Source organism: Kitasatospora sp. NPDC094015, from assembly GCF_040304075.1.
GTDB lineage: Bacteria > Actinomycetota > Actinomycetes > Streptomycetales > Streptomycetaceae > Kitasatospora.
On sequence record NZ_JBEOUL010000044.1, the window covers coordinates 1 to 42,422 of the forward strand.

General features: G+C 73.6%; 40 protein-coding genes and 1 pseudogene. 24 read left to right on the plus strand and 17 right to left on the minus strand.

Translation table 11 applies throughout. The features are described from left to right. The first annotated feature begins 372 nt into the window (after nt 1-372). Nucleotides 373-870: a hypothetical protein gene (locus tag ABT014_RS31540; RefSeq protein WP_350642794.1), complete on the plus strand. Its 498-nt coding sequence runs from the start codon at nt 373-375 to the stop codon at nt 868-870. 36 nt (nt 871-906) lie between these two features. Here ABT014_RS31540 and ABT014_RS31545 read toward each other — a convergent pair whose 3' ends face one another. Continuing rightward, the gene (locus ABT014_RS31545) at nt 907-1,413 is read right to left on the minus strand and encodes an ArsI/CadI family heavy metal resistance metalloenzyme (protein ID WP_350642796.1); all 507 of its coding nucleotides are present in this window, start codon (nt 1,411-1,413) and stop codon (nt 907-909) included. A gap of 86 nt (nt 1,414-1,499) precedes the next feature. On the opposite strand from ABT014_RS31545, the gene ABT014_RS31550 reads away from it, so the two are divergent. From ABT014_RS31550 to ABT014_RS31610, 13 genes and pseudogenes are all read left to right on the plus strand, one after another. Further along, nucleotides 1,500-1,883 carry an ArsR/SmtB family transcription factor gene (locus ABT014_RS31550; protein ID WP_350642797.1) on the plus strand — a complete coding sequence of 128 codons (384 nt, stop codon included), beginning with the start codon at nt 1,500-1,502 and terminating at the stop codon, nt 1,881-1,883. Then, complete coding sequence (locus ABT014_RS31555; protein WP_350642799.1) at nt 1,880-2,632, plus strand: aquaporin; 753 nt, start codon at nt 1,880-1,882, stop codon at nt 2,630-2,632. Before ABT014_RS31550 ends, ABT014_RS31555 begins: the two co-directional genes overlap by 4 nt. A gap of 46 nt (nt 2,633-2,678) precedes the next feature. Next, a complete protein-coding gene (locus ABT014_RS31560) occupies nt 2,679-3,098 on the plus strand; it encodes an arsenate reductase ArsC (protein ID WP_350642800.1) in 420 nt (139 codons plus the stop codon). A gap of 26 nt (nt 3,099-3,124) precedes the next feature. Beyond that, a pseudogene (locus tag ABT014_RS31565) lies at nt 3,125-3,581 on the plus strand (GNAT family N-acetyltransferase). 451 nt (nt 3,582-4,032) lie between these two features. Then, nucleotides 4,033-4,368 carry a helix-turn-helix transcriptional regulator gene (locus ABT014_RS31570; RefSeq protein ID WP_350642802.1) on the plus strand — a complete coding sequence of 112 codons (336 nt, stop codon included), beginning with the start codon at nt 4,033-4,035 and terminating at the stop codon, nt 4,366-4,368. 7 nt (nt 4,369-4,375) lie between these two features. Further along, a complete protein-coding gene (locus ABT014_RS31575) occupies nt 4,376-6,721 on the plus strand; it encodes a hypothetical protein (protein WP_350642803.1) in 2,346 nt (781 codons plus the stop codon). Further along, the gene (locus tag ABT014_RS31580) at nt 6,718-7,419 is read left to right on the plus strand and encodes a helix-turn-helix domain containing protein (RefSeq protein ID WP_350642804.1); all 702 of its coding nucleotides are present in this window, start codon (nt 6,718-6,720) and stop codon (nt 7,417-7,419) included. Before ABT014_RS31575 ends, ABT014_RS31580 begins: the two co-directional genes overlap by 4 nt. Nucleotides 7,420-7,535: 116 nt before the next feature. Beyond that, nucleotides 7,536-9,917 carry a DEAD/DEAH box helicase gene (locus ABT014_RS31585; RefSeq protein WP_350642806.1) on the plus strand — a complete coding sequence of 794 codons (2,382 nt, stop codon included), beginning with the start codon at nt 7,536-7,538 and terminating at the stop codon, nt 9,915-9,917. 74 nt (nt 9,918-9,991) lie between these two features. Beyond that, nucleotides 9,992-10,333 (plus strand): hypothetical protein, encoded by a 342-nt coding sequence (locus tag ABT014_RS31590; RefSeq protein WP_350642808.1) that lies wholly within the window; start codon nt 9,992-9,994, stop codon nt 10,331-10,333. Between the two features lie 128 nt (nt 10,334-10,461). After that, nucleotides 10,462-11,355, plus strand: coding sequence for a coiled-coil domain-containing protein (locus ABT014_RS31595; protein ID WP_350642810.1), 894 nt, complete (start codon nt 10,462-10,464; stop codon nt 11,353-11,355). A 789-nt stretch (nt 11,356-12,144) separates the two neighbouring features. Next, a complete protein-coding gene (locus tag ABT014_RS31600) occupies nt 12,145-12,612 on the plus strand; it encodes a YidB family protein (RefSeq protein ID WP_350642811.1) in 468 nt (155 codons plus the stop codon). A 601-nt stretch (nt 12,613-13,213) separates the two neighbouring features. Continuing rightward, on the plus strand, nt 13,214-13,648 hold the full coding sequence (locus ABT014_RS31605) for a hypothetical protein (RefSeq protein ID WP_350642813.1): 435 nt from the start codon (nt 13,214-13,216) through the stop codon (nt 13,646-13,648). Between the two features lie 444 nt (nt 13,649-14,092). Further along, a complete protein-coding gene (locus ABT014_RS31610) occupies nt 14,093-14,458 on the plus strand; it encodes a hypothetical protein (protein ID WP_350642814.1) in 366 nt (121 codons plus the stop codon). A gap of 336 nt (nt 14,459-14,794) precedes the next feature. Here the strand turns inward: ABT014_RS31610 and ABT014_RS31615 are convergent, their stop codons facing one another. Next, nucleotides 14,795-15,445 carry a hypothetical protein gene (locus tag ABT014_RS31615; RefSeq protein ID WP_350642816.1) on the minus strand — a complete coding sequence of 217 codons (651 nt, stop codon included), beginning with the start codon at nt 15,443-15,445 and terminating at the stop codon, nt 14,795-14,797. A 134-nt stretch (nt 15,446-15,579) separates the two neighbouring features. Continuing rightward, nucleotides 15,580-16,491: a hypothetical protein gene (locus ABT014_RS31620; protein ID WP_350642817.1), complete on the minus strand. Its 912-nt coding sequence runs from the start codon at nt 16,489-16,491 to the stop codon at nt 15,580-15,582. A gap of 284 nt (nt 16,492-16,775) precedes the next feature. Between ABT014_RS31620 and ABT014_RS31625 the strand changes: the two genes are divergently transcribed. After that, nucleotides 16,776-18,341 (plus strand): hypothetical protein, encoded by a 1,566-nt coding sequence (locus ABT014_RS31625; protein ID WP_350642819.1) that lies wholly within the window; start codon nt 16,776-16,778, stop codon nt 18,339-18,341. A 152-nt stretch (nt 18,342-18,493) separates the two neighbouring features. Here the strand turns inward: ABT014_RS31625 and ABT014_RS31630 are convergent, their stop codons facing one another. The 5 genes from ABT014_RS31630 to ABT014_RS31650 form a co-directional block, all read right to left on the minus strand. Further along, the gene (locus tag ABT014_RS31630) at nt 18,494-18,886 is read right to left on the minus strand and encodes a hypothetical protein (protein ID WP_350642820.1); all 393 of its coding nucleotides are present in this window, start codon (nt 18,884-18,886) and stop codon (nt 18,494-18,496) included. A 1,179-nt stretch (nt 18,887-20,065) separates the two neighbouring features. Next, the gene (locus ABT014_RS31635) at nt 20,066-20,269 is read right to left on the minus strand and encodes a Helicase associated domain protein (protein ID WP_502895135.1); all 204 of its coding nucleotides are present in this window, start codon (nt 20,267-20,269) and stop codon (nt 20,066-20,068) included. Between the two features lie 303 nt (nt 20,270-20,572). Continuing rightward, entirely contained in the window at nt 20,573-21,289 is a 717-nt protein-coding gene (locus ABT014_RS31640) for a helicase associated domain-containing protein (RefSeq protein WP_350642822.1), read from the minus strand. Between the two features lie 61 nt (nt 21,290-21,350). Next, nucleotides 21,351-22,961 (minus strand): CocE/NonD family hydrolase, encoded by a 1,611-nt coding sequence (locus tag ABT014_RS31645; RefSeq protein ID WP_350642824.1) that lies wholly within the window; start codon nt 22,959-22,961, stop codon nt 21,351-21,353. A gap of 420 nt (nt 22,962-23,381) precedes the next feature. Then, nucleotides 23,382-23,789 (minus strand): hypothetical protein, encoded by a 408-nt coding sequence (locus ABT014_RS31650; RefSeq protein WP_350642825.1) that lies wholly within the window; start codon nt 23,787-23,789, stop codon nt 23,382-23,384. A 313-nt stretch (nt 23,790-24,102) separates the two neighbouring features. Here ABT014_RS31650 and ABT014_RS31655 point away from each other — a divergent pair, with 313 nt between their 5' ends. After that, complete coding sequence (locus ABT014_RS31655) at nt 24,103-24,306, plus strand: cold-shock protein (protein WP_007263537.1); 204 nt, start codon at nt 24,103-24,105, stop codon at nt 24,304-24,306. Nucleotides 24,307-24,419: 113 nt separating this feature from the next. Here the strand turns inward: ABT014_RS31655 and ABT014_RS31660 are convergent, their stop codons facing one another. The 3 genes from ABT014_RS31660 to ABT014_RS31670 all read right to left on the minus strand — a co-directional run bounded on the left by ABT014_RS31660 (nt 24,420) and on the right by ABT014_RS31670 (nt 26,246). After that, nucleotides 24,420-24,626, minus strand: coding sequence for a hypothetical protein (locus ABT014_RS31660; protein WP_350642826.1), 207 nt, complete (start codon nt 24,624-24,626; stop codon nt 24,420-24,422). Nucleotides 24,627-24,894: 268 nt separating this feature from the next. Continuing rightward, a complete protein-coding gene (locus ABT014_RS31665) occupies nt 24,895-25,281 on the minus strand; it encodes a hypothetical protein (RefSeq protein WP_350642827.1) in 387 nt (128 codons plus the stop codon). Further along, nucleotides 25,278-26,246, minus strand: a complete 969-nt coding sequence (locus tag ABT014_RS31670; protein ID WP_350642828.1) for a hypothetical protein — start codon at nt 26,244-26,246, stop codon at nt 25,278-25,280. The genes ABT014_RS31665 and ABT014_RS31670 overlap by 4 nt, the downstream gene beginning before the upstream one ends. Before the next feature lie 1,019 nt (nt 26,247-27,265). Between ABT014_RS31670 and ABT014_RS31675 the strand changes: the two genes are divergently transcribed. Further along, nucleotides 27,266-27,607 carry a hypothetical protein gene (locus ABT014_RS31675; RefSeq protein ID WP_350642829.1) on the plus strand — a complete coding sequence of 114 codons (342 nt, stop codon included), beginning with the start codon at nt 27,266-27,268 and terminating at the stop codon, nt 27,605-27,607. 292 nt (nt 27,608-27,899) lie between these two features. Here the strand turns inward: ABT014_RS31675 and ABT014_RS31680 are convergent, their stop codons facing one another. The 3 genes from ABT014_RS31680 to ABT014_RS31690 are packed head-to-tail and all read right to left on the minus strand — an operon-like array spanning nt 27,900 to nt 30,387. Next, a complete protein-coding gene (locus tag ABT014_RS31680; RefSeq protein ID WP_350642831.1) occupies nt 27,900-29,009 on the minus strand; it encodes an ABC-2 membrane transporter-related protein in 1,110 nt (369 codons plus the stop codon). Beyond that, entirely contained in the window at nt 29,006-29,968 is a 963-nt protein-coding gene (locus ABT014_RS31685) for an ABC transporter ATP-binding protein (protein WP_350642833.1), read from the minus strand. Before ABT014_RS31685 ends, ABT014_RS31680 begins: the two co-directional genes overlap by 4 nt. Further along, on the minus strand, nt 29,965-30,387 hold the full coding sequence (locus tag ABT014_RS31690; protein ID WP_350642835.1) for a GntR family transcriptional regulator: 423 nt from the start codon (nt 30,385-30,387) through the stop codon (nt 29,965-29,967). Before ABT014_RS31690 ends, ABT014_RS31685 begins: the two co-directional genes overlap by 4 nt. A 431-nt stretch (nt 30,388-30,818) precedes the next feature. Here ABT014_RS31690 and ABT014_RS31695 point away from each other — a divergent pair, with 431 nt between their 5' ends. Together ABT014_RS31695 and ABT014_RS31700 are read left to right on the plus strand one after the other, a co-directional pair. Then, nucleotides 30,819-31,430: a TetR/AcrR family transcriptional regulator gene (locus tag ABT014_RS31695; protein WP_350642837.1), complete on the plus strand. Its 612-nt coding sequence runs from the start codon at nt 30,819-30,821 to the stop codon at nt 31,428-31,430. Further along, nucleotides 31,423-31,773: a nuclear transport factor 2 family protein gene (locus ABT014_RS31700; RefSeq protein WP_350642838.1), complete on the plus strand. Its 351-nt coding sequence runs from the start codon at nt 31,423-31,425 to the stop codon at nt 31,771-31,773. Before ABT014_RS31695 ends, ABT014_RS31700 begins: the two co-directional genes overlap by 8 nt. A gap of 304 nt (nt 31,774-32,077) precedes the next feature. On the opposite strand, the gene ABT014_RS31705 is transcribed toward ABT014_RS31700, so the two are convergent. From ABT014_RS31705 to ABT014_RS31715, 3 genes are all read right to left on the minus strand, one after another. Beyond that, entirely contained in the window at nt 32,078-33,058 is a 981-nt protein-coding gene (locus ABT014_RS31705; RefSeq protein ID WP_350642840.1) for a zinc-binding dehydrogenase, read from the minus strand. Between the two features lie 102 nt (nt 33,059-33,160). Further along, nucleotides 33,161-33,745, minus strand: coding sequence for a TetR/AcrR family transcriptional regulator (locus ABT014_RS31710; RefSeq protein ID WP_350642841.1), 585 nt, complete (start codon nt 33,743-33,745; stop codon nt 33,161-33,163). 248 nt (nt 33,746-33,993) lie between these two features. Next, entirely contained in the window at nt 33,994-34,587 is a 594-nt protein-coding gene (locus ABT014_RS31715; protein WP_350642843.1) for a CGNR zinc finger domain-containing protein, read from the minus strand. 114 nt (nt 34,588-34,701) lie between these two features. On the opposite strand from ABT014_RS31715, the gene ABT014_RS31720 reads away from it, so the two are divergent. The 5 genes from ABT014_RS31720 (at nt 34,702) to ABT014_RS31740 (ending at nt 40,876) form a co-directional block, all read left to right on the plus strand. After that, a complete protein-coding gene (locus ABT014_RS31720) occupies nt 34,702-35,244 on the plus strand; it encodes a carboxymuconolactone decarboxylase family protein (protein WP_350642845.1) in 543 nt (180 codons plus the stop codon). A gap of 826 nt (nt 35,245-36,070) precedes the next feature. Further along, the gene (locus tag ABT014_RS31725) at nt 36,071-36,562 is read left to right on the plus strand and encodes an Imm21 family immunity protein (protein WP_350642846.1); all 492 of its coding nucleotides are present in this window, start codon (nt 36,071-36,073) and stop codon (nt 36,560-36,562) included. A 417-nt stretch (nt 36,563-36,979) separates the two neighbouring features. Beyond that, nucleotides 36,980-37,345 carry a DUF6193 family natural product biosynthesis protein gene (locus tag ABT014_RS31730; protein WP_350642848.1) on the plus strand — a complete coding sequence of 122 codons (366 nt, stop codon included), beginning with the start codon at nt 36,980-36,982 and terminating at the stop codon, nt 37,343-37,345. 968 nt (nt 37,346-38,313) lie between these two features. Then, nucleotides 38,314-39,051 carry a peptidase inhibitor family I36 protein gene (locus ABT014_RS31735; protein WP_350642850.1) on the plus strand — a complete coding sequence of 246 codons (738 nt, stop codon included), beginning with the start codon at nt 38,314-38,316 and terminating at the stop codon, nt 39,049-39,051. Between the two features lie 1,480 nt (nt 39,052-40,531). Then, nucleotides 40,532-40,876 (plus strand): hypothetical protein, encoded by a 345-nt coding sequence (locus ABT014_RS31740; RefSeq protein WP_350642851.1) that lies wholly within the window; start codon nt 40,532-40,534, stop codon nt 40,874-40,876. The last annotated feature ends 1,546 nt before the right edge of the window (nt 40,877-42,422 follow it).

Below are 42,422 nucleotides of genomic sequence, written 5' to 3' on the forward strand. Positions count from 1 at the left end.
CCGGACGCTGGCCGCCGCGGCGCACGACCAGGAGGCGCAGTTCGCCGCGAGCCTGGAGTTGCTGTGCGGTGGCATCGCCCGGCTGATCCCGCCGGACTCCGAACGGGAGGCGGCGCCCGCCGGTCAGCAGCGGGCCGGCTCGGGCTCGCTCTCGTCTTCGTCGCTGCCGTCCTGACCGGCCGCCTCTTCCTCCGGGCGTAGGTGCCGACGGTCGTGTCGTGTCGGCCGGTTCGGGTACCGGTCGGGGGCGCTCGGCCGGGCGAGCGCGCCCCTGTTCGTGGTGTCTGCCGGGACGGTTCGCTTACGGGTGTTTCACTGGCGGCGTCCGGGAGCTGATCACCTGTCACCTCCCATGAAGGAAGGGAGAGCCTCTTGCTCGCCAGACATCTGCGCGGCGCCCTGTGCGCCGCCGCCTGCGCCGTCACCCTGCTGGCCGGCGCTGCCGCGACCGCTCCGGCCGTCGCCGGGCCACCGTCTCCTGCCGCGGCGGCGGTCCGGCCGACCGATGTCCAGGAATCCAGGGCCAGGGACCAGGTCGACAGCTTCGTCTACAACTACCGCGAGGCGGTGCTCGGCCAGCACACCGAGGGCAAGAGCCCGATGCAGGTCCGTGAGGACTACCTCGCCAAGGACCTCGACACCGCCCTCGACGACTGGGGCGCCCAGCACCAGGCCGACCCCGTCTTCCGGGCCCAGAACACCCCCGACTCCTGGTCGCTGCGGACCGCCCCGACCAGCCCCGAGGGCCACAGCACCGTCATCCTGACCGAGAACTGGGCGGACGGGACCACCACCGACGTCTGGTACCAGGTCGTCCTCGACGACCTGCTGATCGACGGACTCACCGACCCCCCGGCCCCGGCGTCCTGACCGCAGCTGCCCGACCGCCGGCGGCCATTAGCCGGCTCAGCGGCGAAGGCCGTCCCCGGCGGCCTTCGCCTCGGCCGGCGTCTGGGCGGGGTCGGCGGCCTGCCCGTCCGGGGCGCAGCAGGCCGTGGTGCCGCAGCAGACGTCCGGCAAGCCCTCCGTGCTCTTGCCCAGGGTGTCGGCGTCGGCTTTGACGACGTAAACCTCCCAGGGCTCCTTGCCTGGGCCGGTCACCCAGGTCTTGTCCTGGAGCGCGTAGCAGCAGGAGGTGTCGTTCTCCTCGAAGGTGGCCAGGCCTGCGTCCTTCAGGCGCGCGGTGGCAGCGGTGACCTGCTCGGTGGTCTCGACCTCGACACCGAGGTGGTCCAGGCGGGTGTCCTCGCCGGCGTCGCCCTCGATGAGGACGAGCTTGAGCGGGGGCTCGACGATGGCGAAGTTCGCGTAGCCGGGACGGAGCTTGGCCGGCTCGGTGCCGAACAGCTTGGAGTAGAAGCCGATCGAGCCTTCGAGGTCGGCGACGCGCAGGGCTAGCTGAACACGGGACATGGCGGTCTCCCCGATCGGGTCTTGTTTCGACGACTGTCGATACAGCGAGCTTGCTCCGGAGATTAGATGACTGTCAATATAGACGTATGTCGAATTCGGAGTTGGTCGTGCTCGGGCAGGACGAGGCAGTGGCCTGCTGCTCGCCGATGGTCCGCGAGCCGCTGGGCGAGGAAGCCGCCGTCGACCTGGCGAAGATGTTCAAGGCGCTGTCGGACCCGGTCCGGCTGCGACTGCTGTCGCTGATCGCCTCCCACGAGGGCGGCGAGGCGTGCGTCTGCGACCTGACCGGCCCGTTCGACGTCTCCCAGCCCACCATCTCCCACCACCTGAAGGTGCTGCGCGAAGCCGGCCTGGTCGGCTCCGAGCGGCGCGGCACCTGGGTCTACTACTGGGTGCTGCCCGCCGCCCTGGCCAAGCTCTCCTCCCTGCTGCAGGCCCCGGCCGCCGCGAGTGCGGGAGCGGCGAGATGACCGGGATGGCGCCGCTCGGCCGGCGGGCGGCCGTGGAGTTCGTCGGGACCGGCGCACTGGTCGCCGTCGTGGTCGGCTCCGGTATCCAGGCCACCAAGCTCGCCGGCGACGTCGGGCTGCAGCTGCTGGCCAACTCCCTGGCCACCGTGTTCGGGCTCGGCGTGCTGATCGCGCTGCTCGGCCCGGTCTCCGGCGCACACTTCAACCCGGCGGTCACCCTGGCCGCCTGGTGGACCGGCCGCCGCGGCGGCGAAGGCCCGACCGCCTGGGCGGTGGCCGCCTACGTCCCGGCCCAGATCGCCGGCGCGATCGGCGGCGCCGTGCTCGCCAACGCGATGTTCGCCGAGCCACTGGTGCGCTGGTCCACCCACGCCCGCTGGTCCGGGCACCTGTGGCTGGGCGAGGTCGTCGCCACCACCGGACTGGTCCTGCTGATCTTCGGCCTGGCCCGGGCCGGCCGCGCGCAGCTGGCCCCGGTCGCGGTCGCCGCGTTCATCGGCGCCGCGTACTGGTTCACCTCCTCCACCAGCTTCGCCAACCCCGCAGTCACGATCGGCCGGGCGTTCACCGACACTTTCGCCGGGATCGCCCCCGCCTCTGTGCTGCCCTTCGTCGCCGCCCAGCTCGCCGGCCTCGTCGTGGGCATCGGTCTGGTCACCGCGCTGTTCGGCCGTACTGCCCCGGCCGCCGACGCCGAAGACGTGGTCGTGCCGCACGGCGAGCACCACCCCGCCGGCGCCGGCCGCTGAACCCCCGCTCTCCCGCCCCGCTCTCCCGCCCGAAGGACGAATCCCCGTGACCGCTCCCGCCGCCCCCTCCGTGCTCTTCGTCTGCGTGCACAACGCCGGCCGCTCCCAGATGGCCGCCGCCTTCCTCACCCACCTCGGCGGCGACCGTGTCAAGGTCCGCTCCGCCGGCTCCGCCCCGGCCGACACCGTGAACCCGGCCGTCGTCGACGCCATGTCCGAGGTCGGCATCGACATCTCCGCCGAGGTCCCGAAGGTCCTCACCACCGAGGCGGTGCAGGCGTCCGACGTGGTGATCACCATGGGCTGCGGCGACGCCTGCCCGTTTTTCCCCGGCAAGCGGTACCTCGACTGGAAGCTGGACGACCCGGCCGGGCAGGGCGTCGACGCCGTCCGTCCGATCCGCGACCAGATCGAGCAGCGCATCCGCAGCCTGCTCGCCGAGCTCGGCATCGAGGCCGCCGCGTGACCACCGCCGCGCCGACCGTCACCGCGATGCTCCCCGAGCAGGTCCTGGCGATCTATCGGGCCGGGATCGACGGCGGCAACGCCACCTTCGAAACCACTGCCCCGACCTGGGAGGCGTTCGACGCGCCACCCGGCTCGCCGAGCACCGCCTGGTCGCCGTCGAGAGCGGCCGGGTGCTTGGCCGGGCCGCAGTGGTGCCGATCCGGTGTGCGTACGCCGGGGTGGTCGAGCACTCCGTCTACATCGACCCCGATGCCCGCGGCCGCCGCGTGGACACGGCCCTGCTCCAGGCGCCGCTGGACTCCACCGACGTCGCCGGGATCTGGACCTCCAGTCCGGGATCTTCCCGGAGAACACGGCCAGCATCGCCCTGCACGCCCGGGTCGGCTTCCGCATCGTCGGCACCCGCGAACGACTCGGCCGCCACCACGGACGCTGGCGCGACGTTGTCCTCGCCGAGAGCCGAAGCCCCGCCGTGGCCTGAGCCGAGTGCCCCGCGCGCAGGCCCGACCTCGTGCGGCTCCGGGCTTGACCTTCGAGTCGGGTCGACCGGCCCGCAGGCCGACCACCTCTTCGACGTCCTGGGCAACGCCCACTTCGTCGGCTCGTGCGCCGCGGCCGGCGTGTCCGTCCCGCCCTGCGACGGCGCTTGCCTGGCCCATTGCCCGCCGGCCGGCGCCGAGTAGGACCGGGACGCGGTCCGGCCCGGTCGCCGTGCTGGTGGCCCGCCCGGACGCTGCGGGTGGCTGTGCGCAGCACGGCGAGCTGCGCCGCGTTGAGGTCGAGCGCGCGGGCCTGGCCCTTGGCGACGTCGACAACGGGCCGGTCCACCGGGGGGCAGCGCCGGGAATGCGGTCATGGTGAGGCTTACATGAGCGCAACTGTGTTGCATTTGATGATGCGTCCAGTGCTAGCTTTTGGACGGGAGGTATGTGATGAGTGAGATCTTCGCGGCGGTGGACGCGCTGCTGGCCAAGGCCCGGGACGGTGGGGACCTCCCGGAGCCCGTGGAGCGGGAGCGGTTGCGCAAGGCGGCCGGTCTGACGCAGGTCGAGGTGGCCGCCGCGCTGGAGACCCGGCGGGAGACGTTCGCGAAGTGGGAGAACGGCACCGCCCAGCCGCGGGCTCCCAAGCGAGGGGCGTACGCGTTCCTGCTGGCGGGGCTGGCCGACATCCACGGCACCCAGGGGTCGGACGGCTGGCTGACCTTGGCCCGCCGGGCCCGCCCTCTCGACACCGACAGCACCACCGGCACCGCGGAAGGCAAGTGACCCGCTGATGGACCGCAAGACGTACACCGCCGAGCTCGCCGGCCTGCGCGAGCTGCGTGCCGAGATCGGCCAGGCCGAGAAGCAGGTCGCGGCCGCGCAGAAGGAGCTGGACAAGCTCGCCGCCCGGCGCGCGCGCACGGTGGCCGGGCTCGCGGGGTACGAGGGGGCTCAGGCCGCGCCGATCGCCAAGGCGTCCGGGCTGACGCTGGCCGTCGTGGTGCGGATCGCGCCGCTGCTGGACCCGACGCCCACCGCCGTCCGCACCAAGGCCGACGACCAGGCCCGCGCCGCGGTGGCCGTCGAGGAGCAGGCGCCGCAGGCCGTCCCGGTCGCCGAGTCCGTCGTTGCGCTCGCCCCGGCGCTGACCCGCCCCGCCGCCGTGGCCGAGCAGGTCCCTGCCGCACCGGTCGGTCGGCCTGCGCCAGCCGTTGAAGCTGCCGAAGCGCCACGCGAGGACGCGAGCGATCCGGCCGCCGACGAGCAGCCGGTGACCGTCGTCGCGCCGTCCGGTGTACGGGCACCGCAGGAGACAGAACCCGGCGTACAGTCCGACCCCAGCGTGGCGACTCGCGCCGACAACTCCGCCGCTGCGCCGGTCGACTCGCCCGCTTCGGTCGCTGCCGTGCAGCGTCCGGGGGGTGTGGTCGGGCCGCGTGAGCTGCCCACCCTGCCGGAGGGCCCGGCCGGTGCGCGGTTCGAGGCGGTGACCACCGGTCTGGTGTCCAAGCGGCCGGCCTTCACCCAGCAGGCCCGTTCCACCGTGTTCCTGGACACCGCGACCGGCGAGCTGGCGGTCCGCGACCAGGTGGTGCGTCTCGACCTCGGTGCCCGGACGCCTGGGGAGATCCTGGACGCCGTCCTGCACGCCGCGCCGGGCACCGAGCGGGTCTACATCACCGCCGGCACGCCGTGGCACGACGGCGCCGAGCGGTACTCCACGCTCAAGGACGCGGTCGCGGCGTGGCTGAACACCCCGTCCGAGCGGTGGACCACCGCCGTGGGGTCGGGCCGGGACAGGCTGGCCGGGCACTTCGTCCACCAGCGGCAGCCCGTCGGCCGCTACGCCCCCGCCGCCGCCCCGGACGCGGGCACGGTGGAGATCCGCTCGATCGGGGAGTGGTTCGACGCGGACGGCGCCGACGTGGCAGTGTGCCGCCAGGCGTTCACCCTGCTGTGGCAGGCGCTGCGCCGGCACTGGGACGACGTGGTGCTGATGGGCTCCCCGTCGCAGACCGGCCGGGACCTGTGGACCCGCACCATCCCCACGAAGGGCAAGTGGGCCGGGGGCTACCCGGTCCTGTCGGAGGAGCTGCGGGGTCTGCTGCACGCGACCGGCGGCCAGGGCCGCACGGAGTTGCTCCTGCCGCCGCGGGTGCCGGGGCAGCTGCCCGCGCTGGTGGAGTACGACCGGACGTTCGCCTACGCGAAGCACCTGTGGAAGTCCCCGGTCGGCACGCCGACCCGGGTCACCGCGGCCGGGTTCGCGGCGATGACCGATGCCGAGCAGGCGAAGGCGTTGATGTCCTGCTCGCACTGGAACGTGCGCGTGACCGTCCCGGCGGGGTGGAACCACGTCGGCCTGCTGCCCGCCCCCGTCACCGGGGAGCGTGCCTGGATCTACCCCTCCCAGCCCGGGACCACGTTCACGACGTGGGCGGGCGGCGCGGAGGTGCACCTCGCGCTCGCCAATCACCTGATGCCGTGGAAGGTCGAGATCCTGGGCGGCCTGGTCTTCGAGGACGGCAAGCCGCTGGACGACTGGGGCAAGCGCCTCAAGGCGGCCTGGGCGGACCTGACCAACCTGTCCCGGATCCATGGCGACGAGCGCCAGCGGCACGCGGCCTACCTCGCCTCCCGCGCCGTCCGCTCGGTGCTGCTGTTCGGCCTGGGCGGCTTCGCGCAGCGCCCGCGCCTGGTGTCCGGCACCACCCCGGTCGGCGAGGTGCTCCCGGGCGGGGTGGAGATCCTCGGCCAGGACGGGACGGTGGTGACCTGGCAGCGGCAGGCGGGGTTCTCCCGCGACCCGAACGCGCACCCGGAGTGGGCCGCGTACGTGTGGTCGGGGGCGCGTGCCGCGCTGCTGGACATGAAGTACCGCGACGGCAAGGAGATCGTCGGCGTCGCCGGTGCCCTGCACGCGCGGCCGGGCACGGTCGTCTACTTCGGCACCGACGGCATCGCGCTGACCGAGCGCCAGCCCTGGCCGTACCGGGGCGAGCCCGGTGACTACCTCCTCAAGGGCCACCTCACCGGCCCGGTTGAGCACCCGACCAGCCAGGAGCAGTACCTGCAGCTGCGCGGCCAGGGCCGCGCCGAACTCGCCGCCGCCGAGAAGGGAGCTGAGCAGCAGTGAGTCCCGCGGACCCGAACCGGCCGAACGAGGCCGCGCGTCTGACGCAGCAGCTGATCGATCAGGGCTACACCAAGCGCCAGGTCGCCCGGATGCTCGGCCGCGACGCCTCGCTCGTCTCGCAGTTCTTCACCAAGGGCAAGGGCGCCTCCATGGTCGGTGCGCTGCGCCAGCTGGTCCGCGCGGTGCGCGGCGGCGAGCGCGACACCGAGGCGCTGTCCGCCGTCGCGGAGGCGAACACCACCCGTCGCCGCACCAAGACCGGCCAGAAGGCCAGGGTCCGCGGCAAGGACACCGTCGGCAAGCCTGGCGAGTCGATGGCCGGCCGCGCCGGGAAGCAGGCCATCCGCTCCGGCGCGAGCCACCTCGCCCCGGTCGTCCACGAGACCGGCCAGGCCGGCGGCCGCCTCGCCTTCACCGTCCGGATGAAGGCCGACCAGTACGTCTACTCGGCCGGGTCGGAGAAGGACTCCGGCGGCATCCGCCGCGGGTTCATCCCACGCTCCGACGGCACCGAGGAACGCACCTACGGCTCCGCGTCCAGCGGCGGCTTCGACGCCGCCGAGTGGTCCCGGCGCGTCGCCGACCACCACGGCGACGTCACCGAGGCCATGAAGGAGTGGCTGGTGGAGACCGGCCGTGCGGTGGAGGACGCCGACATCGCGTACCTGGAGGTCCGCGGCTGGGTCCCCGGGCAGTAGCCCCGGGTCGGCCTCTCCCCAACCATGACCCGGCTCCGGGGAGGCCCGCCCGACGCTGCCACACCCTCCACCCGCCCCGAGCGACCGTCTCAGCATCCGAAGGAGAATCCCGAGCCGTGGACACCACGACCGCCACCGCCATCGAGGACGTCCCGGCCGGGCTGGGTGCCGCCGGCCCGGTGCTCCCGCAGCAGCCGGCCGGTACGGTGAACCCGCTGCCGCTGCACTGGTTCCAGAAGGACGCGGTGGCGGCCGCGGTGAAGGCCGTGAAGAACGGTGGCCGCGCCACCGTGGTCGCCGCGACCGGTTCCGGGAAGACCCTGATCGCCGCCGGGTGCGCGCGGCGCCTGGCCGCGAGGGGGCGGGTGTTGGTGCTGGTGCCGACGATCGAGCTGCTGGAGCAGACGGCTGCGTCCTGGTCGTTGAAGGGCGGGCGCCGCGGGCTGGCGGTGGCGGCGTGCTCGCGCCAGGAGGCGTTGGAGAGCGCGGAGGCCGGCGGCCGCGTCCACGCCCAGGTCACCACCCAGGCCGCCCGGATTGCGGACCTGGTCGCCGGCGCGAAGCCGGGTGAGCCGGTCACCGTCTACGCCACCTACGCCTCCCTGGAGCGCATCGTCCAGGCCCACCAGCTGTTCAACCTGCCCGCCTGGGACCTCGTGGTCATCGACGAGGCCCACCGCACCGCCGGCGCCGACGGCAAGGCCTGGGCCGCCGTCCACGCCGACGACCAGGTCCCGGCGCTGCGCCGGCTGTACTTCACCGCCACCCCGAAGATCGCCGACGACACCCGCGCGAAGGCTGGCCTCGCCGACCTCACCGCCGACGCCGACAGCAGCCAAGAGCCGCCCGCGCTCTGCTCCATGGACGACCCGGCCGTTTACGGCCCCACCGTCTTCACCTGGACCCTCGGACAGGGCATCGAGCACGGCTACCTCGCCGACTACCGGGTCCTGGTCCCAGTCGTCACGGACGAGGACCTGCGCGACCTGCTCAACCTGCCCGCCGTCGCCGACCTGCGCTCCCAACGCTCCAACGAGGAACTCCTGCGCCTCGCCCTGCAGATCGCCGTCCTGCGCGCCGTCGCCGACCTCCAGCTGCGCCGCGTCATCACCTTCCACTCCCGGGTGCAGGCCGCGCGGGAGTTCGCCGCCACCATGAACGCCACCGCCGAACTGCTCCCGGACAGCGACCGGCCCGAGCGGGTGACCGCGCTCGCGGTGGCCGGCTCCGACCGGCTGCGCGACCGCCGGGCAGCGTTCGCGACCTTCTCGGCCTCCACCGGGGAGCGGCCCGGCGAGGAGGGCGAGGAGTGCTGCATCATCTGCAACAGCCGGCTCCTCAACGAGGGCATCGACGTCGCCGCCGTCGACGCCGTCGTCTTCGCGGACCCCAAGGGCTCGGTCATCGACATCGTCCAGGCCGTCGGCCGGGCGCTGCGTCAGGCCTACCGGCAGGGCAAGGTGTCCTGGGTCATCATCCCCGTCTACCTGCCCACCCCCGCCATCGGCGACGACACGACTACCGCCGACCCGGCCGAGATCACCGAGGTTGCGGGTGAGGCGGCGCGGGCCGAGGCCGACACCGAGATCGAGGCCAGCTCGTTCCGCACGATCTGGCGCGTCCTGCGGGCGCTGGCCGCGCACGACGCCCGGGTGGTCGGCCGGATCACCGAGCTGCGCACCCGCCGGGCGGGTGAGAAGGACGACGCCCTCACCGAGCCGGCGGCCGGCGAGGACACGGGCACCGAGGCCGGCCCGGCCGACGCCGAGCAGCCGGCCTCGGCGTCGCCGGTGGACTGGCTGCGGATCAACGCCCGCAAGCACGCGAACGCGATCCTCCGCACGGTGAAGCTGCGCGCCTTCAACCCGCGCGCTTCGGAGTGGCAGCGCATGCACCAACTGGCCGACGCCTTCCGCGCCGAGCACCACCACCTCGACCCCACCGACAAGACCCGCGACGGCGCTCTGATCTCCTGGCTGGACCGCCAGCGCTACCTCCACGGCGCCGGCCTCCTCGCCCCGGTGCGCATCCACGAACTCGACCAGCTCGGCATGATCTGGGACAAGCACGCCCGCTCCTGGGACCGCGGCTACGCCCACGCCCGCGCCTGGGCCCGGACGCACGGGCACCTCGCCGTCCCGGCCGCCGAGAAGCTGGACGGCCACGCGGTCGGCGCCTGGGTCGGCCGCCAGCGCAAGAGCACCAAGCTCACGGCCGCTCAGGACGCGAAGCTGACCGCGCTGGACGCGCTGTGGCGCATCGACCCGGACTGGAACCGCTCCTACCGCCGCCTGCTTGCCTACCTCAGCGCCGGCGGCACCCTCACCGGCCCCGCCAACCGCACCGGCGGCGACACCGACCCCACGTTCCGACCCGGCGCCTGGCTGCGCAAGCAGGACAAGGCCCGCGCCGAGGAGAAGCTCAGCGCCCAGCAGACCGCACTCCTGGACGCCTTGCCGGCCATCGAGAGGACCGGCACCGGTACCGGCCCCGCCTGATCCGACCCGGTCCACCGGCCGCCGAGCCGCGTTCACCTCGGCGGCCGCAGACCCACGACAGCAAGGAGAGCGGCATGACCTACGCGGCCGACCAGGACACCGAACGGCTGGCCCGCCGAGCCGCGAGCGGGCTGCGCCGCGCCCTGGCCACCGATGGCCCCGTGGAACTGCCGCCTGCCGAGGAACTGGCGGCCCTGGTCACCGAGTTCGACCGGATGCGGGCGGCACTGGCCGGCTCCTGGCGCCGGGCGGCGGACCTGTTGGAGGCCGTCCCGCACAACCCGACGGCCCTGACCGGCCCGTACCGGTACGGCCAGGGGTGGGACGACGCGGTCCACCACCTGCGGGACCTGGCCGACGGCACGGCGCCCGCCCCGCGACCTGTCACCGACACCCCGGAAGGCCTCACGCGATAACCGACCCGCTCCGCTCCGCCCCGGCCCCTGCCGCCACCGCGCCCGCCCCGCTGGAGCTGGCCGCCACCAGCAGCCGGCCCCAGCCCGCCGACCGGGACCTCGGCGGGGCGATCCTCGACTCCCCGCAGGTGCGCGGCACGATCTGGCTGCGCTGGTCCGGGCACGACGGCATCCGCACCCTCCACCACGGCGCCGGCCTCGCCCGCGGCTGGGTGGAGAAGGACGTCGACGGTCTGGACGGCTGGGCGGCCCTGGTGGAGGGCCGGATCGTGGTCACCCGGGACCCGGCAGGCCGGCTGCTGCCCGTGCTGCACGCCGAGGCCTGGGAGGCCGGGGCGACGCTGCACGCCGCTCTCGCCCAGCACCCGGTCCACCCACGGGCCGACGGCCATGCAGCCGAGGACGAGGGCGAGGAGTTCGATCCCGAAGCCGGCGAGGACGACGGGCTGCTCGGTGCTGTCCGCGGCCGCGTCCGGCGCCGGGCCGCCGGGTTCACCTTGGACGCCATCGACCAGGCCCTCGCCGCCGCGCGGCTGGAGCTGCGGATCGCCGATCGGCACGCCGACGCCGACGCCGGCGAGGAGCGTGCCGCCGGCCGGGCCGGGGCCGTCGCCGAGGAGTGGGAGCGGATCCGCCGGCTGGTCGCCGCCTCCGTCCTCGACACCTACGACGCCGATCGGGACCCCGAACTCCAGCAGGCCCTGCGCGCCGAGCGCCACCGCCGGCAGATCGCCGACCGGGCGCACGAGGCCGCCGAAGACGCCCGGCACAGGCTCGACGCCGCGCACCGCGGCCTGGCCGGCCGCGACGCCGCCCCGCTCTACACCGCGCTCGCCCGCGCCGGCCTCCACCACCTGACCGAGGGCGACCACCAGGCCGTCCGCGACCTCACCCGCCACCTCGACCCCGCCGCCCTGCGGCAGGTCATCAGCTGGCTGGAGCGCACCCGCAGCGCGGCCGTCGCCCTGCGTGGCGAGCAGGGCCCGCCCGTCCGGCCCGTCGTACGCCGCAGCAGCTTCTGACCCGCCGCCCGTGCCGGCCGGGCGTACGACAGCAGGCCCCGGACGCAATGTCCGGGGCCTGCTGTCGGTGTCCCGGCCACCCGCACCTGGTGCGAGCAGGTGCAGGCCGGCCAAGTCGGTGCTCCCCGCCGCGGGCAATGAGGTGCGGCAGGAGTCGTCCGATCCTGTCACGTCGCCGGCCCGGGCCAGCAGCGGTCTCCCGCCCGAGCCCTCGAACCGTGCCTTCCACCGACAGAGCAGGGTCGGGCGCGCTCGGCCCGTGGTGCCGGCCGGCATCGTGGTGCTCGAGTTCGCGGGCCCGCGGTTGCTGCTGCACCAGGCTGGCTTTGTCGTGCCAGCCGGTGAAGTCGTCGGTGGTGTGGGCGCCCTGCGGCTGGTCGGGACCGCCGGGGACGTCCGGTGCCCGGCGCCGGCCGAACGCCCCGTCGGTGCCCCGGGCCGCCGCGGTGGCCGGGGCCGGACGGGAGGGCGAGCCCGTGCGGCGGGGAGGCGACGAGCAGCACGATGAAGACGCCCAGCTTGGACGGGTGGCCGTCCGGCCGGTGGTGCCGGTTGACGGATCCCGCGGTGGCGGCCCCGGGTCGAAGTCCTCTGGCGGGTGGACGGTGCGGCGCGGTTCAGCCGACCGGTCGTAGCTGATCAGTTTCGGTCACCTGCGAGCCGTGCCGTCTCGCTGGGCCTCTGTACATGATCATGGTGTCCGGCCGCACCTCCCGGCACCGGATTCCCGGGGACGTCCGGCGGATACGCCCACCGCATCCTTGACCAACCGAAAGGCAGGGCCGTCACATGGCCACCGACATCACCCGGGAAGACGTCGAAACGACGATCACCGTACTTTCGACGAACGGCCTTCGGAAGCAGGTCGACTCCTGGGTCGGCAACGGCCCCAACGAGCCGATCACCGCGGATGAGTTCACCGCCGCCGTCGGTGAGGACAACGTCGCCAAGTCGGCCGCAGCCGCCGGCCGGACTCCGCAGGCATTCGCCACGGAAGCGGCCGAGGCACTGCCGCGTTTCATCGACGAGGTCACCCCCGGCGGATCGGTCGCAGGCGGCATCGAGACTCCCATGGGTCACGAGGGATTCGGCATCCTCACCCAGGCCATGGGCTCGATCAGGCAGGCCGCCCGGACCGTCGTCGGTGAGGCGGGGGAGATCGCCCGCGGGCTTGGCGCCGGGGTCAATGTCGTCGGGCAGCACTGGCAGACGGCGACAAACCGTCCCCTTCCCGGGACGGACGACCCGTCCGTGTGACACGGCCCGCACCACGACCTGGCCCCGGCAGCCCAGGACGAGCCGGTCCCCGCGCCCGTCTGCATCAGAGCCCGAGCCTGGTAGCTGCAGGCGGCCGGCAGCAGGACGGAGGAGAAGACAGGCGCACTCCGTAGCCTCGTCGCGCTGATTGCCGACGCCGGCCACCACCCTGGCGCCGTGCAGCCCGGGTGACCGATTGTGCCGGCGTGCCGACGCCTGCCGTCGGTGTCGGTCGGGCGGAGCCCGGCTCAGTCTCCGCCGCCCGGCGGCACCCTCACCGAGAGCACCACCACGACCGCCCTCCCCGCGCACGGCAAGTTCGACCCCTTCCCCTTCGCCGCCGGGCTGCGCCTGCGCGATGTCACCTGCGCGGTGCAGCGGCACGAGGACGGTGCCCGCACGCTGTGGCTGTACTCGCTCACCGCCCCGGCCTGGGCCGCCGTGACGTTCCGCGACAGCGAGAACAGCCACCCGGCTTTCATGATCGAATCGTACGGTCCGGGCGGCGCCCGCTCGCGCCCGGGCCCCCGGCCGTCGCTGCCGCGCTCCCGGGCCGGGCTAGGCTGCCCTGGTCCGTCGGCCGGTGGACGAGGGGGAGTGGATGGCGGAGATCGTGGTGCCTGGCCCGGAGTCGGACTGGCAGCCGGCCATCGGCCCGTCTTACGGCACCGGCCGCAACCCGGCCGCGCAGGTGAGCCTGTGGGTGGCGGCCGGGGGTTCGTTCCGGATGATCGCCGGCCTCGCCCCGCCGCTGGAGGCGCTCGCGGCCCGGCTGCGCCTGCGGGTGGAGCGTAGTTGGGAGGATCTGGGGGAGGTCGACGCCGTGGTGTTCACCGTCGAGCGCCTGCATTTCGCCCTCAGCCTGATGACCTACGGACAGGCCGAGACCTGGGTGTGGCTGCACCACACCCACGAGGATGCCGACCACGCGCTCGGTGTCCTGCTGCGCGCGCTGGGGCTCGGCCGGGAGGCGCTGGTGTTCACCGGCGGCCCGGACACCGGCTTCCACCACCTGAACGGCCACCGCCCGTCCTGAGAACCGGGCGAGGGCGCCGGCGTCCCACCGCGCACCCGGGCAGCCGGCCACCAACTGCCGGTGCACCACCGGCCGGCCGGTGACGGCCCGCCGCCCGAGGCCGCCGACAGCCACCGGGGGAGCCGTGCGGCAGGCGATTCTTCGGTGCGCTCCCGCGGCAGTGAGGTACCCGCGGGGATCCCCGCGAAAGAATCTCCTGCCGTGAGTGCTGCGCCCCGTGGACCGGCACAGGACCCGGGCCCGCCCCTGCCGCCCGCTTCCGACGGGCTTCGGGCCCGCCGGAGTGCCGCTGCGCCCGCCCCCGTGCCCGCGGCTGCTGCTCCGGGCCGCGTCGGCCGGCCGTCGGCCGGCTGGGCGGGTGCTGCGCGGTTCATGTTGCTTGCGTGCGGGGTTGGTTGACCTGTTCACGCTTCGATACGTCCCGTCATGGGGCATGATCACAGCGTGAGTTCGTGGTGGGTGGTACGCAGGGACGATCTGCTGGCCGAGCTGGCCGGCGGGTTGGTGTTCTTCGGTGCGGACCGGGTCGAGGACCCGGGTGTCGGCGAGCTGGCCGACACCGCGACGCTGCTGGCGGCCGAGTACCGGGCCAGTGCCCGCGGCCACGCGGTCCGCCACGTCGGTGAGCTCCTCGATGCGGCCGCGGGCGAGCTGCGGGTGGCCGATCGCTTCCGCGGCACCCTGCTCCCGCAGGTGACCCGTCACCTGCGCCGTGCCCGGGTCCTGGTGTCGCGGGCCCGCGCATGCCTGGAAGCCGGCCCGGGCCCGGCTGCCGCTCGGCCGGGTCCGCGCACCGGCGCGGCCCGGTAGAACTCCCGGCCACCCGGCCACCGGCCGGCCCGCATCCCGGCCGGCCGGCCCGGCCCACCCGCGGGGCCTTCGCCATGGGCGGTGGTGGACCTGGGACGGTGGGTCCAGCGGCGTGCGGTCGCCGGCCGGCCGGGTGCCGGCCGTGAACGGGATGGGGTGCGGACCGCGGCCGGGATGTGCCCGCGCCGTGGCCGCGCCGCGCTGGTGTCGCCGGGCTGCGGGGGCGGGGCAACGCCCTGCGGCCCGGGGGGTGTCGCGGCGATCCGGGCGCCGTGCTCGGTCAGGAACCAGGCCCGCCGGCGCCGGGTGCGGCGCGCTTGGTGCCGGCGGTCGGTGTCAGCCGTGGATCTGGTGTTCGACGCGGTGGCGCAGGTACTCGTCCGGGTGGGAGCGGGCGATCGCGATCGCCTCGTCGACGAGGTGGTGCAGGGGGGCCGGGTAGGCGGAGGGATACAGGGGCAGGCCGGGGAGGATGCAGCGGCGGCCGTCGAGGTCCTCGTTGGTCACGAACTCCCGCAGCGCGGCCTGGTTCCACTCGGGTACGCCGACCCGGGCGTCGTCGGGCTCGGCGCGGTCCCCGGTGTGGCCGGTTGCCCGGATCCGGGGGTGGCGCAGTGGCAGGGCGCTCCAGTACCAGGCCCGTGCGGCGCCCGCCCGTTCCGCGTTGGCTCCCTCCTGCAGGTAGTGGGTCAGCCGGGAGCGGACCCGCGAGCGTCCGAAGGCGTTCAGGGCGGCTTCGACGAACCACCGGTTGAAGCTCGGGTCCGGGTCGTTGACGGCCGCGCTCATGAGCGCCTCGAACGCCTCCTCGGGGAAGGCGGTCTCTTGCTTGCAGGCCTCGCGCAGTGCCGCCCGGATGCGGTGGCCCCACATGCGGTCGTCGGTGTCGGCCTCGCGCGGCGCGTCGAGGCCGAGCACCCGGACCACTTCCGCCAGGCACCGCTCGAAGGGCCCGCTGTCCGCCGCCTGGCGTGCCGGCAACGCCATGAAGACGGCCGCGCCGTCACCCCCGCCGCCATCGCCTGTCCCGTCCCCGCCCATGACCGCTTCCTCCCCGTCGAAGTCCCGTGCGGGCCAGCGTAGTCCGCGCATCCGGCCGGCTCCGGACGGCGCCGTCTCCCTCAGTGCCTCTCGTCATCGACCGGGTAGGGCAGTTGTGTCTCGAGATCTCGAAGGAGTGCTTGGAGGATGAGCAGCGCCGGTACGACGAAGGATTCGCTGTAGCCGTTGCTGTCGCCGTGCGAGACGGCGTGCCGGTTGTACCGGTCCGTACCGCTGCCCCAGTGGAAGAGGAGCTGGAGCCCGGCGAGGACCAGCCATCGGACGTAGGTGTGAGCACGGCGCACCGGAGGGACCTGCGCGAACGAGCTGCTCAGGACGGTATGCGTCCCCGGGGAGCCCTTGGACGTGATGAACGGCTTGAACTCCTGGTGCAGTGCGGGCCGAAGACCCTTGGTGACCGCTGCGTCGATGACGGTGGTGGCCAGGGCGATGGATGCCTCCCAGTGGCCGGCTTCGGCAGCCTGCACCGCCCGCAGCCCGAGCCGGGCGCGCTGCACGAGTTCGGGGTGCTCGATCAGCTTCAGACTGGCCGCGACGTCGGCGAGGATCTCCTGTCGGTGCTCGGCCACCACACCGTCTCGGGCCTCGGTGCCCTCGGCATCCAGGAGCTCGCGAACGATCGAGGCGCGGGGTGCCCACACCAGGCAGATGCCGTCGAGGCGGCTGATGTCCAGCAGAGCCGCCCAGTCCTCGCCGTCCAGCGCCCGTATGTTGTCCGGAAGGAGAAACTCGGCGACGGCCGTGACCTGCTCGGCGAACTGGTCGAGCCAATCTCGGTACCACTCCGCGCCGGCCGCGAGGACGGCCACCTGGTGCTGCAGTGCCCGACCCGTCACCACCGCGGCATGGGCGGCGAGGGCGACTTCCATCCGGGGCGAGGCCATGAACTCCTGGCCGACGCGATGGGACAGCATCTCGGCGAAGACGGGTGGGAGAACCTGGGGCTGTGCGGGACGCGAGTCGTCGTTCACGTGCCGATTGTGCGCCGCCTGTGGGCGCGTAGCAGCCTGTTTTCGCCCCGGGTCTCTCTCCGGGGATGCTCGACGGCAGCTGACCGTTGCCGGGTGAGGGGACGGTGCCTGAACGGAAGCCAGCCGCGGGCGAGCGCCCGACGGCCATGGTCCGGGCCCAGGCCCGTCCCGGTGCAGCCGACGGCGACCGCTCGCGTCCGCGGGCGCCCCCACGTCGTGTCCCCGCCTCTGCCGATCGGTCAAATCGATAGCGCTTGCGGCCCGGGTGCGAGGACGATGACAGGGTGGCTCCGTACAGATATGACCGGCTTGTCCTGGACGAGGAGTACCGGCAGCGCATCCGCCGGCACCGGCCGTCCTCCCTGCTCCCGCTGATCGCCGCTGCGGGCGCCCGCTACGGACAGCCCGGCCAGGAACGCGCCTGGCTCGACAGCCCGTTCCTCAAATTCACCCCGTGGGCGCTGGCGGACGCCGCCCGGGTCGCGCTGGGCGCCGGCACCGAGTTCAATCGCGGCACGGCCACCGACCGGGACCTGCTGGAGATCCTCGCCGCCTACTCGGCCCTCATGGAACCCACCCTGCACAGCAACGGTGACGATGCCATCCGGATGCGGGACTTCCTGCTGCGCACCGCCGGCGAGCAGTTCGCCTGGCAGAACCCGACCCTGCCCACCCTGGCCCGCACCGCCGCGATCTACCTGCAGAGCCCCATGCCCGAACACCGCACACCCAAGTACCTCACCCCCGGATGGGACACCGACCTGTTCGGCTGCGCCCTGCCCGACTACGTCGGCGCCGCCCAGACCCTGTGGGGGACCGTACTCGCCTGCCAGGGCCGCTTCGACCCGTCCTACCTCGACACCCCCGACGGGGAACGGATCTGCGGCGTCGTCAGCCGCGAGACCACCCTCGGCATTCTCGAACGCCACTTCGCCATCGACCCGGCCGGCTTCAGGGAAGCCGAGCGCAGAACCGCCGAACGCCTCAAGAAGACACCGGGCGCGGGCCACCCGCAGATGCGCCGCTTCACCCACAACCCCCTCCATGCCCGCCCCGCCGTCACCGGCCTCCCCGGCAGCTGGCTGCTGTGCCCCGTCCCCCAACTCGTGCCCCGCAAGGTCTCGCCCGCCGGCATCTACTTCACCGGGATGGACCGCCACGGCACCGGCTTCACCCTCGAGACCGGCTACCTCTTCGAGCAGTACATCGGCCGCCAGCTACGCCTGCTCCCCGACGCGGCGGTACTCCCCGAGATCACGTACACCGTCAGGAAGCAGAAGCTGGAGAGCGTCGACTGGATCGTGGTCTTCGACGATCTCGTCCTGCTCGTGGAGGTCAAGGCCGCGATGCCCACCGAGAACGCCCACCTGGGGCTCGCGGACGGCGTCGAGGAGAGCGTGGCAAAGATCGGCAGGGCGTACCGGCAGATCAACAAGACCGAAAGCCTGATCGCCGGCCGGCACCCGGCCTTCGCCCAGATCCCCACCGACAGGCCGCGGCACGGCATCATCGTCACCCTGGAGCCCTTCCACACCACGAACACCCCCCTGCCGATCCCCGGCCTTCCCGCGCCCGCGCTGTTCACCACCGTGATCAACGCCCAGGAGATCGAGCACCTGGTCACCCTGACCAGCACCTCCGCCGCCGACGTGCTCCTGGCCCGCGCGAGCGACCCGGACCGATCCGCCTGGGACATCGGCACCGTGTTGCACCAGCACCAGGCCTCCGCCAACCCGATCCTGGAGGCGGCATGGGACCTCTACCCCTGGTCCACCGCCCGCCGCACGGCCACCCAGGCCGACGACCGCCCGCACCCGGATTCCGGCAGCGCCCCGCCGTCCACATCCTGACCGGCGGGAACCCGGGCCCGCCAGGACCGTCAGCACACCGGGCGCCGGCGCCGGCGCCGACCCGCTGCCGCGGGAAGGGCACTCATCGCCGACCCGTCCTGCCCACCCGGCCATGCTGCGCCGCGTGCGGGAGCGCCCGGGGCCCCGGGCGGTCATCCAGGGGCGGCGGGGGCGTCGGGAGGGTCGGCCGGCGGCAGGACCTCGGGGCCAGCCGGCGGGCCGGCGCCCGGTGGGGGAGTGGCCGCGCCCGGTCCGGTGTCCGGCGCCCCAGGCTGGTACCCCAGCGAGAGCTGCGTCAGCATCTGCCAGTGGGCCATGCGCTGCTGGGGGTCGGTCGTGCGGGCGACGTCGGCGGCGGCGCTCTCGATCAGCCGGCCGTTGCGCCGGTCCCACAGCAGTCCCCGCAGCTGCGCGATGGCGGCGGGCGCGGCCCGCAGGACCATGGCCGTCATCCCCAGGCCGATCGCCCACCAGCCGCCCCGGGCGATGGCGAGGATCTCCACCGACGACACCAGGTCAGGGGCGTTCGCGAGGATGCTGTTCACGGAGTGCCGTCAGCGCGAGACGGCGCCAGGCAGGCTGTGGGCACCGGCCCGCCGGGGACCCGATCTTCACGCTTACACTCCATATGAATCTCCTATCGGTCGAGTCAGGTTGGAGATCGCGAAGGGGAGCCCGCGGCCGGGCCCGCGAAGCGTTGGCCGCGGTGCTTCTCCTCGCTCGCCGAAGGCTACGACCCGCTCTCGACACCCCAAACCCACTCGCAGACCGCCCCCCAAGGGCCGGATTCCCCCGCCAAGCGGCAGCGAGAAGCTGAAAAGAACCAGGTCAGAGGACATCCAGGCCAACCCCCAGGCCCAGGCCAGGACATCAGGACACCCCCGGCGGCTCAGATGTCGATCGTTTACTTACGGTCCAGAGCCGCCCGCCGGACATACGGATACGACCTCGCGGAAGTACTTGGTGATGACGATGTCGGCGACCTCGTCGGACGGCGTCACCGGGCCGACCCGCGCATCGAGACGCCCGCCACCAGGGCGGGTACCCGCCCGGAGGCGGATGCGGCGGCCCGGTGTCCGCCCCGGGGGCCCGCCGATGAGGACCACGCCGTCGATGTTCTGCTTCGGCGTCCGCCCGATGTTGTCGTCCGCGATGTCCTCCTGTCGGGCGCGGATCCGGGCGGGTGGAGCCGCCGGTAGTTCTGTCTCCGGTCGGGGTTCGACTTGATGAGGCCGCCCCGGGCCGGTGAGGCGCCGCCGGGATATGAACCGGGCCCGGTGCCCGGACGTGATCCCCCGTGGGAGGGCGCACCGGCGAAGCCGCTGCGGGAACTACCCGGTCGGGCTGAAGATGAGAGCGGGTGCCGGCGGAGTTGTGCCGGACGGAGACGATGTTGTCCGACTGCCCCGACCTCGCTCCGGACGTGATCGCGCTGGTCGAAGAAGAGGTAGACGCCGGGGGTCGCGCGGCCCGCCCGGACGGCGCCGACGTGGCTACGATGCCGCTCCAGGCATCGTCCGAACAAGTCGCCCCGGTGCTCGAGCACCTACGCCCGAAGCAGCCGGCAACAGCGATCTTGACAATCAGTGACAGGTTCACGGTGCGCGAGTACAAGATCGTTCATCTCGGTGACCATCCACCGCCACTCCCGCCGCGCCCGACCACCAACCATCAGCGCCCCACTCGCACCCGCCTGCGGGCCCACTTCGCCCCCGCACCTCTGCTCAGGCCTCGACCGCCGCCGCCCAGGTCAGGCCCAGCCCGGCCAGCACCGCGAGTTGCGCCGCGTCCAGCCGGTCGCGGCGGCTCTTGGTGTTCGACAGCCACACCCCGAGCTTCACCTCCACACCGTCCTCCAGCACCTCCACGTGACCCCGAGGGACGACCACCCGCTGCTCCCGCTCCACGTACTGCTCAAGCGCCGCCACACCCCGCCCGAACGCCCCACCAGCGGCTGCCGCGCCCGTCCGGCCGGCCACGCCGGGCTGACCGACCGCAGCGCCGGGCCCGGCGCCGGCCGGTGCGCCGCCGCGCGCACTGCTGCGCCTCCCGGCCCGCCGCACCCGGCCCGGCGCCGGGTCGCCCGGCCGCCGATCCCGCCGTCGGGTCCTCCGCTGTGCCCGGCTACCCGGCCGCGAGGCCGTCCTCGGCACCGCCGGGCCCGGCCGTCGTACCGGCCGCCGCGTCCAGCTGGTCGAACCAAGACTGGAGGTTCAGCATCGGCAGGAGGTTCAGCACCGTGCCGGCCTTCCGGTCCTCCGCCGTGCCCGGCCCGCCAGCTCCTGCCGCGGCCGGCTCGCCCACCGTCGCCGCGTCCCGCGCCCCTGCCACACCCGAGCCCGCGCCGCGGCTGCGTCCTGGTGCTCGGGTGCGGGGTGGGGGTGGATGCCGAGTCGGGTCGGGCGGTCGTGTTGGCCGGGCAGCAGGTCCTGCCAGGTGACCGGTTGGCGTTGGCGCTTCAGCCGGCGGCCGATGTCGTCGCCGTCGACGGTGACCCCGGGCAGCAGGTCCGCCAGGCCGGCGCCGTCGTCCAGGCACACCGTCACCCCGGCCCGGTGGCGTTGCCAGGCCGGATTCCAGTCCGGATCGACGGCGGCGAGCGCGGTGGCCCGCCGCGGGTACCCGTCCGGCGCCCCGGGGCGCCGGCAGTTCGACAGCCACTGACCCACCGCCTTGCCGAGGGCGACAGCGCCGCGTGGCGCGGCCAGGGTGCGGTGCTCGGCGTACCAGACCCTGGCGGCGGCGAGGTTCTCCTCGAACGCCGCCTCCTGCTCGTCCCACACCATCCCCAGCGCCTCGAGCCGCCGGTACCGGCCGCTCTCCATCGACCCGGCCTTGTGTACCCGGCGCTGCGCGTTGATCCACCGCCCGAGCCGGTACCCGGCCTCCTGGTGCTCGTGCGCGACCCGCAGGTGCTTCTCCCGCTTCCAAAGCGCCCGCGCGGCCATGTACCCGCGCGGGGCGTCGTTCAGGGAGCGGGCTGGTCAGCGGGCGCCGAGCGCCGGTGGGTCAGAACTTCGGGATGACGGGGAGCAGCAGGTCGGCCGGGCGTTCGGGGCCCCAGTGGAGTGTGCAGGTGCCTCGTCGGCGGGTGCGGTAGGCGGCGGGGAACTGTCCGGTGAGGGGGTTGCGGGGGGAGAGCCAGCGGCCTGCGACCACCAGGCGGACCTGGTCCCCGGCATGGAAGAGGGTTGAGGATGCGCCGAGCGCGATGTCCACCGGGACCACCTGACCCGCCGCCAGCGGCTTGCGGGTGAGGCAGGCGGGGACGGGTTCGAAGGGGCGTGAGCGCTGCTCGTCCAACTCGCGCAGCGCGACGTTCTGCCAGCCGGTGGCGACGCGGTCGCGCCCGTAACCGTAGGAGCCCTCGAAACCGACGTACCGTCCTCGGCTCCACTTCTCGACGCCCACGACGAGGTCGACGTCGTCGGTGCCGGCCACCTCGACCCACAGGCGCAGCGCCATGGGGCCGGTGAGTTCGATCTCCTCGCGCACGGTCCAGCCGAAGCGTGCGCCGCCCCGGCGGACGTCGAAGGTGATCGATCCTGCGGTGGCGGGGGCATGGTCGGCCAGGCCCTCCGCGGTGAGGTGGCGCGGGGTCCACAGGGTGCGCTCCAGCGGCCATGCCGGTTCGCTGCGGACCTCGACGACGTGGTCGGCGCGGTCGCGGACCTCCAGCCGTACGCGGGGGAGCGGGGGGACGTCGGCGCCCCGGAGATGGCGGTCGAAGAACTGGAGTTGGGCGGTGAGCGCGTCGTTGGCGTAGAACGTGGCCCACTTGCCTCCCCGATGGGTGTACAGGTGGCGCTCGGCGGAGCCGATGTGTTCGAATCCGGCGACGGAGCCGCGGCTGTGCAGGTTGTTGTCGGAGAAGCTCCCGCAGATCAGGGCGGGCACCTCGATCCTGGGAAGGTCGGGGTCCAGCGAGCGCCACCAGTCGTCGATCACCGGCCGGCGGGCGCTCTCCGTCAGGAGGGAGTACTGCTGGCGCGTTCTCCTCATGCCGAGGTTCCACAGCTTGAGGAACCCGGTCTCGGGGACCCCGCCGGGGCGCAACAGTCCGCGGTAGGCGTTGCTGAAGCCCTCCCACGGGCAGATCGCCTTGAGCGAGGGTGGCCGGGTCGCAGCAGCCTTCCACTGCGACAGGGCCAGGTAGGAGACACCGAGCAGGGCGACGGCGCCGGTGCTCCACGGCTGGGCGCCGGCCCATTCGACCAGGTCGTGGATGTCTTCGCCTTCCTGGTCGGACATCAGTGCACCGACACCGTCGGAGGTGCCCGCGCCCCGCAGGTCGCAGTTGACGACGGCGTAGCCGTGTCCGACCCACCAGGCCGGATCGGGCGCCTCCCAGGTCGTCAGCGAGGAGAAGCGGATCTGTCCGGTCTGACGCAGGATCCGGTACTGGGGTGATGCCTTCCAGCGGCCGGTCCTGGTCATGGTCGGCAGCCTGTCCTTGCCGTACGGGTGGGCGGCCATGATGACGGGGACCCGGGCGTCGCCCGGCGGACGGTAGACGTTGACTCTCAGTACCGTGCCGTCCCTGGTGGTGACGGGCCGGTCGTTCTCGATCACCATGCTGCCCGGCGCCGGCGGGTGGACCGAGAGAGGCGGGCGGATCATCCCGCGTAGCCGGGTGGCGGCGTAGCGGGCCCGGCCGGGGCGGCGCCACGGCCGGTCGGGGCCGGCTGCGTCGTACGTCGGAGGCATTGTCCTGCCCTTCCCGAGTGGCCCCCATGGTGTGGAGTGTCGTTCCACATCACGGTATCCAATGCGCCCGCACCCCGCTCGGCCCGGTGCCGCGCGCGGGGCGGTCAGGCGAGGACGGCGGTGTCGCACGACGGGAGGCCGGGTGCCGGGTGCCGGGTGCCGCGGCGCAGGGGTGTGCCGGGCGCGGTTGTGCCGAGGCGACGTGGCGCTGGTCGCGGCCCGGGGGCCGTACAGGCCGTGCACCGGTGCCCGGGGCGGCAGGCGGACGCTCCTGCAAGCCGTCCGGGAGTCGGCGGTCAACGCCGGCGACGCCGCCCGGTGCTCGGTGTGGGGTCATCCGGGGTCGTCGGGGTCGTCGGGGTTGTTGGGGTTGTCGGGGTTGTCGGGGTTGTCGGGAGGGTTGGCCGGCGGTAGTGCCGCGGGGCGGGCCGGTGGGCCGGCGCCCGGTGGGAGGGTGGTCGGTGGGGGAGTGGTGGTCACGGGTCCGGCGTCCGGGGTGCCGGGCCGGTTCCCGAGGGCCAGCTGCGTGAGCATCTGCCAGTGGGCGATGTGCTGCTGGGGGTCGGTCGTGCGGGCGTCGGCGGTGCTCTCGATCAGCAGGCCGTTGCGCCGGTCCCACAGCAGTCCCCGCAGCTGCGCGATGGCGGCGGGCGCGCGGCCCGCAGGACCAGGGGCCGTCATTCCCAGGCCGATCGGCCACCGGCCGGCCCGGGCGATGGCGAGGATCTCCACCGACGACACCAGCTTTCCATGCCCCCGCCCTCGTGGCCGCGGACTAGGATCCCCGACCGCCGGCCCGGCCCGCCGTGCTGCGCCGCGTGGGGCCGGTTCCGCGGGAGCGCCCGGTGCTCGGCGCTGTCGTCTGGGTGGTGTGGGTTTCCCGGGTTGGGGTGGGATGTTCGGGGTAGTGTCGGGTTGTCATGGTTCCGAAGTACGTCGCCCGCACGTACGTGTGCGGGCGTTTTGCTGTTCGCAGTCTCTGAGGGCCAGGGCGATCACCTTGGGTTCCTGCACGGTGCAGGAGCCCGCTTCGAGTCCCCTTGGAGGACGAACAATGGCCAACGGAACCGTGAAGTGGTTCAACTCGGAAAAGGGCTTCGGGTTCATCGAGCAGGACGGTGGCGGCCCCGATGTTTTCGCGCACTACTCGAACATCGCCACCCAGGGCTTCCGTGAGCTGACGGAGGGCCAGCGGGTCACTTTCGACGTCACCCAGGGCCAGAAGGGTCCCCAGGCGGAGAACATCCTTCCCGCCTGAGTCTGCCTTTCCTTCGCCACCCGCCCGCAGCACTTGCCGGGCGGGTGGTTGCCCCCCGTTGTCCCGTTGGAGACGACGGGTCGCGGGAGGTGTGACCACCGGCCGCCCCTGCCTCAGGCCTCGACCGTCACCGCCCCGGGGCAGTCCGGGCCCGGGCCCAGCACGGCGAGCTGCGCCGTATCCAGCCGGTCGCGGCGGGTCTTGGCGTTGGACAGCCACACCCCGGGCTTCACCTTCGCACCGTCCTCCAGCACCTCTACCTGGCCCCGGGGGACGACCACCCGCTGCTCCGGCTCCACGTACCGGCCGAGCGCCGCCACACCCCGAGCGAACGCTGTGCCACCGCCCGGCCGACCGACCGCAGCACCGCACCATCACCAGCACCATCACCAGCACCGGTGCCGGTGCTGGTGATGGTGCGGCCGCCGCGCGCACTGCTGCGCCGTCCGCCCCGGCCGCTGCCGCCCGATCCCGCTGTCCGCCCCTCCGCCGTGCCCGGCTGCCTGGCCGCGATGCCGTCCTCGGCACCGCCGGTCCGGTCGTCACGCTCACCCGTCGTCCGGCTTGGTCTGCCTTGCCGGGTGGGTGTCAGTCGAGGGGTTCGGCGGCGAATGTGTTGTCGCCGAGGGGGATGTCGGTGAGTTGGAAGTTTTGGGTGTGGCCGTCGATGGTGAGCGTGGTGACGCTGCCGGCGGGCCGGGTGGTGGCGCGCCGCACTGGGCGGCCGCCTGCGGTCAGCGTGCCGAGGAAGGTGTAGGTGCGTACCGCGGCCGTGGCGTCGCGGGTGGCGGGGACCGGCGGGTGGGCCGGCGTGGTGTCCGCGCCGCCGGTCGTGTCGGGCACGGCGGCGGGCGGGGTCGCCGGGGCGGTGCGACGGGCCCGGATGCGGCGTGCGGCCCAGGAGGTGCTCCCGAGCAGGACGGCGACGGACAGGCCTCCGGCGATGTGCGGCAGGGTCTCGGCGATCAGGCTCACAGCCGGCCTCCCGCCGTGGCCGCGGCCGCCGGCAGGTTCGCGCGTCGCCGATCCTGTTCCACGACCAGGTACCTGACCTTGCGTCGCACCCGTTCACCCGCGGTCTGCGGGTCGGCGGCGCCCGCGGACCAGGCTGCGTCGGCCCACGTGGCGATCCCGCGCTGCGCCCAGGCGCGTACCACGCGTCCTTCCTCGGGGGTGAGTGCGCGCAGCAGGGCGGCCAGCCGGGGGTCGTCCGGCTCGCCCGCGGCCGCGAGTTCCGTGGCGGACGGGCGGCTTGCGAGGACCTCGTACAGCGAGAGGCCGTTGCCGATCGGGATGTCCAGGCTGAGCGTCCGTCCGTGCCGCGTCCCGCGCCGCCACAGCGGCACCAGCTGCCGGTGGATGCTGCGTACCTCCGCCTTGAGTGCGCCCACGGCGAGCGGGGACAGGCGGCCGTCCGTGGTCAGCGGGGCGACCCAGTCGCCGAGCAGGGCGTCGCCCGCCGCCTGCTCCCACCGGGCGCTCGTCGGCAGGCACAGCGAGTGGGTGAGGAGTCCTCTGACCAGGACGTCGGTGTCCAGTTCCGTGATGCCGGGGCCGCGCTGCACCTTGGCGTCCGACAGCGCCTCGCGCGCGTTCAGTGCGCAGGCGAGATCAGGGGTGTGCCGCACCTCGGGGCGGTCCTTGAGCGGCCAGGCCGCCGGCGGTAGCAGGTGGAGTTTGTCCAGGTCGACCCCCACGGAGGCGTAGGCGCTCCTCATCTTGACGTGGTCGAGGACGCTGCATACCTCGTCCGCCCGGTGGGGCATCAGCACGAAGCTGCCGTCGGCGGTCTCCTCGGCGAGCAGCCGTTCACCTGCGACAACCCCGGGGGTCGAAGCAGCGCGCACGGTCCAGTAGTTCGGGGCCTGCTCCTGGGCTGCGCGGCGGAGCTCCTCCACGCGGCCGACGGCTTGCGCGTCGGAGGCGGATGGGGTCGTCATGGCGGTTCTCCTCCAGCGGGTGACAGTAGGTTCACCCCTCGGCCACGGCATCACCGCCCGGAGACAAAAAATCTTGAAGAGGTGGATGTGATGACCGTCACAGTCCGGCCGTCCTGTCGGCGTCGCTGCTCGCCGTCCGGTCGCTGCACCGGCGCTGCCGGTGCCGGGCGTGGTGCCGCATCCGGGCCCGGGTCGGCCCCGGGCCGCCCAGGGTGCTGCAGCGGGCCTTGGCGGGCACCCGGGGCCGTCGTCGCCGGCTGCCCTCGGGTCGGCGCCGGGGCCGCGCCCGGTGCTGCTGGGGAACGCCGCCGGGGCCGCTCCGGCACGCCGTTCCCCGGCCGCCCGCTGCTGCGCTCCGCCGTCCCGGCCCGCCGTCCCGGGCCCCTGGGCTGCACCCGGGGGCGGGCCGGTGCCTTGGGTCCGCCGGAGGGGCGGTGGTGGACCGTGTGCGGGCGGGTTTCCGGGCTCCCGCCCCGACTTCGGTCACCGCCCGGGCTTCCCGCCAGCGGTGTGGCCCGGCCACGTGGGGGGCCGTGCCCGGGGCGGCATCCCAGCCCCCAGCCTCTCGGACACATCGTTCCGGGCCGTCGGCGCCGTCCCCGGCAGCCCGGGCGCACCACACCCGGCCGCCCGCTGCTGCGCCCGTCCCCGGGCGGATCCGGCGGCATCGACCACGCCCGGCCTGCACCCGTACCCGGCGTCCTTTCGTCATTCAGGTCCCGCGAACCGCCTGTCGGACGCCGCCTGCTCGCTTGCCTTTCCGTCGGCGGGACGCTCACCGGCCCGGCCAACCGGATCGGGGGTGACGCCTCTCCGACGTTGCGGGCCGGTGCGTGGCTGCGTAAGCAGGCGGGGGCTCGCGCCGAGGAGAAGCTCGGCGTTCAGCGGACCGTGCTCCTGGACGCCTTGCCGGCCGTCGGGAAGGCCGGCACCGGCGCCTGGTTCGACCCGCTCCACCTGCCGGCCGCCGGGCCGTGTCCACCTCGGCGGCCGGAGACCCACGACAACAGGGGAGTGGCATGACCTACGCGGCCGACCAGGACATCGAACGGCTGGCTCGCCTCGCGGCGACCGGGCTGTGCCGCGCCCTGGTGACCGGTGGCCCCGTGGGACTGCCGCCCGCCGTGGAACTGGCGGCTCTGGTTGCCGAGTTCGACCGGATGCGGTCGGCGCCGGCCGGCTCCTGGCGCCGGGTGGCGGACCTGCTGGAGGCCGTCCCGCACAACCCGAGGGCCCTGACCGGCCCGTACCGGTACGGGCAGGGGTGGGACGACGCGGTCCACCACCTGTGGGACCTGGCCGACGGCATGGCGCCCGCTCCGCGACCTGTCACCGACACCTCGGAAGGCCTCACGCGATAACCGACCCGCTCCGCTCCGGACCCTGCCGCCACCCACCGCGTCGACCTTCCGACCCGCCCGGGCCTCGACACCAGCCGGCGGATGGGCGGTGGCTTCGGGGCCGGCCGGCGGATGGGGGCCGTGGGCGAGCAACTCCTCGAGCGCCTGGTGGCCACTGCCCACGACCTTGACCTGGACAACCGCGACCGGCCGATGGGCCGCTCCTGGCAGGAAGAACAGGACCTCGCGTGAGGCTGCCCGCCGCGGCCCGGTACCAGGTCGCCGCCTCCCCGGGTCGTCACCGGCTGGTCGCTCAGCGCGCGCGGTGGACCCGCAGCAGGCAGAAGCCGACCAGCGCCGTGGTGGCCGTCAGGCTCAGACCGGTCTGGGTCCAGTGCATGACCCACTCGTCGGCCCGCGGGTGGTAGCTCGTGTACATCTGCGTGATGGTCTCGCGGTGGGCCAGGCACTCGGGCGTCGGGCACTTCCACGTTCCGTCGGTCAACCGGCCGAGCCAGTCGTTCTGCAACGGGATCCGCAGGCCGTCTCCGGTGAGCAGGCCGTTCGCGACGACGTCCGAATCGAGTGGGCCGTTCGTCGGCAGGTGCTCGGTGGGGCCCATGCCTGTCCCGCCGCCCGGTACCGGGGCGGCCATCGTGACGTGGGCGAACACCTCCTGCACCGGCGCGAACGCATACCGGCCGGCGTCCACCGCGAACCGGAGGGCGAGGGTCAGGACGGCCGTGACGACGATCGAGGCCACCACTCGGCGCACCACCAGCCCGACCGCCGCGCCCAGAGCGACGGAGAGCAGGCAGAACCCGACGAACGACGGTCCCGACGCCATCCGGCTCATCCAGGTGAACCAGTGGTAGTAGCCGGGCACGTCGAACCGCCCCTCGACCACCCTGGTCCACCAGGTGGCGACGGCCGCGAGCAGGGACGACCCGACCGACGTGATCAGCAGCGGTACCCCGAGGCGGGCGGCCAGCCAGCGCCGGCGCGACACCGACTGCGTCCAGGCCAGCGTGTACGTGCCGGTCTCGAACTCGCGTGCCAGCATCGGCGCGGCGAAGAACGCCCCGAACGCCACCGGTAGCACGACCAGCAGCCAACCGGTGACCCGGACGGCGACGCTCCAGTGCTCGTTCAGGGCGGTCACCTTGTCGGTCGATCCCTCGCACTGCGGGGGGAAGTCGAGGAGGTTGCAGCCTTGGATGTGTTCGGACGTCACGAAGTCCTGGATCCGGCCGCCCAGGAAGAGCATCCAGCCGCAGAGCAGCACGACGGCGGCGCCGGCCATCAGCAGTGTGGTCCGGTCCTGGCGCAGGCTCAGCCAGGTGGCGCCGCGCAGGAGGCGTCGCCCGGGCGCGGGGCGCCGACCCGGCGGTGCGGGCAGCTCGGGCACGTAGGCGGTGGTCATCGGGCCGTCACCTCTTCTCGTCCGGCGGTGAGCGCGTCGGACCCGACCAGGGTTCGGTCCTGCGGGGCGGGGGTGCGCAGGTAGGCGATCAGGATGTCCTCCAGGTTCGGCCGGGTGACGTCCCAGCGCGGGTCGATCTCGCCCGATGGTTTGAGCAGTGCCGTGGCCTGGCGCCCGGTCCGCCTTAGTTCGACGATCTCGTGACGGGCCAGCGCTTCGGGGGCTCCGCCACCTTCACCGTCGGCGCCGACCACCAGGCGGTGGCCGTCCAGCAGTTCCTCGACATCGCCGCTGAGCCGGATCCGCCCGTCGCGCAGCACGGTGACGTGGTCGCACACGCCGTCCAGCTCTGCGAGGACGTGGGAGGAGATGAGGATGGTGGTGCCGTGCTCCGCCGCCTCGGCCATCAGGATGCCGGTGAGCTCCTGACGGGCGACGGGGTCGACGTCCGCGAGCGGCTCGTCGAGCATCAGCAGGTCGGGGCGTTTGCCGAGGACCAGTGCGAACGCGACGCGGGTGCGCTGCCCGGCGGAGAGCGTGCCCACCTTGGCGTTCAGCGGGAGACCGCCCAGCCGCACGATCCGCTCGGCGATCTCCTGGTCCCAGCCCGGGTTCAGCTCCAGGCCGGTTCGCAGGGTCTCCGCGACGGTGAACCGCGGGTACAGCGGCTTGTCCTGTCGCAGGTAGGCCGTGCGCCGGAGGGAGGAGGCCGTGCGCGGTCCGGTCCCGAAGACCGTGACGGCGCCCTCGGTCGGCGTGAGCAGTCCGGCGGCGAGCGCCATCAGGGTGCTCTTGCCGGCGCCGTTGGGGCCGACGAGTGCGCAGATGCGGCCGGCCGGAAGCCGGAGTTCGCAGTCGCGCAGGGCCCAGCGTCGGCGGTACCGCAGGCCGAGTCCGACCGTCTCCAGGGCGGTGCTGTCCTCGGCCGGTCGGTGTTGCTCCTGTGCGGGACGGTTCACCCGGACTCCTTCGGGGCTTCGGTGCTGATGGGGTAGGCGCGTTCCAGGGCGGCATCGACGAGTGCGGCGACGTCCTCCCGCTCCAGACCGACCGCACGGGCGCGGGCGATCCACGCCGCCAGGTCGGTGTGGAGCACCGAGTCCTCGACGGTCTGCGGCTTCGTCAGGGACTTCCGGACGAAGGTCCCGACTCCCCTGCGGCTCTCGACCAGGCCCTCGCGTTCCAGTTCCCGGTAGGCCTTGAGCACGGTGTTCGGATTGATCGCCGTCGCCTCCACCACCTCTCGGGCCGTGGGGAGTTGGTCGCCGGGTCGGAGTACCCCGAGCCGGAGTGCCCGCTTCGTCTGCTCGATGATCTGCAGATACGGCGAGAGGCCGCCGCGACGGTCGATGAGGTATTCGACGATGGCTACCACCATTCCACTAGTTATCTAGTGGAATGGTGCACCGGCCATGAGTCGCCGTCAAATCCGCCGACGAACTCGTCCTCCATGTACCGGCGTTCGGCCAGCCAAGGACCTTCGCGGTCCACGGAGTCCGCGCCCGGGCTCAGGCCCCTGGTCGCACGCGCCGCCGACTCCCCGGGCTGAACACCTGCAAGGCGTGCAATCGCGTCGAGGGCCCGCGCAGCCGCCCCTACGGTCGCCCTGCGGCGGGGGCCGGGCACCCGACCCGCCGGATCAACGGGGGTGTATCAGGGGTCGCTGTGCTTGGCGGGCTGTTCCGGTGCTGCTGCGGGCCGTTGGCTCTGGCTGCTTGGGTGGGGTGGCTGTCCTGCCGGTTCCCTGGGGCGGTGGGCTTCGCCTGTGCTATTTTTTGTGAGCAGTCGTTCAACTACTGGGGGTGGAGGATGGGGCGTAAGCAGCTCTGGGAGCAGGACGAGGTGCTGGCCTCGGCGATGGGGCTTTTCCGGCATCGGGGGTATCTCGGTGCTTCGTTGCGGGACATCGAGGAGGCCACCGGGGTCCACCCGGGGAGCCTGTACCGGACGTTCGGGAGCAAGGACGGCCTGTTCCGTGCGGCCCTGAACGCCTACAACGAGCGGGTGGTGCGGGACCGGGTCCGGGTCCACCTGCTGGAGCCGGCGGACCCCCTGGCCGGTATCCGCTCGTTCTTCACCTCGGCGATCGAGACCGGCACCGATCCCGACCCGGGCTGCCTGCTCACCAACACCGCCGTCGAGTCCTTCACGCTCCCCCTGGCCGCCGACGGCGTGCACCACGGCCTGGCCACGATCGAGAGCGGCTTCGCCGACGCACTGTCCCGCGCCCGCCGCCGTGGCGACACCCCGCCGGACCTCGACGTCGGGGCCACCGCCACCCATCTGCTCGCGCTCTACCAGGGCCTGCTGGTGCTCGTCCGGGCCGGCCTGCCCCGCACCACACTGCACAGCGTCACCGACGGCGCGATGGCGTCGATCGGCTCCCTCGAGGCACACGAAAGCAAGGACGACCATGAGTGACACCCAGCAGCTCTGGAACGACTACGCCGCCTGCTGGTCGGCGGAGCCAGCCGACCGGATCCCGGCCCTCGGTGCGGTCGCGGCGCACGAGGTCGCCTACCGCGACCCGGGGACGGAGGTCACGGGCCTGACCGAACTCGCCGCCTACATGGCCGGCTTCGCCGCGGCCTTCCCCGGCCACCGGTTCCGCATCGACGAGGTGCTCGAGCACCACGACCGCTCCCTGGCCCGCTGGACCCAGCTCGACGCCCACGGCTCGGCGGCCTCCAGCGGCATCAGCGCTGCCCGCCACCACGAGGACGGGCGCCTCACCGACATCACCGGCTTCTTCCTGCCGGCCTAGGAACTGTCCGCCGCCCGAAGGCTGTTGCTGGTCCTCCGCCACCCCGCCGGGCGTCGCGCCGATGCCCGGCGGGGTGGCGGGCTCGTGCGGCAGGCCGTCGTCCCGGTCGGCGGCTCGCCGGCGCGGTCGGCTCGGTGGCCTCCCGGCTGCCGGCCGCTGCGCCGGGGCCGCGGCCGGGGGCCCGTCCGGTGCCGTCCCGTGGTGGTCCCGGCGCCGCTGCTGCTGCGCTCCGGTGGGTGGTGGGTGGCGGGCGCCGGACCGTGCCTTTGCCGCTCGTGCCATCGCATGTGTGCTGGTGGTGGGGTCAGTCGAGGGTCACGGTCATCTTGCCGAGGGCGGTGCCGTTCTCCATGATCCGGTGTGCTTCGACGATGTCCTCGAAGTGGAAGACCCGGGCGGGTGCCGCCGCCAGGGTGCCGGCCTCGACCTTGGCGTAGATGGCGTCGAGGGGGACGTCGGTGAGCGGGAATTCGGGCGTGCCCAGGACGAAGGCGCTGGCGTAGAAGCTGAGCCGGACACCGCTCGGCAGATCGGTGATCGGGTCGAAGTCCGGTACGGGTGCGAATCCGCCGAGGAAGCCGATCTGGCAGACCCGGCCGCGCGGCCGCACCAGCCGCAGGGAGTCGCGCAGGGTGCTGTTGCCGACGATGTCGAGCACGGCGTCGACGGCGGGGGCGGCGGCGCCGGTCCGCGCGGCGAGCCGGCCGTCGTCGATGAGCACCTCGTGTGCGCCGAGGTCCCGGAGCAGGGCGGCGTGGGCCGGATTGCGGGTGGTGGCGAGAACCCGGGCGCCGTGGTCGACGGCGAGGTTGACGGCGGCCTGGCCGAGCGCGGAGGTCGCGCCGCGGACGAGGACGCTCTCGCCGGCGCGCAGGTCGAGGTTGCCGAACAGGCCGCTCCACGCGGTGGCGTACACCTCGGGTACGGCGGCGAGTTCGGCCCAGCCGAGCTGGGAACGCACCGCGACGACGTTGGTGGCCGGGACGGTCACCAGCTCGGCGTAGCTGCCGTTGCGGGTGCGGCCCATGCCGCCGAGGATCGCCACCACGGTGGTGCCGGCCGCGAGTCGGCCCGAGGGGTCCGATTCGACCAGTCCGGCGCACTCGATGCCGGGTACGGCCGCGACCTCGCCCCAGGCGCCGGCCCGCATGTAGGCCTCGGCGTGGTTGAGGCCGAACGCCTTGACCCGGATGAGGATTTCGCCGTCGGCGGGGACGGGGTCGGGCAGTTCGGTGACGGTCAGTACCTCGGGTCCGCCGTGGGCGGAGATGACGATGGCCTTCATGATCGCATCCATTCTTGAGTGGTCATTCAACTATTGGGTCGGAAGAAGGGCCACCGCGTGGTGCGGTGGCCCGGGTGGTGCGGCGGCCGGGGTGGCCGGTGGTCAGGCGAGGGCGGCGAAGGCGTTGTCGGTGATCGCGCGCAGCACGGCCTCGTCCGGATCGGCCTTGCCCACCACCATCAGCCCCTGGCAGGTGGCGACCAGCAGTTTGGCGCTGCCGGCCGGATCGAGTGAGGCTCGGATCTCGCCCCGCAGGCGGGCGTTGTCCAGGGCGGCGGCCATGCAGGACTCCAGGCGGGCCAGGTGTCCGCGGACCACCGCCGCGGCCTCGTCGTCCTCGGCCGCGTTCTCGATCGCGGTGTTGACCAGCAGGCAGCCCTGGCGCCCCTCGGGGCTCAGCAGGTCGCGCACCAGGGCGTCGAAGTAGCCGCGCAGCTCGGCCAGCCCGGCCCCGGGGGCCTCCAGCTCGCCGAGCTTCTGCGGCACGACGAGCTTGGAGTAGCGCGCCAGCGACTTGAGGAACAGGTCCCGCTTGCCGCCGGGGAAGGCGCTGTAGAGGCTGCCCGGTTTCACGCCGGTCGCCTTCACCAGGTCCTCGATCGAGGTGGCCCGGTAGCCGCGCTCCCAGAACTTGTGCATGGCCTGGTCCAGCACGGTCTCGGGCTCGAACTCGCGGGGTCGGGGCATGCGGCGAACATACATGAGCAGTCATTCAAGAACAAGTGGGCAGGCCTCGGGCCCGGCCCGGGTGCGGAGGGCGTCGGGCGCGCTCTCCCGGTCGCGAGGCGCCCCGGATCGCGGTCGGCCCCGCCGCGCGCTGCCCGCCCGGGCGGACCCGGGCACTGCGTGGGCCTCGCTCGGCCGGCGTGCGTGACGGGGCGACGGGGGGAGTGGGGAGGCACTGCCGCGGGGGTGCGGGCGGGATTGCCCGCAGGTCAGCCCTGCTTGGTGCGCTCGTAGTGGCGTGCGGCGCGGGCGCGGTTGCCGCAGTCGGGGCCGCTCCATTCGCGGCGTGGGTGGTTCTTCAGGAAGTACAGCACGCAGCCCGGGGCCTGGCAGGCCCTCAGCAGGTCGCGGTCGGGGCCGGTGACCAGGTCCACGGTCGCCTGGGCGATCTCGCCGAGAGCGGCGGCGACCGGGGTGGCGGCGCTGCGGGTGAGTGTGGCCGGCGCCGGCCCCGGGGCCAGTTCGCGCCAGCTGGGGGCGCGTCGGACCTGGCGGTTGAGTTCGCCGACCGCGTCGCCGGGTGCCTCGGTTCCGCGGGCGGCGGCGTCGATCAGCGCGCGGGCGGCGTCGCGCAGCGACCGGATCGACCGCAGGTCCTCCTCGCCGAGGGCGAGCAGGGCCTCGTCGTCCAATGCGGTCGCGAACCGTGCGCGGTTGTCGCGCAGCCAGGCGGCGGCGTGCTCGACGGTGGCCAGGCCGTCCACCAGCCGGCCGCGCACGGCGTACGTGGCGTTGGCCAGCTCGATCGGCAAGGGCTCGCCGAGCAGGGGTGCGCCGCCGCTCTCGTATCCGTTCAGGTCCACGTCCTCATGGTACGGCGGACTTGCAACCGTGAGACTGCCGTGACATGGTTCTAACGGCTAGAGCAGCCAGCAACCATGAGAACTGTGGTTGTGGAACCGCACAGGAGCACTCCCATGTCCCGACTTGCGACCATCGAGCCGACCGACGCGCACGGCGCCGCCGCCGACCTCCTCACCGCCGTCCGCACCGCCCTCGGCGTCACCCCCAACATGACCAAGGTGATGGCCAACAGCCCCGCCGTCCTCAAGGGCTACCTGGAGTTCTCCGGCGCCCTCGCCGGCGGGGCGCTCCCCGCCACCACCCGCGAGGCCATCGCCCTCGCGGTGGCGCAGGAGAACGCCTGCGACTACTGCCTGTCCGCCCACACCTACATCGCCACCGAGCTCGCCGGACTCACCCGGCAGGACACCGAGCAGGCCCGGCACGGCAGTTCCGCCGACCCGCGGACCGCAGCGGCACTGACCCTGGCCGTCACGCTGACCCGCACCCGGGGCACCCTTCAGGACGCCGACCTGAAGGCCGCCCGCGAGGCCGGACTGACCGACGGCGAGGTGGCCGAGGTGGTCGCCCACGTGGCACTCAACGTCTTCACCAACTACTTCAACAAGGCCGCCGACGTCGACATCGACTGGCCGCACGTCAGCCACCTCGACTGAACCCCACGGGCCGCCGGGGACCGGCCCACGGCCCCCGACAGCCTTCGGCCGAACCGCCGCTCAACCCCGAGCGCCGGCCCGGACAACGACAGCGGCTCGTCGCGCTGCCCGCCGCCCGGTCCGGTCCGGCCCCGGCGGAGGGGCTGCTCGGCTTCGGCTCCGATGTGTGACCTCAGGGCGTTTCGAGGGCTGTGTGGGCTTCGGGCGGACCATTCCGGGTGGATGGACGGGTGGTGCCTGCCGGGACGCCGGGGCTGGGTTGGTTTTGGTGACGGTGGGTGGTCGGCTGTCCGGGCCGGTCGGGGGTTGGGGCCGTGGCGGGGTTTTCCCATGTTTTGACGGCCCGTCGGAATGCCGTCGGAATTGCTGCCGGGTTCGGTCCGGGTTTTTCCTTGTCGGTTCGCGGGAATTGCCTCTGTCTCGGGGCGGTTTCGGTGGGTGGTGATTTCGCGGGGCGGGTTCGCCGGGGGATTCCGGTGGGGAGTGGTGCGCGCTCCGGGCGTTCCGGGGTCGTGGGGGTGGTCGTCGCCCCCGGTGCGTGGCCGGCTCCGGCGCTGTCCGGGGCATGGGGCTGTTCCCCTGCCGCCGGGAGCCGCCCGCCGGTCCGGCTCCGGCCTGCTGCGCCTGGTCGCCGTTCCTGACCCGGCCTGCTGTGCCTGGTGGTGGTCCGCACCCGGCGGTGGTCGCCTCCCGCCCGGCGCGGTCCGGCCTGCTGGCTGCCGCGCGCCCGGCCCGCTTGCCGGCGCCGGGCCGTTGGCGCCGTCGCGGGGGCGTCCCGGACGAGCGGTGCCCTCCGGGCGTGACGCCGTGTTGGCATCATGACCGGATGACCGTTCCGCTGATCTGGCTCGACCGCACCGACTTCGCGCGCTACGCCCTCCTGCCCGAGCACCTGGTGCCCCGGTGGACCGGGCAGGAGGCTTGCGACGCGTGCGGCGAGTACGCGACGGCCCTGCGCTTCGAGGGCCACGACGTGGTGATCCTCGGCGGCGAGCCGCTGCCGGTGACCTGGATCGCGTCCGCCCTGGTCTTCGCCCGCTGGTCGTCCGCCGCCGACGACCGCTCGCTGCTCCCCGGTGTCGAGACGGCGCTGGCCTCCAACGCGTGGGAGGACGTGGTGACGGTCGAGCTCGGCGGCCGGTACGTGCTGACCGACGCCGGCTACGACGGCGAGCACATCCGCGGGCTCGAGACCGCCGATCCGCCGGAGCTCCTCCGGGTCACGATCCCCACCGGGCGCTATCTGCTCCAGTCGCTGCTCATCCAGCCCGACCCCGAGTCCGAGTACTACCTGGAACGCCTGCTCCCGCTCGGCTGATCAGCCGCCACCTGGTACCGCGAGCAGGGACGCCGGGGGCTGCACCTGACCGTGGCGGCCGTGGTGGTCGTCGTCCTGGTCGTCGTGCTGCTTCCCGGGGGCGTTCCGGCCTGCCGGGAGCAGCCGGCCCCGTGCCCGCCGCCGCTCCCGGGCCCGGCGTGCTGCGCCTGGTCGGGGTGGTGTGTGTGCTCTGCGTCCGGACGTTGTCGCCCTCGTCGGGCCCGTCGTCGGGTCGCGTCCCGGCTCCCGGGCCGCTGCTCCGGCCGCCCTGCGGGAAGGCCGTTACCGGGCGCCGTGCCGTGGGTTGTCGGCCGCCGGGAGCGGCCGGCCCAGTCCCGGCCCTGGCCCTGGCCCCGGCCCCGGCCCCGGGCCCGGGGCAGGTTGCCCTGCCGGGAGGGTGCGCGTCATGATCGCCGGATGGTTGAGGAGACGACGGTTGCGAGGACCTGGCGGCTGATGCTGGCGGGCGATCCCGCGGTGCGACTGGGGGATCCGGCGGTGGTGGAGGCGGCCTACGCCGAGCCGCGCCTGCGGGTCCTGTTCCCGTTCCCGAGCCACGGGTGTCTCAGCTTCCACCGGAACTCGCAGTTCCCGTGGAGCAACGACCTGCCGTTCATCGCGGGCGGCACGCCGTGCTCGGTGTACGGGCCGCTGTACTCGTCGGTCCTGGGCGAGGGCCTCACGCCGCAGGAGGCGGCCGCGTTGGTGGTGGCCAACCTGCCCGCCGACTGCGGACCGGCCTACGAGGGGCCCTGGCCCCCGCCGGACAGCCGAACTCACTGAACCCCAGGCCACCAGGACAAAGCACACGCGCGCACGTCAGCTGCGGGTCCGTCAGGCCGTTGCCCGTCGCCGCCCGTCCCCGGCGGGTCCTGACGTTGCTGGTGGCCCGCGGCTGCCCCTGGCCGCCGCTGTGCCCGGCTCACCGCGTCGTGCCCGCTGCCAGTGCCGACCTGGTCGATGTCCGCGGCTGCCCCGGCCGGCCGGCTGCTGCGCGTTGCCGGTGTCGAGTAGCTGCTCCTGGCCGCCGTTCCCGCCAGCCCCCGTCCCCGGCCTGTTGCTGGCCGCCGTTCCCGGGGCCGCGCCCGGCCCGGCCCGGCCTGCCGGCCTGCCGCTGCTGCTGCGCCGTGCTGGTGTCGAGCGGCTGCTCCCGGGGCCGCCCCCTGCCTGGCGTCGGCCCGGTCGGCTGGCCGCCGCCCGCTGCGCCGTGCTGCTGCTGCCCGGTCTGCCGCCGCGCGGTGCCGGTGTCGGGCAGCTGCTGCTGGTCGTCGTTCCCGGGCCCGCGCCCGGCCGGCCGCCTACAGCTACCTGGCCCGCCTCCTCGACCAGTGCGAAGTTCGCCGCGTCGAGGTACCCGAGGACGGCGGCTGAGCGAGCACGACCGGAACGGAAGGTCAGGCTACCTCCCCCCGCCCGTTGTGGGTCCGTCGGGCTGCCACCCGGGCCGCGCCCGGGAGCGGGCGGCTCCCGGGCCGCCGGCCTCGGCTGCTCCTGGGCCGGCCCGCCGCCCGTCAGGCCGACTCGCCCCCTCGCGGCCGCCTCGCTCCTCGCTCAGGTCCATGGCTCGGGCACGCCCTGGCTGCTGGCCGGCCGGGCTCCGGCGGTGACGGCCGTTCGCGCAATTTCCGGCGAGGCCGGGGCGAGTCAAGTACTTCGGTCACGAACGATGACGGGTAGAGTCACTCGGCGTAACCGCCCGGTCGCCAGGACGGCAACCGGGCTCCGGAGTCGCCAACAGGAAGGCATGAACGGTGAGCGACGAGCAAGCGCAGCTGATCTACGGGCAGGGCGAGGACGCGTGCCCGGAGGGCAACTTCTGCCTCTACCGCGCCGTCAACTTCAACGCCGGCCAGACCCCCGGGATCGGCGACAAGATCCTGACGATTCCGGTGGGCACGTCCGTCGCCGACTTCGCCGTGTACGGCTTCGACCACAGCGCCGACGGGGTGAGCAGCGTCGTCAACCGCACCGACGAGGACAACGCGCTCTTCTCCGCCGCCGCACAGCAGGGGCACTCGTTGCCGGTCGACCGCAGGTCCTCGATCGCGAGCCTGGCGCGGATCGCCATGGCCGACAGTCCGAACGGCACCTGGAACGACCAGGCCAGGTCCGCGCTGGCGGCGCCCTTCCTGGGGAACCTGATTGTCGAGCAGGCGTTCCTGAGCAAGTGGCAGGACTGGGAGACCCAGAAGTGGATCTACTCCTACCGGATCACGGTGCGCGCCGCCGAGACGCGCGTCGTGAAGTGGGCGCTCGGCTTCGGTGACCTGCCCGACGGGACCTCACTGTACAAGGGGTTCACCGATGTCTTCTGGGGCGAGATCCTGCGCGACGGTACCGACGGCAGCGTCCTGCTCGGCTCCCCGGTCGGCGGGGGACACACCATCGACCCCGGCACCGAGCTCGCCATCGACATCCAGGTCCTCTACGCGAAGGAGAGCGCCGCCCAGGAGCACCTCACCAGCCTGAACGCCCAGCAGTTGGGCTGAGCGCGACAACCACCCCGGGCCGGTCGGCTGCGGGGGAGTTACCGGCCTCGACGGCCGAGGTGCGGGTGCGCGGCGGTGCGTTGGTGGGTCTGGGGCTGGTGGGCGGGGCTCGATGGGCAGGACGCGCAAGGTGGTGCGTTCGATGTCGTGCCGGTCCGCCGGGCCGCCCGCGATCCGGTCCGTGCCGCGGCCGCCGGGCTGCGGCTGCGCCGGGTGCGGTGTCGAGCAGCTGCTCCTGGCCAAACGGGCCGCCTCAGATTTCGATGCGCCGTTGCCACCAGGGAAGTCCTTGCGGAGCGAACGGGTCGTTAACCGTCCTGCCCAGGATCCGGGCGTCGACGGGAGCCAGCGCGGCTCGCAGCTCTCGCCGCGCCCGTGAACGCAGGTTCCAAGCCGTCATTTCCAGCAGCGTGCGGATATGCCCGGTTGGGACGTCGGAGTATCCGTAGCGCCACTCCTCGGCACTACGGGGTCGCCCTGCACGCTGAGCCCAGCGTCGGAAGGCGAGCGCGACATCACCTCTCGGCAAGCCTCGTTCGCGCTCGAACGCGGCTATCTGCCGGTTCGCTGACGCAGACAGCCCTCGTATGACGGTCCGCCAGGCGTGGCTTGTGTCCCGAAGCGGCAGCTGAGATCTGATCTCGCCCGGCGTTCGGCGAGGCATGTCGACTTCCTGAAGGTGCCGGTACTGGCAGGTCCCCGAACGCTAGCCCAGCCGCCAATGATCCTCAAGGACCACCCAAGGCATAGGCGGTGCGCCTGTTCCGGCCCGAATAGCGCAGGGTTGGAACACTGCCTCTTCACCAGTAGCCGTCCCCGGGGCCGCTCCCGCCCGCCCGCCTGCCTGCTGTCTGCCGTCGGGGGCCAGGTCGTCGCCGTGCCGGTCGCCGGCCCCGGGGGCCCCGCCCCGGTGCCGCAGGTACCCGGGCGCGAGGACCAGGTGGTGGTGCCCGGCCGCCGTCCCGCCCCGGCCCGCCCTGCCCGGCGCCGCACGGATTCCGGAAATAGGCCTCCGAATTCCACCGTCCGCGCTGCTCGTTAATCCCGTTCATTTGCCACCGGGCCGGATGGTGCTGCGCCCGCTTGTGGTGTTCTTGGGTGGCCCCGGATTTCGCGGTGTGAGGCAGCGTCCGAGGGCACCTGTTCCGACACTGTCCATTCTGCCCGCCGAACGTGCTCCGGTGGTTGCCGGAACGTACCCGGATTCCGCCGCCCCGAGTTCCCGGATTCCCGCCGGAGTGATCGTCTGGAACGGCCCTGGTGACCCGCTTGATTGCCCGGCAGTTTCACCGCTCACCCCGGCCGCGTTCGGCCTCCGCCCACCGGCCCGCCCGCCCCAGAATTTCAGCGCCGGAATCGCGGCCGGTTTCCCGCCTGCGCTCACTGCCGGTTTCTCCGGCGGAACGCCGTCTTCGGGCGGAGGGAGCGGGGGCTGGATGTCGGTTGGTGCTGCCACGGCGGTTGGTTAGGCTCTGCGGTCGTGAAAATCTTCAAGCGCGCTGCTGTGGTCCTGCTGGTGCTCGCTCTGCCCGCCGCTTGTGGTGTGGGGTGGGTGGTGACCGGGGCCTTCACCGGCTGCTCGCTGCGCGATGCGAACCTGTCTGGCGATCTGGAGGAGGATCCGATCCTGAACGCCGCGGCGCTGCCCGGGTCCACCAGGGTCGGCGACCCCTACAGCGGGTGCGACGAGGATGACGGGTTCGCCTACGCGGGCCGGGGCTATGACCACCCCGGAAACCGTGCCGACCTCGTCGCCCACTACCGGGCCGCTGCCGTCGAGAACGGCTGGCAGCTCCACCTTGACGAAGAGGACGGTGGTGGTTAGAACTGCTTCATCCGCCGGAACGGCGATCTCACTGTCTTCCTTTCGCTGCACTTTCCCGACGCCTACAACGTCCCGGGCGAGCAGGAGGCGAAGCCCAGCGAGTACACCGTCGAACTGACAGCCAGCCATGACGGGGCCGCCTGGTGCTGACCGGCCCCGACCGCGTTCCGCTGGCCGGTACGCGGTTCCGGCTCGCGGGGAGGACCGCTGTCCCGGGGCATCGGCTCCGGCAGGCGGGGCCGATGCCCCGGGGGGATGGCATCCACGGGGTGCTGCCGTCCCGGGGGCCGTAGGCCGCCCAGGCCCGGCTGCTCCCGCCCCGTGGTACCGCCTGGCCGGGCCACCGACCATGCCCGGCACCTCCGGTACCGCGCGCCGCCGACCACGTCCTGCTGTGCTCCCGCCTGGGGGCCGCAGGCCACCACCACGGCCCCGCCCACCACCTTCGGCCGGTGCCGCAGGCCCGGCCCCGCACCCACGCGCTGCCGGGCCGCCAGGCCCCGGCCCCCGACCACCCACCGTGCGGCCGCCAGGCCGGCACCCCGCCGCGGCCGCAGGCCGCCCGCGCTGAGGACGGGCTGGTGGTTGTTCAAGGGGCAGCGGGTAGGTGGTGTGGTGCTGCGCCCTGGCCCCTTGTCCGTCCCCGCTCGCCGGCCGGGTGGTGCTGCGCCTGTGCTGCCTCTTCGGGGCCGGGGGGGGGCATGGAGGGGTTGGCGGTGGGCGTCCGGGGGTGGGTCCGCCGGCCCGGCCGGGAGTGCCCGCCGGGGTGCTGTCGCCGTGCTGCGGTGGCCGCCGCCGGCGCCCTCGGGGCCGGGCCCGTGGCCGCCGCTGCGCCCCGTCAGGCCCCGGCTCAGGCCCCGGCCCCCGGTTGTGCCGGGAGCAGGGCCGGCGCGGGCCGGTGGTGCCCGGTGGGTGGCTCGGCGGTCTCCTGGTGCCCGCTGTCGTCCCGGCCGGTGCGCCCGCTGTCGCCGTCGCAGGCCGGCACCCGCGCCCGCTGCTCCCCCCGGCCGCAGGTGCCCACCCTCCCCTCCTACTGTCCTTTCCGGCCTCTGCGGAGCCCGCCAGGGCCCTGCCCCGGGCCCACGCCTCCCCGGAGGCCCCAGGCCGCCCGACGGGCTGTCCCAGGGCCGCAGAGGCACCGGGGCCCCGCCGCTGCGCCCGGGGGGGCTGATATCGGGCGATGGCCCTCCACCGGCAATTCGCGGGATATCGTGAACGGACGGCCCGCCGAATTCGCCGTCCCGTCAGGGATGGCTCTCATAGCGGCAATTCACGCCACATCGTCAACGCCGCTCGGACACCCCGCCAGGGGAGGCCCCTCCACCGGCGATTCACGCCACATCGTTAACGCTCCCGGCCGCAGGCCGGAACGGGCCCGCCACATCGTTAACGCTCCCGGCCGCAGGCCGGAACGGGCCCCAAGGCGGGCCGCAGGCCCGTGCCGCTTTCGACGCCAGCCACCCGCAGAGTTGAGGCCCCGCCAGGGGCCGCCCCCGGCAAGCCAATTCGCCACAGGCGAATTTGGCCCCCCCCCCCCCCCCCCCCC

What these genes read in the sequence shown, in the direction of transcription:
- ABT014_RS31545 (WP_350642796.1), bottom strand. Translation starts at nt 1,413, where the DNA reads ATGTCCCGTGTTCAGCTAGCCCTGCGCGTCGCCGACCTCGAAGGCTCG.
- ABT014_RS31550 (WP_350642797.1), top strand. Translation starts at nt 1,500, where the DNA reads ATGTCGAATTCGGAGTTGGTCGTGCTCGGGCAGGACGAGGCAGTGGCC.
- ABT014_RS31555 (WP_350642799.1), top strand. Translation starts at nt 1,880, where the DNA reads ATGACCGGGATGGCGCCGCTCGGCCGGCGGGCGGCCGTGGAGTTCGTC.
- ABT014_RS31570 (WP_350642802.1), top strand. Translation starts at nt 4,033, where the DNA reads ATGAGTGAGATCTTCGCGGCGGTGGACGCGCTGCTGGCCAAGGCCCGG.
- ABT014_RS31575 (WP_350642803.1), top strand. Translation starts at nt 4,376, where the DNA reads ATGGACCGCAAGACGTACACCGCCGAGCTCGCCGGCCTGCGCGAGCTG.
- ABT014_RS31590 (WP_350642808.1), top strand. Translation starts at nt 9,992, where the DNA reads ATGACCTACGCGGCCGACCAGGACACCGAACGGCTGGCCCGCCGAGCC.
- ABT014_RS31600 (WP_350642811.1), top strand. Translation starts at nt 12,145, where the DNA reads ATGGCCACCGACATCACCCGGGAAGACGTCGAAACGACGATCACCGTA.
- ABT014_RS31605 (WP_350642813.1), top strand. Translation starts at nt 13,214, where the DNA reads ATGGCGGAGATCGTGGTGCCTGGCCCGGAGTCGGACTGGCAGCCGGCC.
- ABT014_RS31615 (WP_350642816.1), bottom strand. Translation starts at nt 15,445, where the DNA reads ATGGCGTTGCCGGCACGCCAGGCGGCGGACAGCGGGCCCTTCGAGCGG.
- ABT014_RS31640 (WP_350642822.1), bottom strand. Translation starts at nt 21,289, where the DNA reads ATGGCCGCGCGGGCGCTTTGGAAGCGGGAGAAGCACCTGCGGGTCGCG.
- ABT014_RS31645 (WP_350642824.1), bottom strand. Translation starts at nt 22,961, where the DNA reads ATGATCCGCCCGCCTCTCTCGGTCCACCCGCCGGCGCCGGGCAGCATG.
- ABT014_RS31655 (WP_007263537.1), top strand. Translation starts at nt 24,103, where the DNA reads ATGGCCAACGGAACCGTGAAGTGGTTCAACTCGGAAAAGGGCTTCGGG.
- ABT014_RS31670 (WP_350642828.1), bottom strand. Translation starts at nt 26,246, where the DNA reads ATGACGACCCCATCCGCCTCCGACGCGCAAGCCGTCGGCCGCGTGGAG.
- ABT014_RS31675 (WP_350642829.1), top strand. Translation starts at nt 27,266, where the DNA reads ATGACCTACGCGGCCGACCAGGACATCGAACGGCTGGCTCGCCTCGCG.
- ABT014_RS31680 (WP_350642831.1), bottom strand. Translation starts at nt 29,009, where the DNA reads ATGACCACCGCCTACGTGCCCGAGCTGCCCGCACCGCCGGGTCGGCGC.
- ABT014_RS31690 (WP_350642835.1), bottom strand. Translation starts at nt 30,387, where the DNA reads ATGGTGGTAGCCATCGTCGAATACCTCATCGACCGTCGCGGCGGCCTC.
- ABT014_RS31695 (WP_350642837.1), top strand. Translation starts at nt 30,819, where the DNA reads ATGGGGCGTAAGCAGCTCTGGGAGCAGGACGAGGTGCTGGCCTCGGCG.
- ABT014_RS31700 (WP_350642838.1), top strand. Translation starts at nt 31,423, where the DNA reads ATGAGTGACACCCAGCAGCTCTGGAACGACTACGCCGCCTGCTGGTCG.
- ABT014_RS31705 (WP_350642840.1), bottom strand. Translation starts at nt 33,058, where the DNA reads ATGAAGGCCATCGTCATCTCCGCCCACGGCGGACCCGAGGTACTGACC.
- ABT014_RS31710 (WP_350642841.1), bottom strand. Translation starts at nt 33,745, where the DNA reads ATGCCCCGACCCCGCGAGTTCGAGCCCGAGACCGTGCTGGACCAGGCC.
- ABT014_RS31720 (WP_350642845.1), top strand. Translation starts at nt 34,702, where the DNA reads ATGTCCCGACTTGCGACCATCGAGCCGACCGACGCGCACGGCGCCGCC.
- ABT014_RS31725 (WP_350642846.1), top strand. Translation starts at nt 36,071, where the DNA reads ATGACCGTTCCGCTGATCTGGCTCGACCGCACCGACTTCGCGCGCTAC.
- ABT014_RS31730 (WP_350642848.1), top strand. Translation starts at nt 36,980, where the DNA reads ATGGTTGAGGAGACGACGGTTGCGAGGACCTGGCGGCTGATGCTGGCG.